The 53557-nt window shown below is 57.9% G+C and carries 70 protein-coding genes and 1 pseudogene (2 of these 71 running past the window's edge); 16 read left to right on the top strand and 55 right to left on the bottom strand.

The genetic code is table 11. From position 1 onward, the window contains the following. Window positions 1–153, top strand: partial view of an ABC transporter ATP-binding protein gene (locus CBW22_RS07350; protein WP_021508457.1) — the end only. 783 nt of this gene lie to the left of the window's left edge; 153 of the gene's 936 nt are visible here — the last part of the coding sequence; its start codon lies beyond the left edge, outside the window; its stop codon occupies window positions 151–153. Continuing rightward, window positions 153–884, top strand: coding sequence for an ABC transporter permease (locus CBW22_RS07355; protein ID WP_058757824.1), 732 nt, complete (start codon window positions 153–155; stop codon window positions 882–884). The genes CBW22_RS07350 and CBW22_RS07355 overlap by 1 nt, the downstream gene beginning before the upstream one ends. A gap of 167 nt (window positions 885–1051) precedes the next feature. On the opposite strand, the gene CBW22_RS07360 is transcribed toward CBW22_RS07355, so the two are convergent. Next, complete coding sequence (locus tag CBW22_RS07360; RefSeq protein WP_031279872.1) at window positions 1052–1786, bottom strand: MerR family transcriptional regulator; 735 nt, start codon at window positions 1784–1786, stop codon at window positions 1052–1054. Between the two features lie 152 nt (window positions 1787–1938). Here CBW22_RS07360 and CBW22_RS07365 point away from each other — a divergent pair, with 152 nt between their 5' ends. Together CBW22_RS07365 and CBW22_RS07370 are read left to right on the top strand one after the other, a co-directional pair. Beyond that, window positions 1939–2502, top strand: coding sequence for a helix-turn-helix domain-containing protein (locus CBW22_RS07365; protein ID WP_058757823.1), 564 nt, complete (start codon window positions 1939–1941; stop codon window positions 2500–2502). Continuing rightward, window positions 2499–3017: a GNAT family N-acetyltransferase gene (locus tag CBW22_RS07370; protein ID WP_021508452.1), complete on the top strand. Its 519-nt coding sequence runs from the start codon at window positions 2499–2501 to the stop codon at window positions 3015–3017. Before CBW22_RS07365 ends, CBW22_RS07370 begins: the two co-directional genes overlap by 4 nt. 188 nt (window positions 3018–3205) lie before the next feature. Here CBW22_RS07370 and CBW22_RS07375 read toward each other — a convergent pair whose 3' ends face one another. After that, complete coding sequence (locus CBW22_RS07375) at window positions 3206–4177, bottom strand: LysR family transcriptional regulator (protein WP_088516329.1); 972 nt, start codon at window positions 4175–4177, stop codon at window positions 3206–3208. Between the two features lie 156 nt (window positions 4178–4333). Between CBW22_RS07375 and argH the strand changes: the two genes are divergently transcribed. From argH to CBW22_RS07410, 7 genes are read left to right on the top strand one after another with little or no spacing between them, the layout of a single operon-like run. Beyond that, window positions 4334–5761: an argininosuccinate lyase gene (gene argH, locus CBW22_RS07380; protein ID WP_088516330.1), complete on the top strand. Its 1428-nt coding sequence runs from the start codon at window positions 4334–4336 to the stop codon at window positions 5759–5761. Window positions 5762–5770: 9 nt separating this feature from the next. After that, a complete protein-coding gene (locus CBW22_RS07385) occupies window positions 5771–6649 on the top strand; it encodes an amino acid ABC transporter permease (protein WP_021508449.1) in 879 nt (292 codons plus the stop codon). A 13-nt stretch (window positions 6650–6662) separates the two neighbouring features. Continuing rightward, the gene (locus CBW22_RS07390) at window positions 6663–7427 is read left to right on the top strand and encodes an amino acid ABC transporter ATP-binding protein (RefSeq protein WP_021508448.1); all 765 of its coding nucleotides are present in this window, start codon (window positions 6663–6665) and stop codon (window positions 7425–7427) included. Window positions 7428–7445: 18 nt separating this feature from the next. After that, window positions 7446–8267, top strand: coding sequence for an ABC transporter substrate-binding protein (locus CBW22_RS07395; protein ID WP_021508447.1), 822 nt, complete (start codon window positions 7446–7448; stop codon window positions 8265–8267). An 11-nt stretch (window positions 8268–8278) separates the two neighbouring features. Further along, window positions 8279–9124 carry a polysaccharide deacetylase family protein gene (locus tag CBW22_RS07400; protein ID WP_021508446.1) on the top strand — a complete coding sequence of 282 codons (846 nt, stop codon included), beginning with the start codon at window positions 8279–8281 and terminating at the stop codon, window positions 9122–9124. Further along, a complete protein-coding gene (locus CBW22_RS07405) occupies window positions 9117–10004 on the top strand; it encodes a polysaccharide deacetylase family protein (RefSeq protein ID WP_088516331.1) in 888 nt (295 codons plus the stop codon). Before CBW22_RS07400 ends, CBW22_RS07405 begins: the two co-directional genes overlap by 8 nt. After that, entirely contained in the window at window positions 9988–11349 is a 1362-nt protein-coding gene (locus CBW22_RS07410) for an MmgE/PrpD family protein (RefSeq protein ID WP_088516332.1), read from the top strand. The genes CBW22_RS07405 and CBW22_RS07410 overlap by 17 nt, the downstream gene beginning before the upstream one ends. 141 nt (window positions 11350–11490) lie before the next feature. Here CBW22_RS07410 and CBW22_RS07415 read toward each other — a convergent pair whose 3' ends face one another. Further along, the gene (locus CBW22_RS07415; protein WP_088516333.1) at window positions 11491–12576 is read right to left on the bottom strand and encodes an iron-containing alcohol dehydrogenase family protein; all 1086 of its coding nucleotides are present in this window, start codon (window positions 12574–12576) and stop codon (window positions 11491–11493) included. Between the two features lie 128 nt (window positions 12577–12704). Here CBW22_RS07415 and CBW22_RS07420 point away from each other — a divergent pair, with 128 nt between their 5' ends. The 3 genes and pseudogenes from CBW22_RS07420 to ybiB all read left to right on the top strand — a co-directional run. Beyond that, the gene (locus tag CBW22_RS07420; protein WP_058780844.1) at window positions 12705–13601 is read left to right on the top strand and encodes a LysR family transcriptional regulator; all 897 of its coding nucleotides are present in this window, start codon (window positions 12705–12707) and stop codon (window positions 13599–13601) included. Window positions 13602–13655: 54 nt separating this feature from the next. Further along, a complete protein-coding gene (dinG, locus tag CBW22_RS07425) occupies window positions 13656–15791 on the top strand; it encodes an ATP-dependent DNA helicase DinG (protein ID WP_088516334.1) in 2136 nt (711 codons plus the stop codon). Window positions 15792–15863: 72 nt separating this feature from the next. Next, window positions 15864–16616, top strand: a pseudogene (gene ybiB, locus CBW22_RS07430) (DNA-binding protein YbiB); the annotation flags it as partial. A 155-nt stretch (window positions 16617–16771) separates the two neighbouring features. Here the strand turns inward: ybiB and CBW22_RS07435 are convergent. The 50 genes from CBW22_RS07435 to CBW22_RS07675 all read right to left on the bottom strand — a co-directional run bounded on the left by CBW22_RS07435 (window position 16772) and on the right by CBW22_RS07675 (window position 50084). Next, window positions 16772–16954: a hypothetical protein gene (locus CBW22_RS07435; protein ID WP_088516335.1), complete on the bottom strand. Its 183-nt coding sequence runs from the start codon at window positions 16952–16954 to the stop codon at window positions 16772–16774. A 12-nt stretch (window positions 16955–16966) separates the two neighbouring features. Continuing rightward, window positions 16967–18283, bottom strand: a complete 1317-nt coding sequence (locus CBW22_RS26475) for a hypothetical protein (protein ID WP_217899515.1) — start codon at window positions 18281–18283, stop codon at window positions 16967–16969. After that, the gene (locus tag CBW22_RS07445) at window positions 18283–18852 is read right to left on the bottom strand and encodes a YmfQ family protein (protein WP_088516336.1); all 570 of its coding nucleotides are present in this window, start codon (window positions 18850–18852) and stop codon (window positions 18283–18285) included. The genes CBW22_RS26475 and CBW22_RS07445 overlap by 1 nt, the downstream gene beginning before the upstream one ends. Further along, window positions 18849–19910 carry a baseplate J/gp47 family protein gene (locus CBW22_RS07450; protein ID WP_088516337.1) on the bottom strand — a complete coding sequence of 354 codons (1062 nt, stop codon included), beginning with the start codon at window positions 19908–19910 and terminating at the stop codon, window positions 18849–18851. The genes CBW22_RS07445 and CBW22_RS07450 overlap by 4 nt, the downstream gene beginning before the upstream one ends. Beyond that, complete coding sequence (locus CBW22_RS07455; RefSeq protein WP_088516338.1) at window positions 19910–20266, bottom strand: phage GP46 family protein; 357 nt, start codon at window positions 20264–20266, stop codon at window positions 19910–19912. Before CBW22_RS07455 ends, CBW22_RS07450 begins: the two co-directional genes overlap by 1 nt. A gap of 77 nt (window positions 20267–20343) precedes the next feature. After that, window positions 20344–20931: a phage baseplate assembly protein V gene (locus CBW22_RS07460; RefSeq protein ID WP_088516339.1), complete on the bottom strand. Its 588-nt coding sequence runs from the start codon at window positions 20929–20931 to the stop codon at window positions 20344–20346. Then, window positions 20915–22156: a phage baseplate assembly protein gene (locus CBW22_RS07465; protein WP_088516340.1), complete on the bottom strand. Its 1242-nt coding sequence runs from the start codon at window positions 22154–22156 to the stop codon at window positions 20915–20917. Before CBW22_RS07465 ends, CBW22_RS07460 begins: the two co-directional genes overlap by 17 nt. Beyond that, a complete protein-coding gene (locus CBW22_RS07470; protein ID WP_088516341.1) occupies window positions 22140–23453 on the bottom strand; it encodes a DNA circularization protein in 1314 nt (437 codons plus the stop codon). The genes CBW22_RS07465 and CBW22_RS07470 overlap by 17 nt, the downstream gene beginning before the upstream one ends. Beyond that, window positions 23453–25621: a phage tail tape measure protein gene (locus CBW22_RS07475; RefSeq protein WP_088516342.1), complete on the bottom strand. Its 2169-nt coding sequence runs from the start codon at window positions 25619–25621 to the stop codon at window positions 23453–23455. Before CBW22_RS07475 ends, CBW22_RS07470 begins: the two co-directional genes overlap by 1 nt. A gap of 122 nt (window positions 25622–25743) precedes the next feature. Then, a complete protein-coding gene (locus CBW22_RS26635) occupies window positions 25744–26130 on the bottom strand; it encodes a hypothetical protein (RefSeq protein WP_254919480.1) in 387 nt (128 codons plus the stop codon). Then, window positions 26127–26504 (bottom strand): phage tail protein, encoded by a 378-nt coding sequence (locus CBW22_RS07485; protein WP_088516343.1) that lies wholly within the window; start codon window positions 26502–26504, stop codon window positions 26127–26129. Before CBW22_RS07485 ends, CBW22_RS26635 begins: the two co-directional genes overlap by 4 nt. 11 nt (window positions 26505–26515) lie before the next feature. Next, a complete protein-coding gene (locus CBW22_RS07490) occupies window positions 26516–27934 on the bottom strand; it encodes a phage tail sheath C-terminal domain-containing protein (RefSeq protein WP_088516344.1) in 1419 nt (472 codons plus the stop codon). After that, window positions 27934–28203, bottom strand: a complete 270-nt coding sequence (locus CBW22_RS07495) for a DUF2635 domain-containing protein (RefSeq protein WP_088516345.1) — start codon at window positions 28201–28203, stop codon at window positions 27934–27936. The genes CBW22_RS07490 and CBW22_RS07495 overlap by 1 nt, the downstream gene beginning before the upstream one ends. Beyond that, window positions 28187–28843 (bottom strand): DUF1834 family protein, encoded by a 657-nt coding sequence (locus tag CBW22_RS07500; RefSeq protein WP_088516346.1) that lies wholly within the window; start codon window positions 28841–28843, stop codon window positions 28187–28189. Before CBW22_RS07500 ends, CBW22_RS07495 begins: the two co-directional genes overlap by 17 nt. Beyond that, complete coding sequence (locus tag CBW22_RS07505; protein WP_088516347.1) at window positions 28840–29271, bottom strand: gp436 family protein; 432 nt, start codon at window positions 29269–29271, stop codon at window positions 28840–28842. The genes CBW22_RS07500 and CBW22_RS07505 overlap by 4 nt, the downstream gene beginning before the upstream one ends. Next, window positions 29268–29657: an HI1506-related protein gene (locus tag CBW22_RS07510; protein WP_088516348.1), complete on the bottom strand. Its 390-nt coding sequence runs from the start codon at window positions 29655–29657 to the stop codon at window positions 29268–29270. The genes CBW22_RS07505 and CBW22_RS07510 overlap by 4 nt, the downstream gene beginning before the upstream one ends. Beyond that, entirely contained in the window at window positions 29657–30565 is a 909-nt protein-coding gene (locus CBW22_RS07515; RefSeq protein ID WP_088516349.1) for a Mu-like prophage major head subunit gpT family protein, read from the bottom strand. The genes CBW22_RS07510 and CBW22_RS07515 overlap by 1 nt, the downstream gene beginning before the upstream one ends. A gap of 11 nt (window positions 30566–30576) precedes the next feature. After that, a complete protein-coding gene (locus tag CBW22_RS07520; protein WP_088516350.1) occupies window positions 30577–30969 on the bottom strand; it encodes a hypothetical protein in 393 nt (130 codons plus the stop codon). Further along, complete coding sequence (locus CBW22_RS07525; protein ID WP_088516351.1) at window positions 30969–32051, bottom strand: phage protease; 1083 nt, start codon at window positions 32049–32051, stop codon at window positions 30969–30971. Before CBW22_RS07525 ends, CBW22_RS07520 begins: the two co-directional genes overlap by 1 nt. Before the next feature lie 55 nt (window positions 32052–32106). After that, complete coding sequence (locus CBW22_RS07530) at window positions 32107–32304, bottom strand: hypothetical protein (protein ID WP_088516352.1); 198 nt, start codon at window positions 32302–32304, stop codon at window positions 32107–32109. Window positions 32305–32462: 158 nt separating this feature from the next. Then, the gene (locus tag CBW22_RS07535) at window positions 32463–33005 is read right to left on the bottom strand and encodes a phage virion morphogenesis protein (RefSeq protein ID WP_088516353.1); all 543 of its coding nucleotides are present in this window, start codon (window positions 33003–33005) and stop codon (window positions 32463–32465) included. After that, window positions 32995–34272: a phage head morphogenesis protein gene (locus CBW22_RS07540; RefSeq protein WP_088516354.1), complete on the bottom strand. Its 1278-nt coding sequence runs from the start codon at window positions 34270–34272 to the stop codon at window positions 32995–32997. Before CBW22_RS07540 ends, CBW22_RS07535 begins: the two co-directional genes overlap by 11 nt. Next, a complete protein-coding gene (locus tag CBW22_RS07545; protein ID WP_088516355.1) occupies window positions 34259–35821 on the bottom strand; it encodes a DUF935 domain-containing protein in 1563 nt (520 codons plus the stop codon). Before CBW22_RS07545 ends, CBW22_RS07540 begins: the two co-directional genes overlap by 14 nt. Next, window positions 35821–37509, bottom strand: a complete 1689-nt coding sequence (gene terL / locus CBW22_RS07550) for a phage terminase large subunit (protein WP_088516356.1) — start codon at window positions 37507–37509, stop codon at window positions 35821–35823. The genes CBW22_RS07545 and terL overlap by 1 nt, the downstream gene beginning before the upstream one ends. Window positions 37510–37511: 2 nt before the next feature. Next, window positions 37512–37721, bottom strand: coding sequence for a hypothetical protein (locus CBW22_RS07555; protein ID WP_088516357.1), 210 nt, complete (start codon window positions 37719–37721; stop codon window positions 37512–37514). 57 nt (window positions 37722–37778) lie between these two features. Then, complete coding sequence (locus CBW22_RS07560) at window positions 37779–38279, bottom strand: hypothetical protein (protein ID WP_141097297.1); 501 nt, start codon at window positions 38277–38279, stop codon at window positions 37779–37781. Window positions 38280–38292: 13 nt separating this feature from the next. Next, on the bottom strand, window positions 38293–38793 hold the full coding sequence (locus CBW22_RS07565; protein WP_088516359.1) for a DUF1804 family protein: 501 nt from the start codon (window positions 38791–38793) through the stop codon (window positions 38293–38295). A gap of 2 nt (window positions 38794–38795) precedes the next feature. Further along, window positions 38796–39092: a hypothetical protein gene (locus tag CBW22_RS07570; protein ID WP_088516360.1), complete on the bottom strand. Its 297-nt coding sequence runs from the start codon at window positions 39090–39092 to the stop codon at window positions 38796–38798. Continuing rightward, window positions 39089–39331: a hypothetical protein gene (locus tag CBW22_RS07575; protein ID WP_088516361.1), complete on the bottom strand. Its 243-nt coding sequence runs from the start codon at window positions 39329–39331 to the stop codon at window positions 39089–39091. Before CBW22_RS07575 ends, CBW22_RS07570 begins: the two co-directional genes overlap by 4 nt. A 17-nt stretch (window positions 39332–39348) precedes the next feature. Further along, window positions 39349–39984: a hypothetical protein gene (locus CBW22_RS07580; protein ID WP_088516362.1), complete on the bottom strand. Its 636-nt coding sequence runs from the start codon at window positions 39982–39984 to the stop codon at window positions 39349–39351. Beyond that, window positions 39950–40210, bottom strand: coding sequence for a hypothetical protein (locus CBW22_RS07585; RefSeq protein WP_088516363.1), 261 nt, complete (start codon window positions 40208–40210; stop codon window positions 39950–39952). The genes CBW22_RS07580 and CBW22_RS07585 overlap by 35 nt, the downstream gene beginning before the upstream one ends. Next, a complete protein-coding gene (locus CBW22_RS07590) occupies window positions 40207–40857 on the bottom strand; it encodes a glycoside hydrolase family 19 protein (RefSeq protein WP_088516364.1) in 651 nt (216 codons plus the stop codon). Before CBW22_RS07590 ends, CBW22_RS07585 begins: the two co-directional genes overlap by 4 nt. A 78-nt stretch (window positions 40858–40935) precedes the next feature. Next, entirely contained in the window at window positions 40936–41304 is a 369-nt protein-coding gene (locus CBW22_RS25990) for a hypothetical protein (protein ID WP_141097298.1), read from the bottom strand. A gap of 7 nt (window positions 41305–41311) precedes the next feature. Next, window positions 41312–41746, bottom strand: a complete 435-nt coding sequence (locus CBW22_RS07595; RefSeq protein ID WP_088516365.1) for a Mor transcription activator family protein — start codon at window positions 41744–41746, stop codon at window positions 41312–41314. A gap of 150 nt (window positions 41747–41896) precedes the next feature. Further along, complete coding sequence (locus tag CBW22_RS07600; protein WP_088516366.1) at window positions 41897–42301, bottom strand: gp16 family protein; 405 nt, start codon at window positions 42299–42301, stop codon at window positions 41897–41899. Further along, window positions 42298–42675: a hypothetical protein gene (locus CBW22_RS07605; RefSeq protein ID WP_088516367.1), complete on the bottom strand. Its 378-nt coding sequence runs from the start codon at window positions 42673–42675 to the stop codon at window positions 42298–42300. The genes CBW22_RS07600 and CBW22_RS07605 overlap by 4 nt, the downstream gene beginning before the upstream one ends. Beyond that, a complete protein-coding gene (locus tag CBW22_RS07610) occupies window positions 42665–42922 on the bottom strand; it encodes a hypothetical protein (protein ID WP_088516368.1) in 258 nt (85 codons plus the stop codon). The genes CBW22_RS07605 and CBW22_RS07610 overlap by 11 nt, the downstream gene beginning before the upstream one ends. Then, the gene (locus CBW22_RS07615; protein ID WP_088516369.1) at window positions 42923–43105 is read right to left on the bottom strand and encodes a hypothetical protein; all 183 of its coding nucleotides are present in this window, start codon (window positions 43103–43105) and stop codon (window positions 42923–42925) included. Window positions 43106–43107: 2 nt separating this feature from the next. Further along, window positions 43108–43374, bottom strand: coding sequence for a hypothetical protein (locus CBW22_RS07620; RefSeq protein ID WP_088516370.1), 267 nt, complete (start codon window positions 43372–43374; stop codon window positions 43108–43110). Between the two features lie 211 nt (window positions 43375–43585). Then, the gene (locus CBW22_RS07630; protein ID WP_088516372.1) at window positions 43586–43993 is read right to left on the bottom strand and encodes a hypothetical protein; all 408 of its coding nucleotides are present in this window, start codon (window positions 43991–43993) and stop codon (window positions 43586–43588) included. A gap of 252 nt (window positions 43994–44245) precedes the next feature. Then, window positions 44246–44968 (bottom strand): DUF2786 domain-containing protein, encoded by a 723-nt coding sequence (locus CBW22_RS07635; protein ID WP_088516373.1) that lies wholly within the window; start codon window positions 44966–44968, stop codon window positions 44246–44248. Between the two features lie 81 nt (window positions 44969–45049). Further along, window positions 45050–45241 (bottom strand): hypothetical protein, encoded by a 192-nt coding sequence (locus tag CBW22_RS07640; protein WP_088516486.1) that lies wholly within the window; start codon window positions 45239–45241, stop codon window positions 45050–45052. Then, a complete protein-coding gene (locus CBW22_RS26920; RefSeq protein ID WP_369597190.1) occupies window positions 45222–45452 on the bottom strand; it encodes an ANR family transcriptional regulator in 231 nt (76 codons plus the stop codon). The genes CBW22_RS07640 and CBW22_RS26920 overlap by 20 nt, the downstream gene beginning before the upstream one ends. 1 nt (window position 45453) lies before the next feature. Then, entirely contained in the window at window positions 45454–46092 is a 639-nt protein-coding gene (locus CBW22_RS07645) for a DUF3164 family protein (protein WP_088516374.1), read from the bottom strand. Then, on the bottom strand, window positions 46082–46273 hold the full coding sequence (locus tag CBW22_RS07650) for a hypothetical protein (protein ID WP_088516375.1): 192 nt from the start codon (window positions 46271–46273) through the stop codon (window positions 46082–46084). The genes CBW22_RS07645 and CBW22_RS07650 overlap by 11 nt, the downstream gene beginning before the upstream one ends. A gap of 9 nt (window positions 46274–46282) precedes the next feature. Next, the gene (locus tag CBW22_RS07655) at window positions 46283–46567 is read right to left on the bottom strand and encodes a hypothetical protein (protein WP_088516376.1); all 285 of its coding nucleotides are present in this window, start codon (window positions 46565–46567) and stop codon (window positions 46283–46285) included. Beyond that, window positions 46564–46836 (bottom strand): host nuclease inhibitor protein, encoded by a 273-nt coding sequence (locus CBW22_RS07660; RefSeq protein ID WP_088516377.1) that lies wholly within the window; start codon window positions 46834–46836, stop codon window positions 46564–46566. The genes CBW22_RS07655 and CBW22_RS07660 overlap by 4 nt, the downstream gene beginning before the upstream one ends. A 10-nt stretch (window positions 46837–46846) precedes the next feature. Continuing rightward, on the bottom strand, window positions 46847–47740 hold the full coding sequence (locus CBW22_RS07665) for an AAA family ATPase (protein WP_088516378.1): 894 nt from the start codon (window positions 47738–47740) through the stop codon (window positions 46847–46849). Window positions 47741–47751: 11 nt separating this feature from the next. After that, window positions 47752–49815 (bottom strand): Mu transposase C-terminal domain-containing protein, encoded by a 2064-nt coding sequence (locus tag CBW22_RS07670; RefSeq protein ID WP_088516379.1) that lies wholly within the window; start codon window positions 49813–49815, stop codon window positions 47752–47754. A 2-nt stretch (window positions 49816–49817) separates the two neighbouring features. Next, entirely contained in the window at window positions 49818–50084 is a 267-nt protein-coding gene (locus CBW22_RS07675) for a helix-turn-helix domain-containing protein (RefSeq protein ID WP_088516380.1), read from the bottom strand. A 198-nt stretch (window positions 50085–50282) separates the two neighbouring features. Here CBW22_RS07675 and CBW22_RS07680 point away from each other — a divergent pair, with 198 nt between their 5' ends. Both CBW22_RS07680 and CBW22_RS07685 read left to right on the top strand, forming a co-directional pair. Continuing rightward, entirely contained in the window at window positions 50283–51011 is a 729-nt protein-coding gene (locus CBW22_RS07680; protein ID WP_088516381.1) for an XRE family transcriptional regulator, read from the top strand. A 206-nt stretch (window positions 51012–51217) separates the two neighbouring features. Next, entirely contained in the window at window positions 51218–51427 is a 210-nt protein-coding gene (locus CBW22_RS07685; RefSeq protein ID WP_254919481.1) for a hypothetical protein, read from the top strand. 114 nt (window positions 51428–51541) lie between these two features. Here the strand turns inward: CBW22_RS07685 and CBW22_RS07690 are convergent, their stop codons facing one another. Both CBW22_RS07690 and hutU read right to left on the bottom strand, forming a co-directional pair. Then, a complete protein-coding gene (locus CBW22_RS07690; RefSeq protein WP_088516383.1) occupies window positions 51542–52699 on the bottom strand; it encodes a M20 aminoacylase family protein in 1158 nt (385 codons plus the stop codon). A gap of 279 nt (window positions 52700–52978) precedes the next feature. Further along, window positions 52979–53557, bottom strand: partial view of a urocanate hydratase gene (hutU, locus tag CBW22_RS07695; protein WP_058757813.1) — the 3' portion only. 1107 nt of this gene lie beyond the right edge of the window; 579 of the gene's 1686 nt are visible here — the last part of the coding sequence; its start codon lies beyond the right edge, outside the window — the gene reads right to left on this strand; the stop codon is at window positions 52979–52981.

Consider the following 53557-nt stretch of genomic DNA (forward strand, 5'->3'; position numbering starts at 1 on the left):
GCGGAGCCGATCGCCGCCGGGCTGACGCTGCGCGAGGCGCTGTCGCAGTTTATTGCGCGCCGCACCGACAAATTACCGGTTGTTGATCAGCATCAGCAGCCGCTGGGCGTGCTGCACTTTAGCGATTTGCTGCGACAGCAGGAGGCGGGCTGATGCGAGTGCTGCGCGATCCGCTCTACTGGCTGCTGGGGGTATTTCTGCTGTTGCTGTGGGGGTTACCGCACAGTGCGCCGCTGTTTGCGCACTGGTTTCCGCAGCTGGAGCGTCCGCTGTACCAGCAGGAGAGTTTCTGGCAGCTGGCGCTGGCCCATCTGTTGCTGGTGATCAGCGGCAGCGCGCTGGCGATAGTGGTGGGCGTTGGCTGTGCGGTCTTCGCTACCCGTCACGGCGGCAGGGCGTTCCGCCCGCTGCTGGAGACGCTGGCGGCTGCCGGTCAGACCTTTCCGCCGGTGGCGGTGCTGGCGATTGCCGTGCCGGTCATGGGCTTTGGCGCTGCGCCGGCGGTGATGGCGCTGTTTTTGTATGGGCTGTTGCCAATTCTGCAGGGCACGCTGGCGGGACTGGACAGCGTTCCGGCCAGCAGCCGTGAGATCGCCGTCGGTCTGGGAATGGGACCGTGGCGGCGTCTGTGGCAGATAGAGCTGGCGCTGGCGGCACCGGTGATTATGGCGGGCGTGCGCACCTCAGTGATGATCAACATCGGCACCGCGACCATCGCCTCAACCGTCGGAGCGGAGAGTCTGGGTTCGCCGGTGATTATCGGTCTGAGCGGCTTCAATACCGCCTATGTGATTCAGGGCGCGCTGCTGGTGGCGCTACTGGCGCTGATCTGCGACCGGCTGCTGGAGCGGTTGCAGCACGCACTCAGTGGGTATGCAGAATAAGGCTGTAGCCAACCAGCATCATGCCGCCCATGCCGCCAATCGCCATGATGGCAAACAGGGTGCCAATCAGAATTTTATTCCAGTTCATAGGTAAACCTGAGAAAAGTCATGAAGTGCGGCATGATAACGCGCACATGCGGTAAGGCAAAGGCCGCATGTGCGATTTTTCAGGTGGGTTCGTGGACGTGAATCGAGAAGCCCTGAGCCTGCCAGTGTTCAAACTGCTCCAGCTGGCGGCGCGTCGGCTTTTTACCGGTCCAGATAAACAGATGCTGGCCGGGAAACAGCTCCGGACGCGGCATATCCAGCGGTTCCGCCAGCACATCAATGCGCCAGCCCTGCTGCGCTAAGCGCCAGGCTTCCAGCCAGATGCGGGTGCGATCTTCTACGCCCCAGCCAATCATTAAGGCATCTTTGCCGGCTTTTTTACGCGCGCCTGCCAGACAGAACGCGACATAATCAATCAGCGCGCCGTCCAGCAGACTGCACATGGTGCGGGCGGTATTCTGATCCAGCCCGAGACGCTGGCGTACCGGTACAAAAACGTGGTCAATCAGCGCATCGACCGGGTGTTCACGGCCAATGGTGGCGATTTTGGTGCGCAGTTTGGAGGCGCGCACGTGGCGCAGCACGCTCATCAGCTCTTCCTGCAGCGCCGTCCAGCCGTCATGCACGTTGAAGGTCTCTCCTTCAAGCAGGGCTTTGACTTTGCCAACAGGCACACCGCTCTCTATCCAGCGTTTGATCTCTTCGATCCGCTGAACATCTTCATCATCAAATTGTCGATGACCACCCTCAGTGCGCTGCGGCTTTAACAATCCATAACGACGCTGCCAGGCGCGCAGGGTTACCGGGTTAATTCCACAGCGCTCGGCAACATCACCGATACTGTATAAGGCCATGGCATCCTCTAAAATTCTGACCTGCATAACAACACCTTAACCGCCAGAGTGAGCTTGTACAATGATTATTTTATTGTACAACTTGACCCACTGCACGATTTCGGGCTTTATCTCTTATGTGAGATTTATTTCCCGAAAATGAGAGGTTGAAGATGTCTGCTCTAAATACGGAAGATCGGCTTGCGGCACGTCTGGCGGAATTACGCCTGCAGCGCGGCTGGTCGCTGGATGAACTGGCTCTGGCAACCGGCATTAGCCGGGCATCATTGTCGCGCATTGAGCGCGCCGAGACCAGCCCTACCGCCGCTTTGCTTAATCGCTTGTGCGTGGCCTACGGTTTAACCATGTCGCGACTGCTCAGCGAAGTAGAAGAAGAAGCGGCGCTGCTGCTGAAAGCGGAGCAGCAGCCGGTCTGGCAGGACACGCTTAGCGGCTTCCAGCGGCGCAACGTCTCGCCGCCGGCCAGTCAGTTTAAAGCGGAGCTGGTGGAGGGCGTGCTGCGTCCGGGCGCGCGCATTGATTATGACGCGCCGCCGGTACAGGGGCTGGAACAGCATATCTGGCTGCAGTCGGGCGAGCTGACCCTCACCATGGAGACGCAGAGCTGGACGCTTCAGGCCGGCGATTGCCTGCGCTTCCACCTCAGCGGACGTTCCTCTTTTCAGGCGCATGCCGAAGGCGGCGCGCGCTACATTCTGGTGGTGTGCAAACCATGATTGAAATCGACTCTCTCAGCGCTACCCAGGCGCAGCCGCTGCTGGCGTCATTGTGTGAAGTGCTGCACGGCTGCGTGGCAGACGGTGCCAGCGTCGGCTTCATTGACGCGGACGATCGCGCCGTGATGGCGCGTTTCTGGCAGGACAAAATTTACAGCCTAGCGAGCGGCGATAACCAGCTACTGGTGGCCTGGCAAGCGGGCGAGATAGTGGCCACGGTGATGCTGGGCTTCAGCAGTATGCCCAACGGCCGCCATCGCGCGGAGATCAGCAAGCTGCTGGTGCATCCGCGTGCGCGACGTCAGGGTATTGCGCGCCGTCTGATGTTACGTGCCGAGCAGCTGGCGCAGCAGCAGGGTAAAACGCTGCTGGTGCTGGATACGCGCAGCGGCGATGTTGCCAGCGCGCTCTATCTGTCGCTCGGCTGGCAGGTGGCGGGGTCGATTCCGTACTATGCCGAATCCACGGCCGGCGAGCTGGATGCTACCACGGTGATGTATAAGCGGCTGACGTAAGCGTTCTGGTTGCTGTTACCGGACGCCGCCTCTCCCTTGTCCGCAGGCTGCCTCTCCCTTGTCCACAGGCTGCCTCTCCCTTGTCCGCAGGCTGCGTCTCCCTCTCCCGGTGGGAGAGGGCCGGGGTGAGGGCATCAGCGCGCACTTTCCCATCCTGTGCCAGCAGAAACCCGGTCGCACGCACCAAATCAGTGCGCCGCCGCCGCATCGCTCAACCCCAGCACCTGCATAAACAGCCGGATGATCGGATTTATTTTCCGGCCTTTCTTCATCACCAGACAAAATGCGGTTTCGCGCCGCAGCGTGTCATCGCCCAGCTCACACAGTTGTCCGCGGGCAATAAACGGAGCGGCATAATGTTCCGGTAAATATCCAATAAAGTGACCGGTTAAAATCAGCATGGCTACCGATTCCACCTGCACCGCCTGCACACCGCTCTCCTGCACCGGAATCAGGCGGCGTTCATCGCGCGGAGTAACATATAAATGATTAATAATTTTCTGCTGACGTAATACGTCCACCGAAATATTTTTATCGCAAGATCCGCAATAGAGAGGATGTGACGCAGCGCAATATAATTTTGCGTATTCTTTATAAAGTTCGAAGTAATCAAACTCATTTTTCATTTCATACACGGGCGCAATGCCGCAATGAAAACGCCCTTCGCTTATGCCGCGTTCAATATCATCCAGCTGTGCGGTCTGCAGACGAATCTGCACCTTTGGCGCTTTCTGGTGCAGCTGTTGCACCGCACTGGTGACCGGTGAGTGCGGATCGCTAATGGTGTTATCCACCACGCAAATCGCGATGTCGCCCAGCAGCTCGTTGCGACTATTGTGCAGCCGCTCGCGAAACAGGTTGAGCGATACGAACAGCTCCAGCGTGGCCTGATAAACATTGATGCCGTACTGCGTCAGCTCAAAACCTTCACGGCCGCGGCTGCACAGCGTCATGCCCAGCCGAATCTCCAGGTCAGAAACCTGTTTACTGATCGCCGCCAGGCCAATATTTAATTCGTGACTGGCGGCGGTTAATCCGCCGGCTTCCACCACGCATTTAAATACCCGCAGCAATTTTAAGTCGATATTACTCAGCGCCAGAACCGCATTATCGCCGCGATTATTCGCATTGTTTCCAGACTGGGAAACTTTACTTTCCATTTTTGCTATTCAACTCCGGAATAATTGCGGTGAAAGTACAGTGAATCTGAAATACCACCTATTTGCCAGCGTGGCAATAAAATAAGTTTTTATTATCGCTGCCGGCTGAATCCAAACTTTTTCATATTGCTGCGGCTGATTTGTGAGGGAAATAGCATGTCTGAGAATGCCGAACTGTTATGGGGCGCACGTTTTAAAGCGGCTCCGGCAGCCAGTTTAACCGCGCTGTCGCGTAGCCCGGATTATTACTTTGCGCTGGCGCCGTACGACCTCGCCGGTTGCCGCGCCCATGCGCGCGAGCTGGCGCGTGCCGGGCTATTGAGCGCTGACGAGCTGGATACCATGCTGGCGGCGATTGACGCGCTGGACGCCGATTATCGCGCTGGCCAGCTGCAGCCGATTGCCGCCGATGAAGACGTGCATACCTTCATCGAACGCGCGCTGACAGAACGCCTCGGCGCGCTGGGCGGCAAGCTGCGTGCCGGCCGTTCACGCAACGATCAGACCGTCAACGATCTGCGTCTCTACCTGCGGGATAACGGCCGCAAGCTGGTGAGCGCGCTGTTGCAGCTGCAGCAGGCGCTGGTGACGCAGGCCGCGCAACACACCGACAGCGTCGCGCCCGGCTTCACCCATCTGCAACAGGCGCAGCCGATTGTGTTTGGCCATCAGCTGCTGGCGCATGCCCAATCCTTCGCGCGTGACATCGAGCGTATGCAGGACTGGGATCGCCGCAGCGCGCGCTGTCCGCTGGGCGCGGCGGCGATGGCCGGTTCGGCAATTGCGCGTCAGCCAGAGCTGGCCGCTGCCGATCTCGCTTATCTGGCGCCGTGTGAAAACTCGATCGATGCGGTTGCCAGCCGCGACTACGCCGCGGAATTCCTGTTCGTCACCAGCATGATCGGCATCAACCTGTCCCGGCTGTGCGAAGAGGTGTGCCTGTGGGCGTCGCGGCAGTTCCGCTGGGTGGAGCTGCACGACAGTTATGCCACCGGCAGCTCGATCATGCCGCAGAAGAAAAATCCGGACATTGCCGAGCTGACGCGCGGCCGCAGCGGCCGGCTGGTCGGTAACCTGATGGCGCTGCTGACCACCATGAAAGCCATGCCGCTCTCCTACAACCGCGATCTCAGCGACGACAAACGTAACGTGATTGATGCGGTCGATACGCTGCTGATGGTGCTGCCTGCCATGGCCGGCATGATGGCGACGCTGAAATTCAATACTGAGGTGATGCGCGAGCAGGCGCCGGATGGCTTTACGCTGGCGACCGAAGTGGCCGACTGGCTGGCAATGCGCGGCGTGCCATTCCGCGAGGCGCACGAGATTACCGGCCAGCTGGTGCAGCTGTGCGAACGCGAAAACTGCGGCCTGGCCGATCTCAGCGATGCGCAGCTGCACGGCGTCGATGCACGGCTCACGCCCGAGGTGCGTCAGGCGTTAACGCTGGAAGCGGCGCTGGCAGCCCGCAGCGGCTACGGCGGCACCGCGCCGGCACGGGTGCGCGAGCAGCTGGCCCGTCTGCAAACCCTGATGCAGGACCAGCAGCGCTGGGCCGATGATTACGCCGGACCGCGCGCCTGAGGAGAGCCTATGTCACACACCACACCGGTTGAACCGTCGGTCAACAATGGCCGCGTCCAGCCCCATTACGATCTCGATCGCTATCAGGTGGTGCCGCGCCGCTATTATGGCCGCATCACCGCATCGGCAGTGATCCTCGTGCTGCTGGCGCTGCTGGTTAACGCCTTTGCGCACGGCAATATTGAGTGGTCATTCGTCGGCCAGTTCTTTACCGCGCAGGCGATCCTTAACGGCGTGGTTAACACGCTGATTATGTCGGTGCTGGCGATGGCGCTGGGCATCCTGTTTGGCGTCATCACCGCCATCATGTACATGTCGCCCAATCCGGTGCTGCACTATATCGCGGTGGGCTATGCGTGGATCTTTCGCGGCACGCCGCTGATTCTGCAACTGCTGCTGTGGTTCAACCTGGCGCTGGTGTTTCCCACCATCAGCATTCCCGGTCTGTTCAGCGTGCAAACCGTCACGGTGATGACGCCGTTTCTCGCCGCGCTGCTCGGCCTGAGCATCAATCAGGGCGCGTACACCTCAGAAGTGGTGCGCGCCGGGCTGTTATCGGTAGATACCGGTCAGTATGAAGCCGCCAAAGCTATCGGCATGCCGCGTTTGCAGGCGCTGCAGCGCATCATTCTACCGCAGGCGATGCGGGTGATTCTGCCGCCGGTCGGCAATGAGTTCATCAGCATGATCAAAACCACCAGTCTGGCCAGCATGATTCAGTACTCCGAGCTGCTGTACAACGCGCAAACCATCTACTTCGCCAACGCGCGCGTGATGGAGCTGTTGTTTGTGGCGGGCATCTGGTACCTGATTATCGTGACGCTGCTGTCGTTCGGACAGAGCCAGCTGGAACGCTACTTCTCACGCGGCCATCGTCGTCGCCAGTAACCGGGAGTGAGAGATGAGAAACATCGTGCGCGCCGTCAAGGTGAACAAATATTTCGATCAGTTCCACGCGCTGAAGGACGTCAGCCTGGAAGTGAACTACGGCGAGGTGATGTGCATTCTCGGCCCGTCGGGTTCCGGTAAGAGCACCTTTCTGCGCTGTATCAACCAGCTGGAGAAAGTGGATCAGGGCGGTATCTGGGTCGACAACGAACTGGCGGGCTATCGCATTGCCGGCAACAAGCTGCATCCGCTGAGTGACAAACAGATTGCGCGCCAGCGGCTGCAGACCGGCATGGTATTTCAGCGCTTCAACCTGTTTCCGCACAAGACCGCGCTGGAGAACATCATCGAGGGACCGTGTCGCGTGCTGCTGCGCCCGAAACGCGAGGCCAGCGAAGAGGCGATGGCGCTGCTGGATCGCGTCGGACTGGCGCACAAAGCGCACGACTATCCGCAGTCACTCTCCGGCGGTCAGCAGCAGCGCGTGGCGATTGCCCGCGCGCTAGCGATGAAACCCAAACTGATGCTGTTTGATGAACCGACCTCGGCGCTCGATCCGGAGATGGTCGGTGAAGTGCTGGCGGTGATGCGCCAGCTGGCAAAAGAAGGCACCACCATGCTGGTGGTGACCCACGAAATGGGCTTTGCGCGTGAGGTCGCCAACCAGGTGGTGTTTATGGATGAGGGACGCATTATTGAGCAGGGCGCACCGGAAGAGATTCTGCTGAACCCGCAAAACCCACGGATGAAAAACTTTATCAACGCGATTCTTCTTTAACGTGACCGGGGTGAATAGATGAAAAAATTGTTATTGAGTGCCATCAGTGCCGCGCTGCTGCTGCAATCCTCTGCCTGGGCGGAGATTGCCGTACCGGCCAGTATCAAAGAGAAAGGGCTGACCGTCGCCATCATGCCGAACTACCCGCCGATGGATTTTAAAGATCCGGCCACCAATCAGCTGAGCGGCGTCGATTATGAGCTGGGCCAGGCAATTGGCGAGAAGCTCGGCGTGAAGGTTAACTGGCAGGAGATCGCGTTTGAACAGATGGTCAACGCGGTGGTGACCAAACGCGTCGATCTGGTGATGTCCGGCATGACCGACACCAAAGAGCGGCAGAAGGTGGTTAACTTTATCGACTACTTCAAAACTGGTCCGCAGTTCTACACCCTGGCGGCGCGCAGCGACATCAACAGCGCCACCGATCTGTGCGGCAAAAAAGTAGGTACCAGCCGCCGCACCACCTTCCCGCAGGAGATTGCTACCTGGTCAAAAGCGCACTGCGAAGCGGCCGGTAAACCTGCGATTATCGTGGTGGGCGCGGAAGGCACCGCCGATGCGCGCACGCAGCTGCGTCAGCGTCGTCTGGATGGTGCGGTACAGGGCAGCGAAACCCTGCCGTACATCATGAACCTGGAAAAAGGCACCTTTAAGCCGCTGGATAAAGCCTTCTCCTTCCAGTACACCGGCATGGCGCTGGGTAAAGATGCCGGTGAGCTGACCACGGCGATTCAGGCAGCCATTAATGCCATGATTGCCGATGGCAGCTACCAGAAAATCCTCAGTAAATGGGGCCTGAGCGACAACGGCATTGCCGAAGCCACGGTGAATCAGGGCTAAGGAGCGGGCGTATGCAACAACCGGGCGCAGTACGCTGGCCGCAGGGCAAGCGTGGCTGTATGGCGCTGGCGTTTGATCTTGATGGTCCCACTGGCGATGCCATGCTCAATGGCAGCCTGTGGTCAACACCAGAGTATTTCACCTTTGGCGCCTACGGGCCGTTTCGCGCGCTCGGTCGGCTGCTGGATCTGCTGCGCGCCTTTCAGCTGCCGGCCACGTTTTTTGTGCCGGCGTGGGTGGTGGAGCAGTGGCCGCGGCAGTGCCAGGCGATTATCGAACAGGGCCATGAAGTGGCCTATCACGGTTATCGCCACGAATCGTTCTGGGCGATTACGCCAGATGAACAGCGCGCCGTGATGGCGCGATCTGCCGCAATCTTTCAGCAACATCTTGGTATCCGCGCCTGCGGTTTTCGCACTCCTTCCGGCGACTGGCACGCCGAAACGCCGCAGATTCTGCGGGAAGCCGGGGTGATTTACTCCAGCAGCATGCGTGGTGACGATCGGCCGTACAGCATTGCCGTCGCCGGGCATACGCCGCTGGTGGAGATTCCCGGCAAATGGGAGATGGATGATTACGCCTCGCTGGCCTACACGCGCCAGCCGGATTTTCCACAGGGCGGCGACCGCATCGCCAGCTATGCGCACACCGGTGACAACTGGCAGCGCGAATTTGACGGCGCGATGGCCGAAGGACTGTGCCTGACCACGCTGTTCCACCCGAAAATTTCCGGGCAGCCTGGCCGTTTGCTGTTGCTGGAGCAGCTGTTTGCCCACATGACGGCGCGCGACGATGTGTGGTTTGCGCGCTGTGATGCGGTAGCCGCGTGGTATTTGCAGGAGCAGCAACATGACTGAACATTCACGCTGGCCGTCGGGCAAACAATCGGCGGCCATCATTACCATCGACTATCACGATATTCACGGCATCCTGACGCAGGCGCCTGCGGTTGCCGGGCGCGATAAAACCCTGTCGGTGTGGCGCTATGGCACGCTGCGCGGCGTTGATCGCCTGCTGGATCTGCTGGCGGAGAAACAGCTGCTGGCCAGCTGGTGCTTGCCGGCCATCGTCGCCGAAGAGCAGCCGCAGGTGCTGCAGCGTATTGTCGCCGCCGGGCATGAGATCGCCTGTAGCGGTGAGCGACACGAAGACTTCTCGGCGCTGACGCTGGCGCAGCAGATTGCCAGCGTAACGCGCGGCTGCGAGCGGCTGGCGCAGCTGACCGGCCAGCCGATTGCCGGGTTTCGCACGCCTGCCGGCCAGTGGAAACCGGGCCTTGCTGCGGCGCTGGCAACGCATGGCATCCGCTGGTCCTCCAGCTGGCGCGGTGATGACTTACCCTATTTTCACCCCGGCACCCGGCTGGTGGAGCTGCCCATGCACTACACGCTGGAGGATGCGCCCTATTTTGCCTTCAACCTCAGCCCGGCGATTCCGCCCGGACAGTCGCGCATCGCGCCCTATGGCGAAACGCTGGCTAACCTGACGCAGGATTTCCACGGTTTTCACCGTTTCGGCCTGTGCTACCTGTTGCGGCTGCACCCGGAAATTATCGGCACCGCCGGACGCATTGGCCTGCTGCGTCAGCTGCTGGAGACGCTGCAGCAGCATGACGTGTGGATCGCTACTGCCGGCCAGGTGGCCGCGCACTGGCAGACGCAGCCGGATAACGATGCCGATCATCCGGCAGAGGTGTTTGCCCGGGGCAGCGGAGGCGAACATGGACACCACGCTTGATCGGCTGGCGGATTTCATCGCGACTACCCGCTTTGCCCAGCTGCCGGAACCGCTGGTAGCGCAGGCGAAGCGCCATCTGCTGGATACGCTCGGCGCGGCGCTGGCGGGCTGTGACAGCCCGATCTGGCGCGAATGCCGGGCGCTGGTGGCCGAAGAGGGCGGCAGCGCCGTGGCGCAGCTGTGGGGCTGTGCGCAGCAAGCTTCCCCGCGCCAGGCGGCGTGGCTCAACGGCGTGGCGGCGCACATGTATGAACTGGACGACACCGGCGGCTGCGATCACTCCGGTGCCGTGGTGTTACCGGCGCTGCTGGCGGCACTGCCGCTGGCGACGCAGCCGGTCGACGGGCGGGCATTTCTCACCGCGATGGTCGTGGGTTATGACATCGGCCGCCGCGTGCTGGAAGCCTGCGGGGGGTATGCGGCGCACAACGGTGCGGGCTGGCACTCAACTGCCAGCTGTGGCGTTTTTGGCGCGGCGGCTGCCGTCAGTTGTTTGCTGCGGCTGCCGGCCGCGCAGTGTGCCTCGGCGCTGGGCATCGCTGCCAGCTTCAGTGGTGGCCTGTGGGGCTTTATTCATGATGGCTCACACACCAAAAAGCTGCACGCGGCGCGCGCGGCGGAAGGGGGCGTACAGGCGGCGCTGCTGGCACAGCGCGGCATCAGCGGACCGGCTGCGGTATTTGAGGCGCGCTGGGGCGGCTTTCTGCAAACCCTGGCCGGTGAAATGCAACAGCCCGCCGCGCTCACGGCCCAACTGGGCGAGGTGTGGAAACTGGCGCGCTGTTCCATCAAGCCGTACGCCGCCTGTCGCGGTACGCATGCGGCAATCGATGCGCTGGGGCTGCTGCTTGAGCAGCATGCGGTGGCGACCGGGGATATTGCACGCATTGTGGTTGGGCTCAATCCGTTCCTGCTGGAGATGTGCGGCACGCGTGAGCTCACCAGCCTCGCCGCCGCGCAAATGAGCCTGCCGTATGCGCTGACGGCGCGCGCGCTGTATGGCTCCGCGGAGCTGGCGAGTTATGACGACAGCCGTCGCCTGAGTGCGGAAGCTGCTGCGCTGATGGCGCGTATTGAGCTGGAGATTGACCACCAGCAGGGGCGCGATGATGAGCCGTGGGTCCGGCTGGAAACGGTGCAGGGCCAGCAGTGGCAGCAGCACGTCGCGGTGCCGTCCGGATCGCCGGCGAATCCGCTGAGCGACGCGGCGCTGCACGCCAAATACCGCAGTCTCGCCGCGCGCGTTTTGCCGGCGGCACAGGTGCAGCAGCTGGAAACGCTGTGTCTGACGCTGGATAACGTGGCGGATGTGCGGCAAGTCGCGGCGTTGCTGGCGACCCGGTAAAAGTGGGGCGCCAGCCATGGCGTAATGCGTGTCTGTTAACGTTTAAATACATTCAAAACAAGGGCACTTTTCGTAGCGGCGCAATTTATTGCGCGATGAATCGCGCCGCTACGACCAGGGTGCGATTCGCGGTTTCCTTAATCAAACCCGTTCCGCCAGCCCTTCAATCCGCGCCATCGCCGCCCGCAACCGCGCTTCGTTGACCGGTTCGGCCATGTTCGCCATATCCGGCGCGTGGACAGATTCGCGTATAATCAACGCCAGCTCGCTCTCCTCCAGCGCGGCAATCTCGGCCAGCGTCAACGGTACGCCGCAGTCGCGCGCCAGGCGCATCTCATCCACCAGCTCTTCGTCGCTGCGATCCTCCAGCGCCAGCAGGCACAAATTGCCGTAACCCACCAGCAGGCCGTGACCAAACTCGCGCGTTTTGTCGCAGAAGGTGAAGCCTTCATAAATGGCATGCGCAGCGGCGGCGTGGGCGCCATTGCTCATCAGCGAGGTCAGACCGGCCCAGGTAAAAATCGCGTCCAGCACCTGATCGAGCGAAGTGCCGCTCTCACCGCGCAGCACCGCTGCGTAAGCCGCCGGACCGTGCTCCGCGATTACCTCATAGCAGATCTGGCTGTGCGCCAGCGATGACAGCGCATTGCCGGTGCGTGCCGGATGGCGCGTGCTTACCGCCCGGAACTCATACCATTTAGCCAGCGTATCGCCGAGGCCCGCGGCCAGCCAGCGGGCAGGGGCGGCTGCCAGCAACTCACTGTCGATGATCACCGCCGCCGGTGCCTGTGGCAGCGGGAAAATATCAAAGAAGTTGCCGTTATCGTCGTAACGAATGGTCAGCGGGGTCACCGCAGCGCAGGTGGCGGCAATCGTCGGGACGGTTATCACCGGCAGCCCGAGCTGCGCGCCCACCGCTTTAACCGTGTCCAGCGCCTTGCCGCCGCCCGTACCGATCAGCACCTCTGCCTGTTGTTCAACCGCTAACGCCGCCAGCCGTTCGATATGGTTAAGCGAGGTTTCGCCACCAAACCACACCGGTGCCAGCAGCGTGACGCCAGCGGCGTCGAGTTGCAGCTTCACCTGCGTCGCCACCGCCTGCATCGCGCGCTGGCCGCCAATCAGCAGTGCGCGCTGGCCCAGCCCGGCGCAGATGGCCCCCAGCTGGTTAATCACACCCGCACCACGCAGCACGCGCGCCGGGAACAGCAAATTTTGTTGCGACATAGCGAAAGCTCTCTTTTTCAGGGAATGGCTGCATCATCGCCAAAGCGGCTTGCAGAAAAAATCCCTGTCAGCCGATAATCACTTCAGCGATTCGTTAACTATTGTCAGCAATCCCTGAAGGAAATGCGGTGCCAACCTTACCCAATCTGAAACTGCTGCAGGTGTTCGCCAGCGTGGTGGAAAACCAGGGCTATTCGCGTGCGCAGCAGGCGCTGAACATGACCACGCCGGCCATCAGCGCCTACATGAGTGAACTGGAAAGCCAGCTGGGCTTTATCCTGTGCCAGCGCGGGCGCGCAGGCTTTGCGCTGACCAGCAAAGGCGAACAGTTCTACGCCTATACCCGGGAAATGCTGGCGACCCTGAGCGGCTGGCAGTCGCAGGTGGAGACGCTGAAAAGCGCGCAGGGCGGCACGTTTGCGCTCGGCGTGGTCGACGCCACCGTCACCGACAGCACGCTGGATCTGCCGGCGGTTATCGCCCGTTTTAATCAGCGCTTTCCGGCGGTGTTTCTCACCCTCAGCGTGTGCGAGCCCAACGAACTGCAGCAGCAGGTGCTGGAAGATCGGCTCGACCTGGCCATCGGGCACTTTCCGCTGCGCGCCAGCAATCTGGTGACGCTGCCGCTGTACGAGGAGCAGCAGTGGCTGTACTGCAGTCCGCAGCATGCGCTGGCGCAGGGCGATGCGGATGTGCGTCGCGTGCAGCAGACCGGCATGGTAACGCGGCGCTACTGGAACCAGCAGGAGCTCAACAAGCGCGGTTTCCGCCATAGCACCGCCTCGGTGGAGAGCATTGAAGCGCAGCTGACGCTGATTCTCTCCGGGCGCTATATCGGCTTTTTGCCCGAGCATTACGCGCGCAGCCGCGAGCAGCAGGGTCAGCTGCTGCGCCTGCTGCCCCACCATTTTCACTTTCGCGCGCCGTTTTCGTTCGCCTTCCGGCGCGGCCGCGCGCGCGAGCCGCTGATCCGCGCGATGCGCGAAATTCTGAATCCAGCGCGAAAAACTGAGCGCGAAAGCTGACGCTGCGGCAATACTGTGTAAAAATACAGGCCGGTTTAACCAACAGTATTCACTATGGCCCTGACAGCAGCGATAAAAAGCCAGATTGCGCAATGGTATAAGGCGCTGCAGCAGCAGGTTCCTGACTTTATCCCGCGCGCGCCGCAGCGCCAGATGATCGCCGAAGTGGCGAAGAGTCTGGCCGGTGACGAGGGGCGCCATCTGGCCATTGAGGCGCCCACCGGCGTCGGCAAAACCCTGTCCTACCTGATTCCCGGCATTGCGGTCAGCCGCGCCGAAGAGAAACGTTTAGTCATCAGCACCGCCAACGTGGCGCTGCAGGATCAGATCTTCAGCAAAGATCTGCCGCTATTAAAGAAAATCATTCCTGACCTCACCTACACCGCGGCTTTTGGTCGCGGACGCTATGTCTGTCCGCGCAACCTGACCGCGCTGGCAGCCACGGACGATCAGCAGGGCGATCTGTTGCTGTATCTCGACGAACAGGCGGTGACCGGTTCGAAAGAGGAGCAGAAATTCTGCGCGCGGCTGGAGAAAGACCTCAGCAGCTATAAGTGGGATGGCCTGCGCGATCACAGCGACGTGGCGATTGACGACAGCCTGTGGCAGCGCCTCTCCACTGATAAAGCGAACTGCCTGGCACACCACTGCCGCTGGTACCGCGAATGCCCGTTCTTTGTGGCGCGACGCGAAATCGAGCAGGCCGATGTGGTGGTGGCGAACCATGCGCTGGTGATGGCGGCGATGGAGAACGAGTCGGTGCTGCCGCCGGCCAAACACCTGATGCTGGTGCTGGATGAAGGGCACCATCTGCCGGAAGTGGCGCGTGATGCGCTGGAGATGAGCGCGGAGATCACGCCGGGCTGGAGCAGCCTGCAGCTTGATCTGTTTGTGCGGCTGGTGGAGACCATCATGGCGCAGTTCCGGCCGAAATCCCCGCCGCCGCTGAGCAATCCCGAGCGCCTGAAAGGGCACTGTGATGAGATGCGCGAGCAGCTGCAGACGCTGTGCAACGCGCTTAATCCTCTGCTGCCGCGCGACAATCAGCCTGGCGAGTTTCGCTTTGTGCTCGGTGAGCTGCCGCCAGAACTGCTGACCCTGTGCGCGCGGCTGTTTAAGCTGAGTGATGCGCTGCGCGGCCTGAGCGAAGGGCTGCTCAACGAGCTGGGCGAACAGACCGGCAAGGCCGATATCATGCGGCTGCACAAGGCCATCCTGCAGCTCAATCGCCACTTCGGCTGGTTTGAATCCATCAGCAAACTGTGGCGGCTGGCGGCGATGGAAAAAGCGTCCAACGCGCCGGTGTCGAAATGGGTGACGCGTGAAATTCGTGACGGCCAGGCGCATCTGCTGTTTCACTGCGCCGGGATTCGCGTCAGCGACCAGCTGGAAAAGCTGCTGTGGCGCAAAATCCCGCACGTGGTGGTGACCTCGGCTACGCTGCGTTCGCTGAACAGCTTTAATCGCCTGCAGGAGATGTCCGGCCTGAACCAAAAGGCCGGCGACCGCTTTGTGGCACTCGACTCGCCGTTTAATCATGTCGATCAGGGCAAGCTGATCATCCCACAAATGCGCTATGAGCCGCTGCTGGCCAATGAAGCGGAGCACATTGCTGAGATGGCGCGCTTCTTCCGCCAGCAAATGCAGGCGCAGCAGCACAAAGGCGTGCTGGTGCTGTTTGCCAGCGGGCGTGCGATGCAGCAGTTTGTCAGCCTGGTGCCGGAGTTGCGTCTGTCAATGCTGGTGCAGGGCGATCAGCCGCGTTCACGACTGGTGGAGCTTCACCGGCAACGGGTGACCGCCGGACAAAGCAGCATTCTGGTTGGCCTGCAATCCTTTGCCGAAGGGCTCGATTTGAAAGGCGATCTGCTGTCGCAGGTGCACATCCATAAAATTGCTTTTCCGCCAGTAGACAGTCCGGTAATTTTGACCGAAGGGGAGTGGCTGAAGAGCCTCAAACGCTACCCGTTTGAAGTACAAAGTTTACCCAGCGCATCGTTTACGCTGATCCAGCAGGTCGGGCGTCTGATCCGCAGCCATCAGTGTTTTGGTGAAATCATCATTTACGATCGCCGGCTGCTGAGCAAAACCTACGGCAGCCGCCTGCTGGCCGCGCTGCCGGTGTTTCCGATTGAACAACCACCGGTGCCGGAAGCGGACAAACCGGCGAAGCGCAGCAAGAAATCCTGAGTATGCGGCAACAGCCGGATGCACGATTGTTGGCCGCCGGGTGACGGCGCGCCCTGGAAGCGGGAAAGTGTGATGGAACTGAATAAGATCATTAAAGAGATTGGCCGTGGCAAGAATCACGCACGCGATATCGACTTTGACACTGCCGTGGCGCTTTACAGCGCGATGCTGGCGGACGAGGTGCCGGATCTCGAACTGGGTGGCGTGCTGATTGCGCTGCGCATCAAAGGCGAAGGGGAAGCAGAGATGCGCGGCTTCTACCACGCGATGCAGCAGCGCATGATGCGGCTGCAGGCCCCGGCACAGCGTCCGATGCCCATCGTCATTCCCAGCTATAACGGCGCGCGTCGCCAGGGCAACCTGACGCCGCTGCTGGCGCTGCTGCTGGTGAAGCTCGGTTTTCCGGTGTTGCTGCACGGCGTCAGCGACGACCCAACCCGCGTAACCAGCGAAGCGGTGCTGGCGGCGCTGGATATTGCGCCGGTGACCAGCGCGCAACAGGCGCAGGCGAAACTCGACGCTGGCGAGCTGGCGTTCATCACCATCGATGATTTATGTGCGCCAATGGCTAAACAGCTGGCGCTGCGCTGGCGCATGGGCGTGCGCAACAGCGCGCACACGCTGGCCAAGCTGGCGACGCCGTTTGCCGAACGCGCCGCGCTGCGGCTGGCGAGCGTGTCGCATCCGGAATATGTGCCGCGCGTGGGGAAATTCTTCCAGGATATCGATGCACCGGCCATTCTGCTGAACGGCACTGAAGGAGAGGTCTATGCCAATCCGCAGCGCTGCCCGGCGATTAATTATATTCGTGGTGCTGGCGCAGAATGTAGCGCGGCGAAATTTTTCGCACGGAAAAGCAGATTGTTTTGCACTTATAAAATGCTGAAAAAGGTTAGCTTATGCACGATGCAAAAATAATCACCTCGTGCGAGGTGATTAGTTGAAAGAAAAGTACTAAGTCGGCAATCTTGGCTAATGAGTCAGGATGGTGTAGGCATTCCCATCCGGGTAAGCATGTCCATCCCGTTCCAGTAATCCTTATAACGCGGGTCGCTCTCATCAACGATGCCCTGATTAGGCCAGATTTCAGGGTCCTGAGCACAGCTAAAAATCGAGACTATTAATGTCTGCTTTTCATCTGAAAACTGCACATAAATATCCACGCACCGCCCCTCTTAGAAAGTGTAACCGGAAACGCTGAAAGCATATGTGCCGGAGGCAGAGCTTACAGTCTGATAATACAGGGTTTGAGCAGTAATAACTGGCATATCTCCTGCTATGTAGCTGGATGTGGTTCCCTGTGTAGCTACTGCAGTTGCCCCAAGAGTACCTATCCCGGAGGGCGATGGAGAGATGATTGCACCAACCCCATTCGCCGCACTATTCTGAGAAACATTAAGAGTGCCAGAAAGAGTTTTTGCATTTTTAGGAACAACAGCTGCAATTGAGAAAGCCTGATATCCGGATGTATTGGCAGTAGTGTTAAGCGTGTTAGTTCGAACAATACAGATTTTGCGATCCGTCTGATAACCAATCACGAATTGAGATGAAGACACCCCCCAGACACTTAGCAGTGCCGACGCCGTGTAACCGGCTGGCAGGTTAACGCCGCTATAAACCTCTGGCACCGCCGAAGATGTTGCATTCACAGCGAGAAGAGCTGAAGCGCCAGTCGAAGGATTGTAAATGGCATAAATTGCTACAAATCCATTTGCCGGAACGATGCCTGTATCCATTCCGCCTGCACCTGAAGATGCCAGATTTATTGTTTTACTGAAACCTGCGATTCTGTATTGGCTTCCCCCCAGCGCATCTTCCACGATTACTTCATCAGCGGTTACGTTAGCGGTTGCTGATGCAGCTGCGACATTGATAATTAAATTTCTGGTGTGTCCTACCAGTCCGCTCAGTGAGGTAGTCAACTGCTTCAGATTTACAGCGTGTCCGGGCTTACTGGCAGTCGGGACCTGAATAGGCCCTGTCGTATTCTGCGACATCAGCAGGAAGGATTTTTTGTTATCCGACCATACTACGGAAATGACCCCTTTTGATGCGCCAATTTCACCACCTTGCAACGGGCCAGATGCACCAAGTACAGGCCAGGCTGCCATGGAGCTGACTTTTAAGGTGACGGGACCGGTATTTACCGCAGCACAGGAAATATCAAAAACCTGCCCATCTGTAAGGACTGTTAAATCAGGTTTTGGAGAAATCACTAAATTATTAGCGGTACCTGTATCGACAAGGTAATTGTTGTTAGTGAGTAACAACAGGCGCTTAACGGCGGCAAGAACCTGCCCAGAACTACCTGCATCAGGCTCCATACCGGCGGCAGTCAAAAAGGCAATAAGCTCAGCCTGAGCGTCACGAATGGCGGACTGGTTATTATTGAGGAAATCAGCCGTTACAATGGTGCCTTTCTCACCTGTCAGAGGGTTGCCGTTATGGAAAAGATTGTCAGAACTGTCAATAGGTGGCATGAGTGGTTGCATCAGACCTCCTCCTCATAAGTGAAATAGCAGTAGGTGTGAGCGGGTTTGAGGTTCTCGAAAATAGACTCCAGAACCTTATCGCCAAAGGTTGAGAGCCGCTCACCGGGAAGTGAGGCACCAGCGCGGAAGTAATACACCGACACACTTGAGCTCACGTTTACGGCCCAGACATAAATGATTTCCGGCACGTACAGCACATCACCTGCGCTGTTAATACCTGCCCTGAATGGCTCAAATTCATCAATAGTGATGGTATAGCCCGCTGTGGCCGCCAGCTTAATAAAGTAAGCACGGCTAAGCCCGCCCGTTTCAGCAAGCTTTATCAGTACAGCCTCAAGCCGCTGCTGCCATGAATCATCACTGCCTGGGGTCAGATCAAGAACGCGCTCCCAGTCCGCCAGCATGCCATCAGCAAAAAGCGGTGTAACAGCTCCGGCAATATCATCAGCGAACATCGAAACCAGTGAGAAGGCGTTACCCTCTGCGGTAATTTCAGCATTCAGGGCCTTCTGTTCTGCCCGATAGGCAACGAGAGGAAGCAGTGACGCAAGCAGGTCGCGATAATTCATAGCTGCGTCACCGTGATGGTACCGGCGCGGATCCATTCCACCACAGCGGCACTGACCTCCGGCTGAACGTTCCCGGCAGGTGATGAAATGATGCGGTCAGTGATGCCGGTGATATTGGTGATAACGCCTTCGGCCTGCGATTTTATGAACGCCTCACCCGGCTCCAGATTATCAGTGAATGTTGTCAGGTCGGTGATGACGCTTTCCTGTCCAGCCTCGAAGGTGATGCCGTCAACGCTGATGGCCGCTGTGATATCTACCATGCGGAACGTCGGGGCCAGCACAAGCGTATCCTTTGCCGTCACCGGGCGCTGCTCATCAATATATGCCTGGCAGGCGGCGATGATGGCTGCTGATGGCATCCCCCCGGCAGAGGTGATCACCACGTCAACGGTACCCAGTCCACGGCGCAGCGGATATACGTAGGCCGCCGTGACGCCATCAACTGAAAGAGCCCAGCGACGATAATCATATTTGTTGCCGCCCGCAGGAGGACGACGGATAACATCGAGTAACCGCTCAAGCAGTGAGGCATCGGTTTCCGCATCGGTGCCGCCCGTCAGCGGTCCGATCACGACAGTACTGTCAAAGCCAACGGGAGGTGTTGAAAACGTGCCGGTCACCTCTGTGCTGCTGTTTCCCGCCGTGCCAGCCGTTGAGAACTGAACCGCTACGGTGCCATTGCCGTCACTGTCGGTGGTCACGTCTGCGGTGGTGACATAGTTCAGCGAGCCACGGGTGATGACCTGACCCGCTGCCGCTGTTGTATTGGGCTCCGCCGTCACTTTTGCGGTACCGCTGGCCGTGGTGGCCGATTTACGGTAGAGGCCGCGCACGCGTGCATGCCAGACCAGAAACTCGGTATCGGCGGTATCGGGGAAAATCTGGCGGACAATCCACGCCTGATGCTGATAAAGGCCGGTTGCCACGCTGGCAACGGAGGTGGCGCGGATCCAGTTGTCGCTGTCTTCTGTGATATCGGCGTCGGTATTCAGATTCTGAATGTCGCGGAGGATATCGCTGCGGATTTTCTCAAATGCCGGAACAATAAAAGGCATTATGCAATCCTCACCGGGTGCTTGAAGGTAATACGCTCATCGTTGGCCTGAACCACGGTGACGTGCAGAAGGAGCCAGCCCGGCTCACCGGAAAATGTCTCCACGGTCACAGACTTTGCGCGGCCATCGGTGTCAGCAGTAAGAGGCGCAAGCGCCTCCTCGGCATACTGACGGGCAAGCTTGTGAACGCGCGTTACATCTTTCTCCCTCCTCAGCAGGTGAAGCTTTGAGCCGATTGACGGATTGGCCCAGTACGAGCCGAGCGGAATCATCAGGCGAAGATAAACCGCATTCGCCAGCGTCGTCGTGCTCGTGCCGGTGTAATCACCGGTTGTCGGGTCAATGAGTCTTTCCATAGGCTGTCATGGTGACAGTGAGCCGGAAAGAAAATAATGTGAGGGGGTTCAGTGACAATGCTGCCCGCAGGCAGCACTTACATGGATTGGTTGGGCTTGTTGGTCGTACCGCCGCCGTCACCGTTTTCAGGATGGGTGTGGTCGTTGTAGGTCGAGCGCAGTTTACTGATGGTGGATTTTCCGTCGGAGACTTCGTTAGTCCCGTGCAGCTCCGGCGTATCGAACTCAGCGCCTTTTGATGCGGCCACGTTAAAATCCTCTGTGGTCACGTCGTACTGCTTACACCTGACCCTGTATATATCGCAATCCACCTCCACAATGCGACCCCTTTTTATGGCGACATAAGCCCCGTCCATGGAGTAAATCGCCATCTCACCGCTTACCAGCTGCGTGATGCGGTACTTCTCATGCTCGGTGGCAATTATCAGCGAGTGGGAGGTTTGCCCGCCCAGCGGCAGCACAATACACTGCGTGCCCGCTGGCGGATTAGAGGTAAAGCCGAAGTGCTGAAACAGCTCGGCGTCCTGCAGCTGCTCCCCGGCGAGGGCATTAACCTGCGCCTGCTGGATTTTAACGGCGCTGTTAACGCGCGTTAAACGGCCCCTGAAAGCGCGACGGATGCCCGTCATTGCGCGACGGATGCGTGAATCAACCTGGTCCCACATCGACTATCCCCAGTTCTTTGCTGTGTTTTTTCTTCGCATGGCGCGCCTTGCGTTTCTTCGGATACGCATCCGGTATCCAGATGCCGTCCTCTTTGAGGCGCAGCGTGGACTGCGTGGCGGACATGCGCCCACCGACAAACTCCCGGCCCATCATGAAAAACACCGCATCAATCTCGTGCGGTTCGCTGATGACGTGAACGCGCTGGCCCGGCTGCCACAGCACGCCGTCAGATGTGCGGTGACCTTTGACCACGGCGGAAAGGGTGTAGCCTGCGAGCCTTGCATCGGCCATCAGCTTACGGGCGCGGTACTGAACCTGCGCGAGGTCGTCGGCATCGTGCATCTGGATGACCTGCGGGCGGTAGTGCGTGATGCCGCTGTCTCTGACGGTAAAGCGCAGGCCATGAAAGCCCGTTTCGGCGTTCCCGGTGGTCAGCGTGGTGGCAGAATCACTGTCATCACCATCGCTGACGGTACCCGTCGCACTGTCATCCACATCAACGATGCCGAGTGACTTCGTTTTTTGGGTGCTGTGGGCGTGCCCCTGTGCCAGCACCGTCAGCTCGGAATAGCTGCGCTCCTCACTCATCTCCTCATCAAGGCTGATGAGGTTATTGCCTTTGCCATCGCGGCGCAGGATAAGCGTGGCAACCGGCGCTGCGGTGTAATCCGGCCCGCCGATAACCAGCGTGCCATCCGGGCGAAACCACGGCCAGAGACCTCGCCCCGCGCAGGCGCGCAGCAGCGTATCCCATGCGCGCTCACCCGGCTCGACGCTTACTTTGTCATTACGGGTGGATGACTCCGCATGTAGCTCAATAGCGGTAATGCCGAGCGGCCTGACCACGCGGGCTATCACATCTTCCAGGCTCATCTGGCGTCCGGTAAACACCGGCGCGGCGCAGTCAACCAGAATGGCTGCACCGTCACGCCCCATAATCGAGATGGTGACCTGCTCTTTCGCAACGTGGCGACGCACGCGGTCAACGCGCCCCGACATCACCACATCATTACCGACCCGCACCTGAACGGCCACACCGCGCTTCACGTCTGACGGAAAGATGCCGGAAGGCAGACCGAGCCGCATCGACCAGGCATCCGCAGGGATAAGGAAATCGCTGTCCACGCTGTAGCTGGTCCAGTCGCTGTGCACCTTGCCACCAATGACCACGGACACCTTATCAAGGTCGATATCCTTTGATGCCAGCTTATTCTGAATAGGCATAGAGCATATCTCCGGCGATGAGGTTATTCGGATCACGCAGTGACGGATTCAGCAGCTGTAGCTCTGTGGCACGGGTGTAATCGCCGTACCACAGATGCGCAATCAGATGCAGGTTACCGGCGCTTTCCACCCTGCGAACGGTCAGCGGCGGGCGCGCCTGAATCAGCGCGGTACCCATCACCTGCAGTGACAGCGCGATATCACGCAGCAGGTCAATCACCGGCTGGTAATCGAGCGCCACTTTCGTTGGGGCGCTGCTGACGCTGTCCATTTCGCCGCTGTAGGCGTCTCGACTGGCATCGATGGCGTTCTTAATCGCCTGACGAGCATCATTGGTGATCTGCTCAATGTCATCCGGCGTAAGAACGGCGGTGATTGCCTCATCGGAAAGGAATGAGGAAGCCTGCTGTGAGAGCTCAATCGCCACTGAGGTGAGCACCATGACACGAAGCTCTTTAATGTCCGCCGGGGTGATGTTGGCAGGCATATCCACCGGCGCGGTAACCTCCCCGCTGATGAGGTCATCAGGCAGGGTGGCAACTGAGGTGGACTGCGCATTGATGGCCGACCAGTCCGCCATGGCAACGGCTGGTGCTGCGGTGTATACCGTGCCGCTATCGCTGACAGACGTTGAGGCCTGAGAGCTGCGCAGGCTCAGCGAGGAAAGAATGTCATTCATGAATGACGATGGAAAGTTCACAAAGTCAGTGGTGCTGCTGGTAAAGCCAGTCACCTCACTGCGCAGCACGGCCACCATGTTCAGCGCCGTCACGCCCAGCGCCTTGACGCGGCTCATGTAGCGGCGTGCGGTGCGCAGCGGTGACAGCGCGCTCTCCATCAGTGATGAAGACCTGTCCAGCAAGTCCTGCACGCTGTTAAAAATGGCGTCAGCCTGGCTGAGCGGCCAGTCACGTGCAAAGAACGGATTACCTGTGCTGTGCTGCAGGAACTGGATATCAATGGTGCAGTAGTCCGGGTCTTCCTCATCATGGTTAACCTGGTACAGTCGCACCTGCATGTTCGGCATTGAGCCAAAGACGGGGTGGATCAGCTCACCGGCACCGCGTGTATCCAGCGCCTTAATCAGCGCCTGCAGCGTGGTCTCGTAGCTGTCACCCCAGATAACGGCCTGCAGCTGCAGGCTGCGGGGATTCGCGCCGAGGTCCTCTAGATCTGCACCGTCGAGATACGGATAGCTGCTTTCGCCCAGCGCACGCTCTACACTGTCGCGGGTGTTTTTGACGTCGAAGCGGACGCCCCGGAACGCGGCATCCTGCAGTGAATCAGACCATGCCATTAATGCGGACCTCCCTGCGGACCACGACTGCCGTTATGTGAGTTGGCATCGTTGACGGCCTCGGCCAGCACTTTGCCGTCAACGGTCAGCTGAATAAGTTGGGGCTGCGGTGCAGCTGCAGGAGCTGGCTGCGCGAACGGCGGAACCGGGTAACCATTGGCGGTACTCGGCATCTTGATCGCGGTGGGTGATGACCACCATGACTGAACCTCATCCCATGCATCAAGCAATCCAGGCTGGCCGGTTTTTAGATCCCGCAGGCGGCTCATCGTGTCTGTATCTTTACCGGACTGCACGCGCGCACGCGCAGCTGCGTCACCGCGTTCAACCTGAACCAGTGGCGCATCTTCTGCAGCCTGCCAGAGAGCCAGGGGGGCCATAATTCGGCCTGCCCAGCGACCTGCGAATTTAAGAGCCGAAGCACCATCGGTTTTTAAGACTCTCTGAAGTAATCCACCACCTGTAGATGCAACTTCTGCGCCTGTCGTCAGACTACCTAAAGAGCCTACAAACTTAACACCTGCAAAAGTTATAGCTGCTGCTGTCATAGCTTTAATTGCAAGTTCTGCTCCCGCCATTGCTTTAGTTAACCCCGGGTAAGCGTTTCCATAATCAGTTAGTTCCTGTGATAGTTGCGCCATCACTTCCGATAAAGGCTTGACTGCATCCATTTGGGCAAAGTCACGTGTATTGTTTAACTGGTTAAATTTATATTGTCCTGTACCTTCAATTAAATCGAAGTTTTGTTCACCCGCTTGCTTCTCAAGTGGCAGATTTCTTTCGCCGTTAACCCCCTGAATCACGCTCTGCGCATATTGCTTGTTAGCGCGGTATGCAACGAGAGCCATTAATGCCTGACGGTCAGCAACAATCTGACCAATAGCAGAGCCCTCAAGTAATTTTGCCTGAGACTCCATTATCTCTCTGCGCCCACCTTCATCGGTGGTGCTATTTAATTTTGATTCTAACTTTTTATAAGCGGGGTTGTTCCCGACAACTTTATCAACAATCCCGCTAAATGCGTCAATGGCATTAATTCCTTTCCCCCTCGCTGCAACGAGTGAGCCGGGCAAATCAATGCCTTTACCATTGTATTTAATTCTTGCTGCAGCATTTGAGGCATCCTGACTATTAATTTTTGTCAGGAGGTTAACGAAGTTATTACCGGCCTCATCGGGCGTGCCCGCTGAAATCATGGATGCCTGATTGACGCCCAGCATGACGCCAAAATCCCCCAAACCTCGCATGCCCAGAGAGTTAGCGGCAGCCAGCTGCTGTGGCAACCATTTAGCCATATCTTTTAGCTCAAATGACCCTAGCTGACCGGCTTTAATAGACATGTTTAGTGCTGTAGGGATCTGCTCATCTGAGATACCGAAGTTTTGTTTAAGACGAATAGCAATCTGTGCCAGGTCGCTCGGCTCAGCGCCAGTTGCGGTTGAATATTTTTGCAGAGTTGGCAGCAGTCGCTCTGCCGATTTGAAATCAACGGCACCAGATGCAAGCAAGGTATTTAATGTTTCAGCCGCGCTTTCTTTATTTCCTCCACCCACAGTCACGGAACGGCGAATAAGCTGATCCATTGATTTCATTCCGGCGCGCCTGCCCGCTGTATCCTCATCCCCAAAAGCGGTATTTGCCATATCAGCCAGACGGTATTCATATCCCACCTGGTTTTTAATCGACGGCGCGACTACGGCCCCTGCAGCTACAACTCCTCCTGCAATGGCGGTGGCATTACTGCCCCAGTTGCGGGCACGGTCCATACGCGACATAGCCTGACCTGCACCGGTGAGCTCGTTGCGCAGGTTGGCAACCTTGCGGGTCATGGCGTCGAACGCGCGCGACTGCTCCTGTGCGGTCATGGTGCCGGTGCGCAGCAGGCGCATGTAAGCCGCCTGCGTCTGTGAGATTTCACGCTGGATGGTACGCTCAGAGCGGATGCCGAGCGTTTCACGCGCGGATGCGGCGCGGCGGTATTCCTGCTGGAGCACGCGTGAACCACGGGTGGTATTCTGCAGGTTTTCCTGCTCGCTGCGCGCCGCGTCGTCCGAGGCCTTTTTGTTGGCGTTAATCTGACGGTTAATATCGCTGAGCGACTGACGAAGGACCTTTGAACCCTGATCGCGCGCCAGCAGCGTCATTGCAAGCTTTAAGTCACGGGCCATTTAACGCTTCCTCTTTTTACTGCGGCGCATCGATTTGGTATGCGTGGTGCGGGCAGGCTTCTTCCCGTGAAGACTGCCCAGCGCATCGAGATAGCCCGTCAGCTCAGACAGGCTCATTCGCTCTACGGCGTCGGGGGTGATGCCGTGCTGTCCGAGGACGAGGGTGACTTTTCGGAATCCGGCGAGTCCGGCTTCGAGGGCATCCGCTTTTTTTTAAGGCCCGTCAGCTCGGCATCGATGAGGTCAAAGTCCTCATCGGTCAGCCCGTCGAGCAGCAGCTCCGCCGTAATCTCCTCTTTAGTTAGCGGGCCCAGAGCCTCCAGCGCCTCAGCCATCACCGCCGCGCGGTAATACATCGCAGCGGGCGGGCTGTCGGTCTCACCCATGGCCTCGAACGTGACGGCCAGCGCGTTAACGGTATGGCGGATAACGGGCAGTACCACGGTGTAGTCATAGTGAATGGCGTCGCCTACGGCGACACCATACATCAGTTTGCCTGCAGCCTTCATGCGCCATTCACCTTACGCAGCGACTGGATAGTCAGGTCGCGGCGGGCTTCGTTGTCAACGGTATACTGCTCGCCGGTCTGCGTGGTAAAGCAGTCCAGATAGCTGTACTTGGGTTTGCCGTCCATGTTCATGATGGTGAGCTTTGAGCCCTCCATCGCATCCCAGTCCGGTTCCGCCTGATTCTCCGGAATGACCACGGTCACGGTCAGCTGAAACTCAGCGATACCCCTTGCAAACCCTTTCGCGCGCCCGGTGCGGTTCATGGTCTTGACCAGCTTGCGCCCGGTGTTGGTCTGGGTGCGGATATCGGTACATTCGATTTCCGCCCCATCCATGTAGAGCACAATCGCGCCCACGTATTCTTCAAGTGCCATTTAAGGGCTCCTTATAAGTAAAGGTCGATGACACCGGCGAACACGTGCAGGCCGTTGACCACGTCTGACGGAATGCGGGCATTGATGCGGTTATTATCCTGGCTGTCGCGCTCTACGATGAGCTTGTCCTTGTTGTCTTCGACGTTCTCCAGAATCTCCAGCTCCTCAAGCTTGAGCAGCACGTCATAGAGCTCGCTTTCGACCAGCGGCGGCGTGCGCGTGGAGAGCTTGCTGCGCGGGAAGCGCAGCGCAATACGCTCACGACAGGCCTTGCGCACGTAATCCAGCGTGCGGATGGTAGTCAGGTCGAGCAGCGACACGTCATCCACGCCGGTTGCGTTGCGGGTGTAAGTGGTGATGGCGCGCACAATCTGTACGGTGTCACCGGGTCCCACCTCAAACGGCGTCAGACCGTTGTGCAGCGCGCTTTCCTGCTCGGTACGTCCCGGACGGCTGGTAATCTCGGTGACATCGAGCGCCATCGTCAGGGTGTTGAGCGGACGCGCCGGATCTTCCTCGCTGGCGATGACTGCACCATACGCCGCTGCAATCTCAGCGGGCAGCATCATTGAACCGTTGTGCCAGCCCAGCGTAATGCGCCCGCTGTTAAGGCTGGATGCGAGCGTAATGCCGGTGGCAAGGCTTGCCGACCAGCCCGCCACGCCTACCGCTCCGCGCTGCTCCATCGGACCCGACACAAATTCCAGGTGCGTGCGGAGCGCCGTCAGCGCGGCCTGAGTGGCAAACGGGCTGATAATGATGTTATGACCGCCCGCGACCATGTGCGACAGCGCTGCTGTCAGGTCAGCGTCAATGTCGCCCCCGCTCATCGCAGCGATGGCGGTGGTCACGCCTGTGGCGGTGGACTGTGCACGCAGCGTGATACCGTTACCGGCAAGACCTTTGTTTTTCGCCGTCAGCGTGACCACGCCCGCCTGAACGGTAGCGGTGACCGGCAGGCCCGGCAGGTTACTGATTGCTGCAGCCAGCGCGGCGGCGATGATGGCCGGAGTGTCCGTCGCGCTCACGGCCACATCTACGCGGGTGTTGCCGACCCAGAGCGACACCACGCCCTGCGAGCTCGCCGAACCGGACAGCGTCAGCGTGCCGGACGCGGCCACACCGGCGGCAGCATCGCTGATGCCAATCATGGTGAGGTCAAGATACGCATAGCTTTTGATGGCCGCGATGCTCATCAGGTGCGCCAGCGAACCCGCGCCAAAATAGGTAGCGGCTTCGTCGGCGCTGAATACGCTCACGGCTTCAAGCGGCGCTTTGGTACCGGATTCGAGCATCGGGGCCAGCACCAGCACTTTTTGTGCGTTAGCAGGCAGGGTACGCACGGCGAGCTTCGTATTGAACTCAATGTACTGACCCGGCTTGCGGATGCTGGCGGGGATGTTGTCAAAAGAGACGTTAGGGCTTGCCATTATTTCGCTCCGTTCTCGCCGCTGGTAGATTCAGGCCCGGTTTTCACAGCCGGAGCAGCCATCTCGCTGAGCGCTGCTTTCACCGCTGCTGTCGCTTTGGGGGCGTCCGCTGCCGGCGCGTTTTCCTCCACGCGCTCAAGGTCGCCGTCGGCAATACGGCGCAGGTAGTAAGCGGATTCCGCCACCTCCAGCGCCTCACCGTCCGGCACGTAGCGGCGCGGATTATCCTCGCGGGGCACCTGTACGCCGGTTTTAGCTTTTACTTTCATGGCTGATGATGTCCTCTGCCGCCGGGGGCTCTTTGCCACCCAGCAGATAATTAAGGTTGGTGCTGAGCCATTCCGGGTCGTCCGGGCTGGTCGCAGCGGAATAATCACTGAAAATGCGGTCATCATGACCTGCTGGCAGGTCAGCTGCAGACAGCGGAAACCGGCCGTTTTCCAGCGCTACCTGGTCAAACCGCGTATCGAACTCACACGCAAAAACCGACATGGCGTGATTTTCTATCTCGGTATTGAACAGGGTGCGCACGGCACCCGGCATCAGAAAGTCAATCGGCAGACCGAGGTCCTGACGCCCCAGCAGGCGGCGGATGGCATACACCAGCTGATAAGAGCCCACTTCGTTTTTGGCCGCGCCACCGTGTCGGGTGGCCTCATCGCTGCGTACGCTGCGCGTACCCGCAATCACCACAAACCGTCCCTTGTCGCGCCACTTATTGCGCGCGGTTGAGAGCAGCTCGCTGCCCTGAATTCCGCCAAAGGTGACCCAGACGGCGGGCAGTTGGCGGATAACTCTGGCAGGCTCACCATCCAGCTCGCCGCTGTAGGACCTGACCTCACGGACCAGCTCACCCAGTCCCTGTTTAAGGCGGGCAATCATGGCGTTCTCAATCTGGGTGATGATCAAAACGCACCTCCACCGGTCTCATCGCGTCCGAACAGACGTCCGCCGGACGTGAAGCGGGCGCGGTTGGAACTTTCAGCGACGCTGCCATCAGACAGTCGCCCCAGCGTCACACGACCTGCCGCAACGCTTTCCAGAAAGCGGATGGCATCACGGAAGCGGTCCCGGATTTCATCGGTATTCTGCGTACCGGCTCCCGTCAGCTCATAACGGGCAATATCGCAGCAGATGCCGACCAGCACACCCGGCGTGTCCGTCCACGGAACCGGGTAACGTGATGCGAGGTAGGTATCGATGCGGGCTGACGCCCGCACCAGACCACCCGTAAGCACCTCGTCGTCAATAACACCGGTAAAGGCGCGGTCAGAGAGTGCCGTACACTCGTCCACCCCGAACGCCTTTACCATGTCATCCCGGCTCGCGTAGGTCATTTGGACTTCCCGCCTGCGCTGAGCTCATCCACCTGCTTCTGCAGGGCCTCTTTATCAGCGGTCAGCTGATCCACGCTCTTCTGCAGGGCATCCTTTTCCCCGGTCAGGGCCTTGACGCTTGCCTGCTGGGTGGTGAGTTCGGTGGTGAGTTTCTCCACCTGGTCTTTCAGCTGGCCGTTTTCGGTCTGCAGCTGTTTCAGCCCGTCTTCCAGCTGGCCCTGCGGTGCCTGCGCACCGTCGTACACCACGAGCATCGGCTCTGCCTTCAGCTCTGCAATCTGGGCGTCGGTAAATTTGCCGTCTTCCCAGACGACAGGGGTATCTTTATGCGCCACGCCGCAGCGCATAAAGCCGTTACGTTTGGCGGTGATCGTAATCTGACCCATTATGCGTCTACTCCCGTTGAGCCGAATGCCATCTGCCAGAAGCCATAGCCACCGTTGGAGCGGGCTTCGGCACCAAATTTGAATTTCTTGTTCAGGAACACCTGATCGCTGTCCATGTCCGTCTGCTCGACGAACACCGGTTTTTTACGCTCCTGATACACAATCGGCTTAACCGGCTTGCTCACGTCAAACAGATACCATTCGGTATCGGTAGCGAGACCCGGCCACACCAGCACCTTCGCCGTGCCCTTGTAGGTATTGGGCGTGTTGTCCGGGAAGCGGTCAGCGGTCATCAGGTAGTTGGCCACATCTTCCAGTGCCGGTGGCACAACCAGCAGGCCCGGCTGGATACGCAGGTTTTCACCCTCGTTATCCTTAAAGTTACGCATGGCCGCACGCGCTGCACCGTAGCCTGCCTGCGCTGCCGCAAGAGAGGTGACTGCAAGTTTTTTAGTGCTTTTGTTGGACTGCACGCCTTTGCCCACCGGGTGGTCGGTGTCAAAGAAATACTGACCGTCGTAACAGAGGCTGGTAAATCCGCCGCTCAGCAGGCGACCAATAATGTCTGCCGGAAGCTCCGCCGCTGACTGACCCGCACCCTGCGCCTGCTGCGCATAGCCCAGCATGGTGTCGTCTTCAATGTCGTTACGATCCACTTCGATGGTCGCTTCCCAGTCCTTGTTACGGATGGTGTAGCTGAATCCTTCGAGCTGCTTGACGACCTTTTCACCCAGCCATTCGCGCATTTTCGGGAAGCGGCTGAGCCAGGCATAGTTCTCTTCCTTCGTGGAAGATGGCACCACCATCGCAATCTGCGTCCAGTCCGTCGGCGTCTGGTTAAACGCGTTCTGGAAGGTGGACTTCAGGCCGACAAAGATGGTGCGCAGGTTCTGCTTGTTTACTAACACGGTGTTTCTCCTTAAATTTCGACCCAGACGCCGTCAGCATCGACGGCAACCACGGTACCTGCGACAGGGCGCGCATCAGCGTTGCTGGAACCCGCCACGGTGGTGCTGTCCACTACGTAACAGGCTTTGCCCACCATGGCCTGCGTGACCGCATCGGCGCTGCTGTTGGCAAAGGACCAGACCTTATGACGGCGCACGATCACCTGAACATCACCGGCATTACCGGCGGTGTTGTCGGCGTACTCATCTGACACGCCCACCACGGTCAGGGCGGCGGTGGCACTGGCCGGAACCGCCTGACCCGTTGCGTTAAGTGCGACCATATGACCGCCGTAAATCATGGTGGCGGCAGCAACGGGCTGAGGAACAAGCTCGCCGTTGCGGTAAGGGGTGTTGCGATCCATTACTCACCTTCCTGTTTGATGGACTCAGGGTCGATACCCAGCAGGCTGAGCACCGCAGGATTCAGCGCGTCATCGTCCTGCACGGACGGACGCGGCTTGATGCCCGTAGGCTGCTGGCCGAGTGTCTGGGTGCGGGACAGCGCGGCAATTTTCGGCTGGCTGTCGATGTGCTGACGCAGCTTAACCGGATCACTTTTACCCAGCGCCGTCGCCCACGCCTTCTGTGCGGGCAGCAGGCGGCCATCGGACAGCGCGGCAGCAATCAGCTCCTCGGACTGACGCAGGGTCAGCTGCGCAATCTGTTCATCGCCGCTGGCACGGGCCTGGCTGATCGCTTCATTCATGGTTTCCACCGTGACGAAGCGGGTCGGGTCAGGGGTTTCAACCTGCGCGGTCAGGGCAGCAACGTTAGATTCCAGCTTCGTAATGAAGTCGATACCGCTCGCCGCTGCCTGACTGTCCGCTGACTTGATTTTGTTAATCAGCTTCTGCAGCTCTGCGAGGATGTCGTCTTCGGTTGCCGACAGTGGCAGGCCGAGGAACCAGCGCAGCTGCTCCAGTAATTCATCCATCATTGAGTCCTCATTGGTAGTGGCTGCAATGAGCGATGCGGCGGCGAGCATGACCTCGTCCATATCGTCCAGCGCAGGGGTATTGGTCAGGGCCGCGTTGATGAGAGACGTGACTCTGCCTTCTTTGTCATAAAGAAAGACGGGGGAAATAAAACGGTACTCTTTCGCTTCGATGTGCGAGGCAGCGGCGGCAGTCCAGTCAACGCCGGTGGCAAACAGGCCTTCGCCTTCGCGCCACTCCAGTTGTTTGAACCAGCCAGAGGCCGGAGCAGGCTGGCCGTTCTTTGCCGCACGCAGGGTCTGATGCTCGTAATCCAGCACGTAAGGCGTGGAGCGGGCATCCGCAGCGGCAATCAGCGTGGCCGCAATGGATGCGTCGATATACCAGCCCTCAGGGCATTCCTCGGGACGGCCATCCTGCGCACGAAAGTAGCCTGCCGGTAACAGCTGGATTTCGTTGGGGCTGGTGCTGGTGAGTGCCAGCGAGAGTGAAGCGATACGTGTTTTCATGCTGCCGACAATACGCGACTGTCAGCAGAGGAATCAGGTGAAGGGGTTCAGTGGATTATTCGGGTGCGTTATCAGATGGTTTACGGTTGGGAGCGCCCGACTGCAGATGCGCTTTTCGCTGCTGACGCACCCAGCGGTCCAGATATCGATCCGTCAGCTTTTCGGCTACCCAGAACAGGACCCTGCAGACGATGCCGATAACAATCCATTGTGTCAGCGTAAAGTAGTCAAGAAAGGCTTTGAAGGTCTCCATAATTCTCCGCAGATGACATTTCGGCGCTATAAGATGAATCCGGTATCGCCAGACGTTTTTAAACCGCTTTTAAAAACGTTTAACGGCTATCTGACCGAATCACTCTACCACATTTCAGTAGAACGCCGCAGGATCGCTTACAGACGCTCTGAGACACATCAGCGATATATCTGCGAAAAGTAGTTTTCTGCCTGTTTTTCCATGCTTTCCACATCCGACTCAGTGAGCCGAAGAAATTCGCGGCGCGGCATCTTAATCTGGTAGGGCGCGATGGTGTGCCACTCGCTGTAGTTGGCCTTGCTCTTTTTTGAAAACCGGTTATCGAGATTGCCCGCCTTGTCCACACGATAGTAGGCACGCTGGCTGCGGGCGGGGATATCGATCACACCGCCGTTGTTATGAATGGCGGCATAGACAACGTTGGTACCTACCGTGGCGGAGTCATTATCGCTGTAGGGCATGATGGAGGATGCCAGCCGCCCTGAGCGCTGCAGTATCTGGCCCGGCCCGCGACGCATCGCGTATTTCGGGCTCCAGCCCATCCACGCCGGACGACCCTGCTGTGAGAAGTTCTCCTCCACCGCATCCCACATGGCGTGAGACAGCATCTTCATCAGCGGCGCACGGTGCTCCAGCCGGTTGATAAGCTCACTCAGCGAGCGTTCAAAGTCAGTCACATCAAAGACAATGTCATAAGCCATCGGTGCTGCCCTCCAGTACGGTCAGGGATTTCAGGCGCGACAGTTCACTGTCACTGACGCTGCGCCCTTTATCAGGTAGCGAGGCCTCCCAGCCCGTCGCCTGCGTGGCCGTGCGCAGACGAACCGCGTGAAGCGCATCGCCGCTGCGGATAAGGGATATCAGCTCACCCTCATCGAGCAGCACCGCCACCGGGTCGCGCAGCGCCTCCGGCAGCGCAGACCAGAGCGGCCCCGGCGCGTCGCTCACGGCGCGGTCAGTGATGCTGACCACTGCCGATGATGGCGTAATGCCGCGTGCGGCCAGACCGTCAAGCGATTTGGTACTGAGCGCACCGACGTGGCGAAACGCCCCTACAGGGTCACGCAGCAGCGACTGATCCACGAAGCGGCGCACGTCGCCACTGATCGCGTCAAGCAGCTGCGGCTCGGACAGGGTTTCGCGCACGGCGACAGCGGCGAGCTGCGGCGCAGCAGTGGCGGAGCGGTCCATCAGGCGCTGACCCAGCCCGGCGAGCCAGCCCTGTCCGGGGTTGTGGCCGAAACCGGCGTCCGGCGCGTAAAGCTTGCCGTTGTAGCGGAACGCCTGCACCTCGCGCGTATCGTCCGGTCCCCACGCCTGCTGCACGGTCTCAATGTTACCCTCGCTGGACCACAGCGTGATTTTTTTGCTCTCCACCTGTGCGGCGCTGTAGCTGCGCACGCGGCAGCGGCATCCCCAGCCGTCGGGCGGGTAGGAAAACTGCCAGATGGGGTCATCATAGCGGGCGGTGAGGCCGTTAAGGGCGGCGTGTGCGGGACGGGTGCGGGTATCCATCACCGCAATGCGCGTCCAGTAAGGCCGGTCCTCCACGTTCTCCATCTGCGCGGCATACCGGCCCGCACCGTAGGATGACTGCATGTTGGTTTCAAAGATGGTGCGCAGGCGGCGCGGCGTCAGCTGTTTGCCCTCAAGCACGCCATCTTCATCGGCCACGAGCTTTGCCTTATCCGCCAGCCAGCCCTTTTGTGTCAGCACCGGCGACAGGTCGCGGCGAAACTGTGACAGCGTCTGGCCGTTCTCAATGGCTTTCTGCATGGAGGTGCGCACGTCTTCCAGCACGTCGAGCTTGAGCACGCCTGCCACGGTAAATGCGGAAGCGTGAGCGCGTGCCTCCACGTCGTGCCAGTTAAAGCCAATGGTGTAGCCCTTCGACCTGAAGTATTCGATGGCCTTTTCCGGCCTGAGCCCGATGGCATAGGTGAGATCGACACCGTCACTCGCTGGCATTTAACCGCCCCCACACGTCGGAAACGAACAGCGCCTGCTCCAGCAGCGTCAGGAGCTCACTGTCATCCAGCGCCGGATAGCTTGCGGCCACGATGGAAAGCGCCTCATCCGGTGACTGGCCGTCGTTGAGCGCGGCAATCAGCGGCGCAAGCAGCTTATCCATGGCTCCGCCAATGGCCTCGGGTACCGGCCTGCCGTTATCGAGCGCAACCTGTGCCGGATCGGACAACTCAGCGGCAGAGCTCAGCACGGCCATACGACGGAACTGCTGGCTGAGTGCCACGGGTGCTGCCGTGGAGGCTGGCGCGCGGAGCACTTCCTCATCCTTCTGCGGTACCGGAATACCCAGCTTTTTATGCACCCACGATGCCGGAAGCGAATTAAAACCGGAATCAACGAGGTTTTTAACACCGGTTGAAAAGGACTCAATGTCCTCAATGTCGCGGGTGTCAAATACCAGCTTTGGCACCTTACGACGCGGTACGTCATAACCGTTCACCGCCAGCAGCATGTGGATCATGTTGCGGAAAAAGCCCTCAAGCTGGCGGGCATCGGCGATCAGAATGTCGTGGCGCACGTCGTTGTGCACGTTGCCGAGCGCGTTGGTGGAGGTTTTACCGTCCGCCTGGCTGGTCAGCGTGGCACCGAGAATGACCTTGCTCTGCGTGCGCTCGCACCAGTCAATCATGGCGACGAACGGGTCCGCCTGACCGCTGGCGGCGCTCTTGAAATCAATGCTGGTACCCTGTGGAATGATGCCCGATGCGTTATGGCCCAGCATCACCAGCGCCTCATAGAGCGCGTCCTTATCGCCTTCGGTGGCTCCGGCCATGTAGGTGCCCACGCGCGCGGGCAGGCCGTAAATCTCCAGAAACTCCGCAAGGTCACGGGTGGCAAAATTCTTGAACAGATACGGCCAGACCAGCACGCGGTAAAGTCCTGACTGACCGGTAAAGCCGGTTTTGGCCGCGTGCCTGTGCACCATCCAGCCGAACGGCCAGAGCTCAGCCCCCTCAATGCTGCCATCCGAAAGGCGGATAACGTCGCCCATATCCGGACGCGCCTGGAACCAGCGGTGCGGGCGCAGGTGGGCGGCTGACGGGAGCCAGATATCTTCTTCGTTTTCCCACTCCAGCTCCTGACAGCTGAACCCGTGGCCGATAGCATCCGCCGCCTGCAGGATAATATCTTCCAGGTTGTCGAGCGTATCGAACCACTCCTGAACCATTGCCGCGAGGTTCTGCTCCTCGGTGGTGGCGTTTCGGCGGGTTTCAATGCTCCAGTCGAGGCCGAGCAGCGCGTTTTTGCGCTTGGACATCTCAGAGAAGATATGTCCGTCTTTCTCGACCATGTCCTCAAACAGGTCCGCCTGCGCGGAGAGATAACCCTGCTCGGCCTCCTGCAGAATGCGCGGCAGACGCCGGATGGTCAGTCCGCGCGAAGGGTGCGCAGGATACTGGCGGTTGAGCTGGATGAGGCGCGTGGTCTGTGGTTCGCTCAGCACCTCTTTGTTAATCGGGCGACCAAACTGGTCAACTATCTGTACCATTACCAACCTCCATTGCCGAAGCGCGCCCGGCTGCGGCCCCGCGAACTGTTGTCATTATCGTTATCGCCACCGTCAGAGCGGCGCGGCACGGCGCGGAAATCCAGCCCCATACCAAATGAATTACACAGCGCCCACAGCATGTGCAGCGCATCAGGGCCATCATCGTGATCGCCCTTGGGGAAGTGACGCAGCTGCTCGATGAGCGTGACCTGAGAAGGGTGCAGGCGGATGAGCTTATTGAGCACGTGCGGCTGCAACGACTCGATGCGCAGCAGCTTATCGGTATGCGGTATCACCGGCATGGCCGGAACCGGCACGCCCTGTGCGGCAGATCGCTTTACCAGCTCGGTGCGCAGGAATTCCTGAAACTGTACGGTCTCCACCGACCAACACAGACAGCGGTATTCCCGCTGCAGCTCGATGGTGTCACTGATGATTTTGTCCGGCAGCCGCTTTTTAATCTGCGCCTCCACCACGTCAAGGATGCCAGTCATGCGGTTGAAGCCGCCGACCAGCAGCGCCGAGGGGTCACGGCTGTTGCCGTTCTTGCCGAGGCTCGGGTCCAGCGCACCGAAGAAACTCCACTCGCGCAGGCGGTTAACCCAGAAGGTGATGCAGGTGGCGAACGGCGCATCTTCACCGCTGACCGGGTCATTCTGGTACTCGCTGTCAAAGGTGGAATGGCCGTCGCGCGCGCGGATGAGCATCAGCGCATAGAGCGGGCGCGCCGACCAGGACACCACGGCACCGGCCTCCATCTCATCTCGATGCTGCTCGTAAAAGGCGCGCGCCATCGCTTCGCCATCCTCATCGTGGTTACGCAGCACCTCCTCCCAGCGGTCCCATAGCGTCATATCCGACGGCCACTCAATAAGCGCTTTAAAGCGCTTCCTGCGCCAGAGCGGATTTTTGAGGGTGCGGGACAGCACCGAATCATAGTGCAGAATGGTCCCGATGTAGATCACATCGAACTTGGCACCGGCACCACCCAGCGGCAGCACGGTCTTTTTCAGCCAGTTATCCAGCTTGTCGCGCTGGTCCGGGTTACGCACCAGCTCATCGTTTTCAATATCGTCCAGGATGGCGAGATCCGGGCGATAAGGCCCATGGCGCAGGCCGCGCAGCTTTTTACCGCTGCCCGCCACCTGCACCTTGATATCGGTGGCAGTAAGTATGGTTCCCATCTGCCAGACGCGCCCCGGCCCGCAGGCGTCGGGGAAATCCATTTTCAGGCGGGGATTCCAGCACAGCTCTGCTTTGATGGCCTCAAGCATCGGATACGCCTGGTCGATGGAATCCATAATGATGACCGGATACTTTTTCAGCTCCAGAATGATGCACCAGAGCACAAACAGCTGGCTGACAATGGTGGATTTGGCCTCACCGCGCGGCGCGGCCACCGCATCCTGCTGGCTGACGGTGGACGCGACCACCTCCGGCAGACGGGAAAACAGGAACTTGTGCAGCTCCGATTCATCCTTGTGGCGGATATAATGCGGGAAATAGTTCTGTACGAAATAGCGAAAACCACCCACCAGATCGCGCACTTCATCGCGGCGCGCATCAATGGCCGCCTGTGACGGATCAAAGCCTACCTGTTCTGCCTCAATCGTGCGGCGGATAGACGCGGCCAGCTCCAGCAGCTGCGCCTCAAACTCCTTTTTTGACAGCAGGGTTTTCTTTGACACGCTTACTCTCCCGCCACTGCGTCATTGACCAGCTGCTCAAAGCGGGCCTTGGCCGCCCAGCGTTCATTAATCATGCTGTATGACAATGAATAGCGCTCACCATCTACCGTATGCACCATCACTTCATGTCCGTGACTGGATGCTGTGACGGCAATGACCTGGCTTGCCATGACGCTCACATTACTGTTAACGGGGATAAGTTTGTCGGCCATGGTTTTCCTCTGTCGCGGGCTAAAAGAGCAGCGGGAGGATTTCCCGCTGCAGGGTTATCAGGATTTTCCGTGTTTACGGGCGAAACTGAACGCATCGCTGATGATATCGCCCACGTCATGACCGGCGACGCGCAACACGCTCACCAGCTTCTCAGCCAGTGCCGCCTCTTCCGTCGCTACCTTTTGCGCATACGCCACGGCATCAACCCATACGGCTTCAACGTCATGACCCGCCACTTTCAGCAGGGTTTTGACGTCGGTCAGCAGGCCTGCGCTGATAGAAGACGAATCAGCATTCACAACCACTGGATCGTGACTGATGACCTCTGCCGGAGCCGTTGGGGGCTGCGCAACTTCCGGGATAAATGCTGAATCCGCTGGCGGTGCTGAAGTCTCAGAGCTGATGGCTGGAGCGGTTTCAGGCCCAACTGCTGAGCTCTCCGCTGTCATGTTCGCTGCTGGCAGAGCTTCTGCCGTAGTTTCATTGCCTTCCACGTTGTTACCTCGCTTGCTAAAAAGGCTTTTAATCGCTGTTAAAAGCCGGTTGATAGAATTCATGTGCTCACCTGTCTCAGCTGTAATGCTTTTCGATTTCTGCGCCAAACGGCTCCAGAATCTCCACAAACGCGGCCAGATGCTTCGGATGCGACTCCTGCACAAAGGTGCTCAGGCGCTGCAGCACGTCGAGCGCAGTTGCAAGCTGGCTGGTTTCAGGCAGGATTTTGCGGCTCGCTGCCGTGGCCTTGTTAAATGCATCCGCGAGGCTTGCCAGCAGCTCCACGCGCTCTTTAGGGCCGATGTTATCGGCGGTGGTGAGCTGCTCCAGCGTGGTCTGATACTGCGTGACCAGGCTTGTCAGCACCGCACGGCCAATATCCTCCAGCCCGCCGCCTGCCAGCACGTGCGCGGCCCGCAGCTTGTCCCAGTCGTCACCCGCGTCCTGTGCATCCTTTTTCCAGCGGCGCGCCGTCGCGAAGGCAACTCCGGCCTGTGCCGAGGCAATCTCCAGCGACATCTGCCCGAAAATGTACGAACGTCGCAGCCTGTCCCGTGTTTCCTGCGGATGCGCCATACTCAGAGCTCCAGCTTGGCCTTGATGAACAGAATGGCGAGCGTCACAAGACCACCTGACAGCCCGCCGGTAATGCCGCCTGCAATCGCTCCGGCATTGGTGCCGAGGCGGACCGCATCGGCGCGAATATCACCGAGGCTTGATTCAATACGCTCCAGCTTGCCGTTGATGCCGCCCAGTACGTCGGGGTCTACCGGTGCCTGCAGGCGGTTCAGCTGCTGATGAATGCGCATCAGCGTATCGTGCTCGGTGGTCACTGCCGGGATGCGGCGGGCGCGGCGCTTGTGTCGGGCGTTCATTTATCTGCTTTCCTGTCCAGTTTTTCGTCGATACGCTCGATGGCCGCACGTAGATCGCGCATCGTGTCCATGAGTGCTGTGTGGTTGTGCCGCGCATCCTCGCGACGCTGATATTCTTCCCTGATACGCTCCACGGCCTTCTCAAGGTCGCGGATATCCTGCTGCTGGCGGCGAATGTAGATGCCGCCAAATAATGCGGCCAGAGCCAGAGCTATCTGGAAGGCCGTGTCGAGGGTCATGACTGCGTTCACTCCTGTCACCTGTAGAAGTCGTTTAAGGCCTGAAGGCGGTCACGCAGCGACAGACACCACTGACCATAAGCAGCGGAACCGGTGATTATTCCGCTGGCGGAGAGTCCGCCTCGGGTGGCGCGGGCATCTCCGGTATAAGGAGCAGCGCTGCCGGTGGTTTCTGGCACACCGTAACCAGTTGTGATGCCAGAGGTGTTGCCGACTGACCAGCCGAGGGCTTCGCGCCAGAGCTGCAGGCCGTCAGGGCCAAGACCGGTATAACCACTGCCATCGCGTTTAAGTGCATCGTTGAGCCTCCGTTTTATGTCGCTGATACGACGTTCGCTGTCGCGGGTGCTTTTCGCCAGCTGCGCCGTAAGCAAATCTGCACGCGCCTGCTCAGCATCTCGCTGGCGCAGGGCCTCTTTTAAATCGGCGGCGTACTGGTTTGCCGCCGCCGTTTTCTGTGCCTGCCACTGTGCACGCTCATCAGCAAACGCCTTGCCTTGCTGACGCAGCGTCTCTTCATAGCCTGATTTCTGGTCGGCAAGCCTGCCGCTGGTGATGAAGGTACCGAACCAGATTCCACCGCCCAGCAGCGCGGCGATGACCAGCAGCGATGCCCACTCAGCCTTGAGGAGTTTCAGGATTGCTGACCACACCGGGGACCTCCTTAGCACGCTTGATAGACATGTGTTTTGACGCCTGACTCTGCGCCACCCATGCACCGAGGTAGGTGACATACAGCTCACCCGGCACGTCGGTGTGCTTCACGGTGACCCAGATGAGCACGAACGAACTCACCAGGAAGGCACCGAGCACGATGGAGTCAGAGGTGGAGAGCCGCCCGGATGCCGGATTGCTGATGAGATCGCGAAGGGAACTCATACGCACAGCGCCGCCTTAGCCACTTTGAATCGCGCCTGACGGTCAGCAAGACCCTCCATACCACTGTTGATGCGCTTAGTGAGCGTGAGGAAGTCTCCTTTATCGGCCAGCTGGTTACAGCCGTTCGCCATGAAGTACCACGCAGCAGATCGCGCAGCATTGGGAAAGTCGAGCAGCAGGTCGGGATTGCCCAGTAGATCCAGACCGAGGGCGTGACCGCATTTGGCATAGTTATCGCGGAAGGTCACCTGAATCAGGCCGCGTCCCCGGTATTTCCAGCCGTCGCCCGTGGCTTCAGCACCGTTGCCGCCACGGTTGGCATAGGCACGATTGGCGAGCTTCTCCGGGTTGCGGAGATAGGCGCGGGCGAACTCGATTTCAGCAGGCTCAATCACGCCATTGCGGTTGTTGTCGAAGCCGCTGCGGAAGATTTCGGCGACGCGTGCGGGGTCTTTGTAATAAAGGCCTTCTGTCAGGCGGCTGAATCCCTGACTTTCATGACCGGTCTGAGCGATAAAAGCGGCCAGACGGGCAGCATTTGAAATGTCGAATTCGTTAATTGCCGCCTGCAGCGGCGCTAGCCAGCGCTGTGCTGTAACGGAATCAAGTCCGGCTGCACGCTGAAACTGAGGAAGAAAGAGGATCATGACACCACCATCGGGATAAATGATGGTGCCAGTATTTCATTGAGTTAAGGCGGGAATAATGTGAAAGGGTTCAGTGAATTACTTTTTCATTTTAGAAATAATGCCCCTAACTTCCATCCAGACTTTCTGATTTTCGTTAGGGTGTACACTTTTACAATCAATAGACTCGTTAGCGTAATCAGTTGAGTCTGATTTTTTAGCGTTGGTCAACAATATAACCTTACGCCAAGCGCATGCCTGAACTGGATTAGGAGCGATATAATCCCCATCAGAAGAACTGCCCCAGCCATTTTGATAACTATATGCTAAGTTTCTCTGTGCTTGATAATCACCTGCAATGGATTTGGCAACCAGTTCGTTAGCGCCATTCGCTGTTGCCATGATTGGTGCAAAAGAAATCGCTGCGATAATTAAGCTCAGGGATTTGGCTCTGAATTTATAATGCATATGTACCTCAGAATAACTGTTGTTGTGAGTCTTTAGTGTCATTTCTTTTTGAAGCCAGTAGCTGCCATGCAAAGCGATCTGTGAAACCATACTTGGGACAAAGCTGAGTCATAATCCGTGGTGTGGATATCCCATTGTTTTTAAGTAGATCAAATTCACCCATAAATGCACGGTTGCGTAACTCACGCAATGCGCGATCACAGCGTGGAAGATACAGCACCTCACCGCCGAAGTGAGCCGTCATCAGTCGCGCATTCTCTTCCCCGATAGTTTCACGGAGCAATTTGGCGCGCCCCGCGCCCATGGCGCGTAATCCCTTACCAATGGGGAATGTGGTGCCGCCCAGCACCCGGAGCAGCTCAGCGGTTGCCGGAAAACCAATCAACTCAGCGATAGTGATCACCGAGTCCGGTAACAATGCTTTTACCTGCTCAAGTTCCATAGCGAACTCCGGAAATAAAAAAGGGGATACCTAAGTATCCCCCATTGTATATCAATTTTTTCTCATTTTGCATGAACATGCTGATTCATTGACTGAACGATTTAATTAACGCAAAAGCTTTTGCATTAACTAAAGGCTATTTAAAGCCTTTTAACTTCTCCTCCGGGCATCAATTATCAGCGCCTGCATCAGTTTGGTCAGTTGCTCATCAGTGAGCCACTCCAGTGTTTTCTGTCCAAACATACGCAGCGATACCGCCTCCGCATAGTCCCATTTTCGACCGGCATCAGTCAGCAGGGCTTCAATTTTTCTCAGCAGCCCCTGACGACCCGCCGCCACGCTGGGTCTGCGCCCGTGGCTACGCGATGTTTTACGCGGGTAACCCTGTTCGTGCATGTATTCGCGAACAGACTGAAGTTCCTCAAGGCTGCAACGTGTCGATGACTCCTTACCCGTCAGCCGCTTGAGGACTCCGCGATAGGTAGCATCATCCCACCCCAGCCAGTTCTGGCCTGCCTTGATTGCCCCGATTAATGCTCTGCTATTTCTGGTCATGATTCCACCTCATAGCCAGCGGTGCGGATGGCTGCCTGGTACTTAAAGTGTGCTTCTGTACGGTCACAATCAGCCGGTAAATCAGGGGCAACTACCGACTTAATTACCGGCGCTGGTGGGGCGGTGTAAAATTCATGCTCACCAGCGGGAAGTGAGTCATAGCCATCGAAATTGAATCCTTTCAGACGCTCATTCTTCTGCACTACAGACACGGTTAATCGCTTCTCAGCCGTCAGCACCGCGAGGGCGATTTGTGCGATGCGCTTCATATGCTCATTTGACCAGGAAGCATTGAGTACATTTTGTGCGCAGAGAAAAGTTGCGTCGTGCAACTTCTCGGTTAATGCTGGCATCGGGTAATGATTACTTTTCATTTGCTGGCTCCTTAAAGTTCTTTTCCCATGCCTCATCCGGATTGGAAGCCTCAAGCCACAGCTGGCGCCCAATATGGTTTCCCTCACAAGGCGGCTCATCCTTGGACCAACGACCGACGTAATAAAACCGGCCATTGCGGTGCTCTGCCGTTCCGCAATCAGTGCAGACGTGGCAATTACCGGCACTGTAAAATTCATAGTGATGACCTGCAGAGTTTTGAAGACGAGCTAATGCATTTCTGGCCATCTACATTTCCTCCTGTTGCTCAGCGTCCCACAGCATCATGCTGAGCGGCCAGAAGATAAATGACAGTCGGTAATTACGCCCCTGATGCAGCGTTTGCGCATCCAGTCTCATCAGGGCCTCACTCCAGCACCAGCCCAGATGGAACCAGAGCAATAAGGCGATAAAGAAAATAGCCACCACCATAATTAGTCCTCCTGCTTTGATGCAGAAGTGTAATCCGCAATAACATTGCCATTATTGTCGAAATACTTAACTTCGCAGGTGGGGTGGCAGCTATGCTTGTGTTTGCCATATTTCAGCTGATTGGCAAACACAACATCCAGATTGGCGCTGCCATTCATTCCAGCGATAGTACCGATGACACCATCGACTTCAACCATCATTCCAATGCGTGCAAAGTCAATGCCTCTGCAGCGGATCATCTCTTCAATAAACTGCTGTTGTTTGCTCATGACCTGATACCCCGCATTTTCTTGAACTGCTCGACCCCTTTTTTCATCGCAGTACATGATGAACGGTCATAGATAGCCCGGTTGCGGCTGTCGTAAAACCGGAACCGCGTCCTGCCCGGAAATCTCGGGCACTCCACGACGGTGCTGCTGTCGGTGAGGGTATAAATACGGCGCTCACCGTTATCGAGAAACTGGCATTCTGTTACGGTAATCACTGAGATTCTCCTCTTACCTCGAAACCAAGACTGCTCAGGTGATGCGTGATATCCGCAACGGTCAGGGCTTCCAGCCCCTCAGCTGTCATGTACCGTGGCAGAGGAAACGCAATCACGTTTCCTGAGCCTGACACGGCCATGACATCCGCCATGTCGGCGCACTCTCGCTTCAGGGCCTCCAGCTGTGAGCGGGCATCGGTCAGTTCCTGCTGCAGCTGCTGCACGCAGCCACAGAGTTTCAGCACGGCAGAGGGTGTGGCGACGAAACGGAAGTCGCGCAGAACCGTATCAATGACCGTCAAATCCCACTCAAGATTGCGATCAGAACGGCTGTTCATAAACGCTATCAGGTCGAGATAACGCTGCGCAGCCTGTGCAATGGAGCTGAACTCTTCGGTTTTCATTGCTGTGTCTCACTCTTGTTAGATGAACATACGTATGCCAGGGCATCGGGCTCAAGCAGCTCCCGCTGCTGTCGTAACTCTTCCCGGATGCGCAGATTCACTTTTGCTGCACGGCGCTGACTGCGGCTTTTGACACCTTTATCAGGAGCAAAAAAAGGGCGTAGCGTTGATGGCCATCCCGACATCTGCTTCCGGTTACTGAACCAGAAAGGCATAAGTAACAGCCTCCGGGCAGCGCGATTGCTGGTTCGCTTACTCATTTGCACCACCTATTTGCAGCGCTGCACTGGCCGCACCGTTTACACCATGATGCAGGCGGGCGTTACTGCCATCGAGATAACCCGCGACAGCAGCGCAGTCCGTACCGCGTGCTTTTGCCGGGCTGCGCACCTTGCCCTGCGACATGCCTGAGCTGAGCTTCCGGCTGCGATAGCTCTCCATCAGCGTCTCTTCCGATTCGGTGACGGTCAGATCCGTTACAACCTGATAAGCACCGTTCACCCATGCAGAGCAGTAGGTATCTGCCCGCGCTGTTTTATTGGCTGGCTTGATGTTTTTACGCAGTGTCGCGATAAAAGTACGCCGGGCTTTCATGAGCTGTTTGCCCAGGACTTCAAAGGCATATGCTGCAACCTGTGGGCGCTCGTTGGGGCCGTAAAAGGTCAGGGTTCGGCGGGCCGGTCCGAAATAAGATTCCCGGCCAAAAGAGGAATAAAACTTCACGCCAAATACGCGCGAAATCATGTTGGCAAGCATCGCCATATATTCCGGCATTTTCTCAGCGTGTGACGGGGCCTTATCCGTTGAGGCCTCGCTGATGTCCGTCAGCTCCGCGTCATCAGCGTTCAGATTGTGGCGCACCATTAGCTCCTGCGCGCGGTTCATGGCAAGTGCAGCCTCTTCGGGGCTGGAGTTATTACGCGCCAGCGCCAGCAGTTTTTTCAGCTTTTTGAGATATTTCTCTTTATCGCTCATAGCAGTTTTTCCTGAATCAGGCGTAAGCCAGCCCCTGCGGGTTTACGCCATATTTAAAAGAGATTTAATTAAGGGTTATTATCAGCGGCACGCATTCAGCGATTTAATATTCGCAAAATAAGGCTCCTGATTAATTTCAACAACGGTTACGTTTTTAAGATCGCGCGCCTTATCGACCGTTCTGACAACCCTGCCTCCTCGCAGCATCGGGTGCGGCTGCAGGATGAAGGTCTGACCGACCTGATAGCGCTGATTAAATTCCGCTGCCCGCATCATGCTGCCCCCATCCGCGCGCATGCGCATTGTCGCAAAACTCCATGCGGACAGCTGCCCATGCCCGGTTCGCCGGATTTGATGCCGCGTTACCGGCATTAATCCAGTAGAGCGATGCGCTTTCGAAATCACCACTTTGTTCAGCGGCAATAGCCCGCTGAGCGCTTTTGCGGTAACGGATATTGCCCGTTTTGAAAAATGTGCTCTTCATATCAGACACCTGCAATATCGAGAGAGATAGGACGGTACTGATCGCTGTCGCCTACGCGCTCATAAACGCGAATGTAGGAACGACTTCCCACAACCTGAACCGCCTCGCCAATTGCCTGCATGGCTTTACTCCAGCGCGCGTCATCAATTTCGAGGCGGCGCAGGGCCAGCACGGATCCGGTATTCACTTCGCCTTCTTTTTCGGTCTGAAACGCGCGGTTAATAATGGCGTGGATCTCCGGGCGTGCCCCTTCGGTCCAGTCGGAGAGGCACTCATCAATCAGTGACTTTGCCGCCTGCAGGCGCTCATCAAACGCAATACGGTCCTGCATGGCGCGCTGAATCTTGTAGCGGCCATCAAAGCTGTAAAGCGTAACGTTGCCTTTTTTGCCGCCCAGCGACACGCCATATTCATTAGCCGACAGGTCAACGAATGCGCCAATGTCGGAGAAGCCAGACAGTTTGAACTCGGTCAGCGCCTTATTCAGCTCCAGCGCGCGGCCGATTATTTCCTGCACCAGATTGTCGCGGGTGCGATCAATATCTTTGATGAGTGATTCCGGCGTGAGTACGCCTTTGGCATCCACCCAGTAACCCTGCGGAGCCTGCTTCTCAGTAAACTGTTTATTTTCAGTGGACATTGTTTTTTTCCTTTTTAGTGAGTGCATTACGGATTTTTTCGTTTACGTGGACTGCAAGACCTGCGGCGACGAGCGCGGCAAGATGCTGCACCAGCTGTGTATCGCTGTCCGCCGGAGATACCTGACAGTCAACCGACAGGCCGCGCGCGGCGGTTTCGATGTTGATGATGATTTTTGCCACAATTCCCCCTTAATGGACTGACTCTGACCAGACCACCCGGCACCCGCTTTCGTCGGTGTAGACGCCCTGACGGAAGCGGCCATGCGCATCGTGGCCGTACTGACTGTAGTGGGCGTGCCCGGCACGCTTCATCTTTTCGCACCAGCCGTGCCAGCTGATGCGGATAACCGGCTGTGCATTGCGCAGGGTGACGCCCTTAACCTTTACGCCCTGTGCGGTGAGATACATCACCAGCGTTTCGGCACGCAGCAGTGCGGAAATAACATCAGCATTACTGACTTTTTCATTACTCATAACTCAAGCTCCTGTGCCTGACCGGTGTAGGCCTCAACCATCCGGTGGTTGAAACGCAGAAGCGCATCCACAGCTTCCATCCCGCCGCCTGATTCCGGTACGCCAGGCACCAGAAGTTCACCGCTATATGAATGGCGCGCCAGCGTGCCAACCAGCTCGCGAACCGCATCCTCATCACCCGTGATAATTGGCAAAGCACCTTCCGGATAAACAGCACCAAACTCAATCAGGCCAGAGGCCCATGCATAAGCGGTAATTTGATTTTTCATGATTCCTGCCTCAGTTAATCAGCATTTCTGCGAAACTACGGACGGCACCGGCACTGACCGGTTTGCCACTGATGCTGCTGTGGCGACTGACGCCACGAACAAGCTTGAACAGACGACGCGCATTGCCATGGCTGGCACGGAACAGGGCGTCACTCACATCCTGTGCTGCCGCATCGGCAAGCATACTGCTGGCGATGGCGACAATGTCTTCCTGCGGCAGTGCATCACCCAGGCAGAGCGCGAGCCCCACGCGGCTGTAAAGCTGCTTATACTCACCGCGTTTACCCTTGAGGTTGATGATTAGGCGCGGCATGCCTGCCAGAACGATGCCGATCCCGGCCTTGTCATGGATGCGGCGCAGGGTTTCCAGCGCGCGGTAAGGCAGGTTTTCCGCCTCGTCCACCATCAGAAGACGCCCGGAATCACGCAGTGCATCAATGCAGGCTTCGCTCAGCTCATGCATGTTGCCGCGCTTGCTCAGTCCGAGGCGGCTGCAGAGTTCTTCCAGCACCACGCGGGCGGTATAGCCGGGGTCGGCTTCAATCAGCAACGCATCTTTATGCTGAGACGCGTACTCACGCAGAATCATTGTCTTGCCCAGCCCCGCATCGCCGTAAATTACGTTGATCTCACCGTCCAGGTGCGCCATGCGGATGACTTCCAGCCCCTTGCGGGAGGTGAGCGTCGTGATATAGCGCGGAACGATGCGCACGGTCCGATCACGTTCGGTCTCGCGGGTAATAAAGTTCTGCACCCGTTCATCCACCTTGCCTACATCACCGGCATAGTTACCTTTGAGGTAGGTGCTGACGGTGGCGCCGCTCATGCCAATAGAACGTGCTACCTGCGTCTGGCTGTAGCCCTTGCGCTCCATCAGTTCTGATAGTGCTTTAACTAAACTCATGCTTTCCTCACTTACCGGTTGTTGCCGGTCTTTTTCAGGTGTTCTTCAAAATCGGTTTCCAGGAAGAAATACTGCTCTTCCGGTTTCACTTCTTCCCACTCGGCAGGGATAAAGCCGCTCAGGTCATTGAATAACTGACCCGGCAGGGCTGTGCGGCCCTCGGCCATAATCTCTTCACGCTGTTCATCAACACGTTTGAGGCGACGCTGGCGGCGCTTCTCGACGGCCACATCCATCATGCTGACCGGGATAGCCGCACGCTTGTTGCCGTTCCAGATAGCCATGCAGACGAAAGTGCCATCCATGCGGCGGACGATGACCTCCTGCGGGTCGTGAATGTCGAATGCCACGCGAACTTCTTCACCGTCCACTGTAATCAGCTGCTCTGAGAAATAGTCGTTGTTGAACAGGCGAACCCAGCCGCGCTGTGCGGTACGAACCATTTCCGGCATAAAGGCTTCACGCAGCTCCACGTCGGTCAGGTATTCAATTTCATCACCCTCGGCCTCAAGAACGGCGCGGCGGAATGCTGCCGGGGTCATATGACGCCCGTTGCGTTTAGGCAGTTCGCTGTGCTCATGGGTGTTGTTGTAGGTGTCTACCTCGTGCGCAATCGCATCCAGCAGCTGCTGCCACGACGGCAGTTTGCCCAGCGCAGTGCGCTGTACCGGCGTGAGCTCACGTCCGTTTTCCTGCGCTTTAACTGCTGACTGAATAGCGCGTGCCGTAATACGGGCATGCTCAGGGTCAGCCGATGATCCGTTGTAGGTTTCGAACTGCATGGCGACGCGGCGCGGCACGCCTTTGTTAAGACGTTCGATGATGCCGCGTGACTGTGGCCGTCCGGGAATACTGGTCGGGTGGTCGATGCCAAGACGGCTGAAAATACCGGTCACATCTGCATCCAGCGTTTTGTTGGTCTCACCACCACCGTTATCCGAATACACAAACAGCGGCTTGCCGTGGTGCTTCATGGCGTAGCGGTAGGCATCAGCCACGGCGATTACGCTTTCGGAAAGAGCCAGGCTCCAGCCCGTGATAAAGCGGGTGCGGCCATCGATAATTAGCGTCAGCTCAGGCGTAAACGGGCGGCCATGGTCCGGGTGAGCGACTTTCATATCCAGTGACTTACCGTCGGCAATCCAGCAACCATTAACGGGCATCTGTGACCAGTCACGTTTCTGGAAACACTCATAAACCAGCGCAGCGGAACCACTGACGCGACCACGCGCTTTTTCACGTTTCGGCAGTTTGTCCATGGCGCGGCGTACCGCGTCATAAGACGGGCAGGCGGCAATCATCGCGGGCTGTCCGGCATAAACGCTTTCCCATTCAGCCGTGAAGTCACGATAGGCCTCACGCAGGCACGGGCCTTTGCGGCTGCGCCAGTGCGCCAGAAAATCAGGCAACCACGTTATCTGCTCAGGCTTCTTCGCCTTGAGATAGCCAGGTGCCAGCATCGCCAGACGTTCAACACCCGGACGGGTGGTCTGAAAGATGCTGAGCCACTCCTGCAGGCTGCGCTCACCCACGCCACTGCGGGTAGACCCTTTGCGGGCATTGGCAATTTCAGCGAGATTTTTCAGATGATCAGGCAGCGTGCCAGCACGTGACGCGTCTGCAATAAATTTCACGGCCGCAGTACGGGACATTCCAGCACCGCGTAATCGTTCCGCTTCCATCGCCAATGCGGCGCGGGCATCAGCGATCTGTTTCTGCTTTTCAGTCAGTGATGACACTTGCCTTTCAAGAAGCGCGGGACATTGGCGTAAAAGTTCAACCTCGCGCGTAGATTTGGCTTTGCTCGTGATTTCTTTAACCGATTTTGTTTCATGATTGATATCTGATCCGATCAAATCGAAATAAGCTTTCTTCCGAATCGCGTCCTGTGCATCAGAAGGTAAGCTAGCCAACGAGTATTCATTGCCTCCGCCCCTACCAACTCTTGAGCGGAACTCCCACCCACAACTTTTCGCGCGGGCAGCGATACCCGGACGGGTTGAAGGCATGCCAGGCAATGACATATCAGCTAGCTCTTGAGCCGTGTAATGCGTTTTCAGGTTATTCTGAGCCATGATTAGTAATTCCATTCACCTGAAAATGGTTTATCATACCTAGTGGGCCAAATGGCCTCTGGTGGCAAGCCAATCGCATCTGCTATGATTTTTTGCCCCTTTGGCCAAGGACGATCTAAGGCATTTTTTAAAGAGCCAGCGCTTTTGTAACCATGGTGGATAGAAAGGCGACGCAAAGACCAACCTTGTTTGTGTAATGCAGCTACGATGTCAGCCCTGTGCCAGTCAGACTCAGTCTGGCTTTTTTTTGTACTTTCAAATGTACTCATTAGTTAACCTCCCGAGGTTATTTCATAAGTACAGTATGATCGAAAATGAGTTATGTAAACCTGAAAATTACTCTTTTGTTTGTTTTTCAGGTTGTTTTTAGGTGTGTGGAAGGTTCTTTTTAAGTTGTTTTAATTCAATTTCAACAACTTGCAATGAACCTGTAAAAGTCGAAAACAAATCACTTGGATTTGCAGGATATGAATAAAAAACCTGAAAGTAAGTCATTGGTGGGTTTGGGAGCTCGAATTCGAACTCATAGAGAGGCGTTAAAGCTATCTAGGGGCTACGTGGCAGAAGAGCTGGGAGTATCGTTGTCCACGTTACAGGCGTGGGAAAATGATGAGAGAGAGCCTGCGGCTTCAAGCATTTTACGACTTTCGGACACACTCAAAACCTCAGTTGGTAAATTGCTTTTGGGGGCTGATTCGGAAGAGAGCAAACCAGTAAGCACGGCAGTTCTTACTGGTGGGACAACTGTTGATGTTAAAGGCAACACTGTTGATCTGGAGGAGTTTGTTTTTGTACCTCGCTATAACGTATCAGCAGCTGCTGGTTATGGTGCATGGAACGATGACGAAAGTCCGATGTTCACTGTTAGCTTTAGGCGTTATTGGGTCACGAATCATTTGAAGGCTGACCCTGCTAAGTTGTCAGTAATCAGCGTTAGCGGTGATTCTATGGAGGGGGTTCTCAATGATAAGGACATCATTCTTGTAAATCATGCCGATAGAGAACCACGTGAAGGGATTTATGTACTACGAATCGATGGTCAGCTACTCGTTAAGCGCGTGCAAAGACTTCCCGGCGCACAACTTAGAATAACCAGTACGAATCCGGCCTATGAGCCTTACAACATCAGCCTTAACGACATACCCGATGATTTTGACATACTTGGCAAGGTAGTTTGGTATGGAAGGGTAATTTAAAGCTTCATAAAAGATGATTGAACCGACTTAGAGTTAGCTCATTTTATTGCAGAATAAAACGCGTTTTTTTCAGTCTTGCTCAAAAAATCTCTGCTGATGCAAAATCCGCTTTTCATCCGCTGAGCCGCAGTCAGCCTGCCTTCGCTGTCCTTTCTCCCACTACTTTAACTTATGCAGAAATGATCACCTCCCCACAAGAAGCGGAAGTGTGGGTTGAGAGGCAGCCAGAGGTCGCGCTGGCGTTAGCAGAGAGCAAAGGCGCCCAGGATACCGCAGCGTGGATCCGTCAGGTGCTGGCCGGTGAACGCGCGGTGCCGCAGGCGCTGCGCCTGCAGCTGGCGTGCTGTCTGGTGGCGACCGGTGAAGCCGCAACAATGGCCGATGCCGAAACGCGGTTACAGCAGGCGGGAATTTAACCGGGCTGCCCGGCCGGCCATGCACGAAAAACCCGGGCGGTGACGGCTGTCACCGCAGCGGTTGCGCAGGGGGTGCACGCCTGCGCAGCTGGAATGGCTTGCTGGGCAGCGCCATCAGCGTTTAATCAGTACGCTCTCCACCAGTTGCTGCCAGAACGTAATACCAATCGGCAGCAGCGCATCGTTAAAATCATAGTTGGCATTGTGCAGCGGGGCTGAAGGCGTGGCACCGTCAGCGCCGAGCCAGAAATAGGCGCCGGGACAGGCTTCCAGCATGCAGGCAAAATCTTCAGACGCCATCGACGGGTTAACCTGCCAGTGCACCTGCTGTTCACCCAGCAGCTGGCATGCCACGTCACGCACCTGCTCCGCCGGGGCGACATGGTTGGCGGTAACCGGATAGCCGGGATACCAGTGAATCTCGCCGCTGACGCCAAACGGGCGCGGCAGGGTGGTGACAAAATCTTCAATCAGACCGCGCACGCGATTGCGCACGTCGGTCTGCAGACATCGCACCGTACCGCGCAGCGTGATCTGCTCCGGAATGACGTTAATGGCCTCGCCACCGTGAATCTGGGTGACGCTGACCACCGCCGACGCCAGCGGTGACAGGCGGCGCGACGGGATGGTTTGCAGCGCCAGAATCAGCTCGGCGGCGACCACCATCGGGTCGGCACCACTTTCCGGCATCGCCGCATGGCAGCTTTTGCCGTGCAGCGTAATCTCAAACGAATCCAGCGATGCCATCATCGCGCCCGGATTTACCGCCAGCGATCCCACCGGCAATCCCGGCCAGTTGTGCATCGCGTACACGGCATCCATCGGGAAGCGCTGAAACAGACCTTCCTCCACCATTTTGCGCGCACCACCGAGATTCTCTTCGGCCGGCTGAAACAGGAAATGTACCGTACCTTTGAAATTACGCGTGGCGGCCAGCTGACAGGCTGCGGCCAGCAGTATCGCGGTGTGGCCATCGTGACCGCAGGCGTGCATCACGCCAGGCCGGCTCGATTTCCACTGCGGCTCGCCTTTTTCGGTGATCGGCAGGGCATCCATATCGGCGCGCAGCCCGATGACCGGACCGGGACCGTTTTCCAGCGTGCCGATCACGCCAGTGCCGGCGAGGCCGCGAAACACCTGCAGTCCGGCATCGTTCAGCACCTGGGCAACCAGCTCGCTGGTCTGCTGCTCCTGGTAACCCAGTTCAGGGTGTTGATGTAACTGACGACGCCAGGTGAGGGCGTTTTCCAGCAGGACAGCAGGCAGGCTCATAAGGTAAGGCTCCATCAGCAGCGTCAGCTGCGCAATCTCCGACGCGGGAAGTTAAGTGTCCACTGTAGTGGTAAGCGTGGGGGGCGTCTATCGTGGAAAGGAATAATTTGGCTATAGGCTATAGCGGATTGGCATAAGGGGATGGGGCAAGGTCGGCATAAATGCCGACCCTACACAATGCACTCTTTTGGAACAATGTTACGGCTTAACAGGCCAACACGACGTTATTGTTTAGCCGGGGTGACATCCCGTAGGGTGCGCATTGATGCGCACCTGGAACTACTTCAGCATCGGCAAATTGAGACCGTGCTGCTCTGCGCAGGTCTGCGCCAGCTCGTAGCCCGCATCGGCATGACGCATCACGCCGGTGGCCGGGTCGTTCCACAGCACGCGACCAAGTCGCGCATCCGCTTCAGCCGTACCGTCACAGACGATCACCACCCCGGAATGCTGCGAGAAGCCCATACCGACGCCGCCGCCGTGGTGCAGGCTCACCCAGGTGGCTCCGCCGGCGGTGTTCAGCAGCGCGTTCAGCAGCGGCCAGTCCGACACCGCATCCGAGCCATCCTTCATCGCCTCGGTTTCACGGTTAGGTGACGCTACCGAGCCGCAGTCGAGGTGGTCACGACCAATCACGATCGGCGCTTTCAGCTCGCCGTTGCGCACCATCTCATTGAATGCCAGCGCGGCTTTATGCCGTTCGCCTAGCCCCAGCCAGCAGATACGCGCCGGCAGGCCCTGGAAGGCGATGCGCTCCTGCGCCATATCCAGCCAGCGGTGCAGGTTTTTGTGTTCCGGGAACAGCTCTTTCAGTTTGGCGTCGGTTTTATAGATATCTTCCGCATCGCCCGAGAGCGC

Origin of the sequence: Pantoea sp. VS1 (genome assembly GCF_002207995.1) — a bacterium.
In the GTDB taxonomy this organism is placed as follows: domain Bacteria; phylum Pseudomonadota; class Gammaproteobacteria; order Enterobacterales; family Enterobacteriaceae; genus Pantoea; species Pantoea dispersa.

Coding starts and splice junctions, on each gene's coding strand:
- CBW22_RS07455 (WP_088516338.1), bottom strand. CDS start 20,266: ATGGAAAGACTCATTGACCCGACAACCGGTGATTACACCGGCACGAGC.
- CBW22_RS07670 (WP_088516379.1), bottom strand. CDS start 49,815: ATGGCTCAGAATAACCTGAAAACGCATTACACGGCTCAAGAGCTAGCT.
- CBW22_RS07535 (WP_088516353.1), bottom strand. CDS start 33,005: ATGGCTTATGACATTGTCTTTGATGTGACTGACTTTGAACGCTCGCTG.
- CBW22_RS07460 (WP_088516339.1), bottom strand. CDS start 20,931: ATGTGGGACCAGGTTGATTCACGCATCCGTCGCGCAATGACGGGCATC.
- dinG (WP_088516334.1), top strand. CDS start 13,656: ATGGCCCTGACAGCAGCGATAAAAAGCCAGATTGCGCAATGGTATAAG.
- CBW22_RS07590 (WP_088516364.1), bottom strand. CDS start 40,857: ATGATCCTCTTTCTTCCTCAGTTTCAGCGTGCAGCCGGACTTGATTCC.
- CBW22_RS07655 (WP_088516376.1), bottom strand. CDS start 46,567: ATGAGTAATGAAAAAGTCAGTAATGCTGATGTTATTTCCGCACTGCTG.
- CBW22_RS07450 (WP_088516337.1), bottom strand. CDS start 19,910: ATGCCTTTTATTGTTCCGGCATTTGAGAAAATCCGCAGCGATATCCTC.
- CBW22_RS07375 (WP_088516329.1), bottom strand. CDS start 4,177: ATGGAAAGTAAAGTTTCCCAGTCTGGAAACAATGCGAATAATCGCGGC.
- CBW22_RS07645 (WP_088516374.1), bottom strand. CDS start 46,092: ATGTCCACTGAAAATAAACAGTTTACTGAGAAGCAGGCTCCGCAGGGT.
- CBW22_RS07690 (WP_088516383.1), bottom strand. CDS start 52,699: ATGAGCCTGCCTGCTGTCCTGCTGGAAAACGCCCTCACCTGGCGTCGT.
- CBW22_RS07505 (WP_088516347.1), bottom strand. CDS start 29,271: ATGACCTACGCGAGCCGGGATGACATGGTAAAGGCGTTCGGGGTGGAC.
- CBW22_RS07415 (WP_088516333.1), bottom strand. CDS start 12,576: ATGTCGCAACAAAATTTGCTGTTCCCGGCGCGCGTGCTGCGTGGTGCG.
- CBW22_RS07680 (WP_088516381.1), top strand. CDS start 50,283: ATGAATAAAAAACCTGAAAGTAAGTCATTGGTGGGTTTGGGAGCTCGA.
- CBW22_RS07565 (WP_088516359.1), bottom strand. CDS start 38,793: ATGGCGCATCCGCAGGAAACACGGGACAGGCTGCGACGTTCGTACATT.
- CBW22_RS07560 (WP_141097297.1), bottom strand. CDS start 38,279: ATGAATTCTATCAACCGGCTTTTAACAGCGATTAAAAGCCTTTTTAGC.
- CBW22_RS07640 (WP_088516486.1), bottom strand. CDS start 45,241: ATGCGGGCAGCGGAATTTAATCAGCGCTATCAGGTCGGTCAGACCTTC.
- CBW22_RS07540 (WP_088516354.1), bottom strand. CDS start 34,272: ATGCCAGCGAGTGACGGTGTCGATCTCACCTATGCCATCGGGCTCAGG.
- CBW22_RS07615 (WP_088516369.1), bottom strand. CDS start 43,105: ATGGTGGTGGCTATTTTCTTTATCGCCTTATTGCTCTGGTTCCATCTG.
- CBW22_RS07495 (WP_088516345.1), bottom strand. CDS start 28,203: ATGAAAGTAAAAGCTAAAACCGGCGTACAGGTGCCCCGCGAGGATAAT.
- CBW22_RS07665 (WP_088516378.1), bottom strand. CDS start 47,740: ATGAGTTTAGTTAAAGCACTATCAGAACTGATGGAGCGCAAGGGCTAC.
- CBW22_RS07600 (WP_088516366.1), bottom strand. CDS start 42,301: ATGACCAGAAATAGCAGAGCATTAATCGGGGCAATCAAGGCAGGCCAG.
- CBW22_RS26920 (WP_369597190.1), bottom strand. CDS start 45,452: ATGAAGAGCACATTTTTCAAAACGGGCAATATCCGTTACCGCAAAAGC.
- CBW22_RS07470 (WP_088516341.1), bottom strand. CDS start 23,453: ATGGCATGGTCTGATTCACTGCAGGATGCCGCGTTCCGGGGCGTCCGC.
- CBW22_RS07555 (WP_088516357.1), bottom strand. CDS start 37,721: ATGGCCGACAAACTTATCCCCGTTAACAGTAATGTGAGCGTCATGGCA.
- CBW22_RS07485 (WP_088516343.1), bottom strand. CDS start 26,504: ATGGCACTTGAAGAATACGTGGGCGCGATTGTGCTCTACATGGATGGG.
- CBW22_RS07385 (WP_021508449.1), top strand. CDS start 5,771: ATGTCACACACCACACCGGTTGAACCGTCGGTCAACAATGGCCGCGTC.
- CBW22_RS07465 (WP_088516340.1), bottom strand. CDS start 22,156: ATGCCTATTCAGAATAAGCTGGCATCAAAGGATATCGACCTTGATAAG.
- CBW22_RS07445 (WP_088516336.1), bottom strand. CDS start 18,852: ATGAATTATCGCGACCTGCTTGCGTCACTGCTTCCTCTCGTTGCCTAT.
- CBW22_RS07620 (WP_088516370.1), bottom strand. CDS start 43,374: ATGAGCAAACAACAGCAGTTTATTGAAGAGATGATCCGCTGCAGAGGC.
- CBW22_RS07370 (WP_021508452.1), top strand. CDS start 2,499: ATGATTGAAATCGACTCTCTCAGCGCTACCCAGGCGCAGCCGCTGCTG.
- CBW22_RS07365 (WP_058757823.1), top strand. CDS start 1,939: ATGTCTGCTCTAAATACGGAAGATCGGCTTGCGGCACGTCTGGCGGAA.
- CBW22_RS07630 (WP_088516372.1), bottom strand. CDS start 43,993: ATGAAAACCGAAGAGTTCAGCTCCATTGCACAGGCTGCGCAGCGTTAT.
- CBW22_RS07635 (WP_088516373.1), bottom strand. CDS start 44,968: ATGAGCGATAAAGAGAAATATCTCAAAAAGCTGAAAAAACTGCTGGCG.
- CBW22_RS07475 (WP_088516342.1), bottom strand. CDS start 25,621: ATGGCCCGTGACTTAAAGCTTGCAATGACGCTGCTGGCGCGCGATCAG.
- CBW22_RS07490 (WP_088516344.1), bottom strand. CDS start 27,934: ATGGCAAGCCCTAACGTCTCTTTTGACAACATCCCCGCCAGCATCCGC.
- CBW22_RS07410 (WP_088516332.1), top strand. CDS start 9,988: ATGGACACCACGCTTGATCGGCTGGCGGATTTCATCGCGACTACCCGC.
- CBW22_RS07595 (WP_088516365.1), bottom strand. CDS start 41,746: ATGGAACTTGAGCAGGTAAAAGCATTGTTACCGGACTCGGTGATCACT.
- CBW22_RS07520 (WP_088516350.1), bottom strand. CDS start 30,969: ATGGATCGCAACACCCCTTACCGCAACGGCGAGCTTGTTCCTCAGCCC.
- CBW22_RS07405 (WP_088516331.1), top strand. CDS start 9,117: ATGACTGAACATTCACGCTGGCCGTCGGGCAAACAATCGGCGGCCATC.
- CBW22_RS26635 (WP_254919480.1), bottom strand. CDS start 26,130: ATGAAGGCTGCAGGCAAACTGATGTATGGTGTCGCCGTAGGCGACGCC.
- CBW22_RS07545 (WP_088516355.1), bottom strand. CDS start 35,821: ATGGTACAGATAGTTGACCAGTTTGGTCGCCCGATTAACAAAGAGGTG.
- CBW22_RS07570 (WP_088516360.1), bottom strand. CDS start 39,092: ATGAACGCCCGACACAAGCGCCGCGCCCGCCGCATCCCGGCAGTGACC.
- CBW22_RS07355 (WP_058757824.1), top strand. CDS start 153: ATGCGAGTGCTGCGCGATCCGCTCTACTGGCTGCTGGGGGTATTTCTG.
- CBW22_RS07660 (WP_088516377.1), bottom strand. CDS start 46,836: ATGAAAAATCAAATTACCGCTTATGCATGGGCCTCTGGCCTGATTGAG.
- argH (WP_088516330.1), top strand. CDS start 4,334: ATGTCTGAGAATGCCGAACTGTTATGGGGCGCACGTTTTAAAGCGGCT.
- CBW22_RS07675 (WP_088516380.1), bottom strand. CDS start 50,084: ATGAGTACATTTGAAAGTACAAAAAAAAGCCAGACTGAGTCTGACTGG.
- CBW22_RS07400 (WP_021508446.1), top strand. CDS start 8,279: ATGCAACAACCGGGCGCAGTACGCTGGCCGCAGGGCAAGCGTGGCTGT.
- CBW22_RS07610 (WP_088516368.1), bottom strand. CDS start 42,922: ATGGCCAGAAATGCATTAGCTCGTCTTCAAAACTCTGCAGGTCATCAC.
- CBW22_RS07605 (WP_088516367.1), bottom strand. CDS start 42,675: ATGAAAAGTAATCATTACCCGATGCCAGCATTAACCGAGAAGTTGCAC.
- CBW22_RS26475 (WP_217899515.1), bottom strand. CDS start 18,283: ATGCAACCACTCATGCCACCTATTGACAGTTCTGACAATCTTTTCCAT.
- CBW22_RS07585 (WP_088516363.1), bottom strand. CDS start 40,210: ATGAGTTCCCTTCGCGATCTCATCAGCAATCCGGCATCCGGGCGGCTC.
- CBW22_RS07510 (WP_088516348.1), bottom strand. CDS start 29,657: ATGGGTCAGATTACGATCACCGCCAAACGTAACGGCTTTATGCGCTGC.
- CBW22_RS25990 (WP_141097298.1), bottom strand. CDS start 41,304: ATGCATTATAAATTCAGAGCCAAATCCCTGAGCTTAATTATCGCAGCG.
- CBW22_RS07360 (WP_031279872.1), bottom strand. CDS start 1,786: ATGGCCTTATACAGTATCGGTGATGTTGCCGAGCGCTGTGGAATTAAC.
- CBW22_RS07530 (WP_088516352.1), bottom strand. CDS start 32,304: ATGGAGACCTTCAAAGCCTTTCTTGACTACTTTACGCTGACACAATGG.
- CBW22_RS07390 (WP_021508448.1), top strand. CDS start 6,663: ATGAGAAACATCGTGCGCGCCGTCAAGGTGAACAAATATTTCGATCAG.
- CBW22_RS07395 (WP_021508447.1), top strand. CDS start 7,446: ATGAAAAAATTGTTATTGAGTGCCATCAGTGCCGCGCTGCTGCTGCAA.
- CBW22_RS07575 (WP_088516361.1), bottom strand. CDS start 39,331: ATGACCCTCGACACGGCCTTCCAGATAGCTCTGGCTCTGGCCGCATTA.
- CBW22_RS07525 (WP_088516351.1), bottom strand. CDS start 32,051: ATGAAAACACGTATCGCTTCACTCTCGCTGGCACTCACCAGCACCAGC.